Origin of the sequence: Bradyrhizobium sp. AZCC 2289 (assembly GCF_036924615.1) — a bacterium.
Classification (GTDB): domain Bacteria; phylum Pseudomonadota; class Alphaproteobacteria; order Rhizobiales; family Xanthobacteraceae; genus Bradyrhizobium.
In genome coordinates this window covers 2,343,258-2,399,871 of sequence record NZ_JAZHRY010000001.1, presented here as the reverse complement: position 1 = coordinate 2,399,871, position 56,614 = coordinate 2,343,258, and the positions used below count along the sequence as shown (strand labels likewise).

General features: G+C 62.8%; 52 protein-coding genes, 1 tRNA gene, 5 pseudogenes and 1 riboswitch (2 of these 59 only partly in view). Of the genes and pseudogenes, 37 read left to right on the top strand and 21 right to left on the bottom strand.

All coding sequences use genetic code 11. From position 1 onward, the window contains the following. A protein-coding gene (locus tag V1289_RS11700; RefSeq protein WP_334397099.1) for a hypothetical protein crosses the window boundary here: on the bottom strand, window positions 1–225 show its 5' end (the start). 330 nt of this gene lie to the left of the window's left edge; the window shows 225 of its 555 coding nt (coding positions 1–225); it begins with the start codon at window positions 223–225; its stop codon lies beyond the left edge, outside the window. A gap of 567 nt (window positions 226–792) precedes the next feature. Here V1289_RS11700 and V1289_RS11695 point away from each other — a divergent pair. Beyond that, window positions 793–1,398 (top strand): phasin family protein, encoded by a 606-nt coding sequence (locus V1289_RS11695; protein ID WP_334397098.1) that lies wholly within the window; start codon window positions 793–795, stop codon window positions 1,396–1,398. A gap of 197 nt (window positions 1,399–1,595) precedes the next feature. Here the strand turns inward: V1289_RS11695 and V1289_RS11690 are convergent, their stop codons facing one another. Further along, on the bottom strand, window positions 1,596–1,808 hold the full coding sequence (locus V1289_RS11690; protein ID WP_334397097.1) for a hypothetical protein: 213 nt from the start codon (window positions 1,806–1,808) through the stop codon (window positions 1,596–1,598). 658 nt (window positions 1,809–2,466) lie between these two features. On the opposite strand from V1289_RS11690, the pseudogene V1289_RS11685 reads away from it, so the two are divergent. Together V1289_RS11685 and V1289_RS11680 are read left to right on the top strand one after the other, a co-directional pair. Then, window positions 2,467–2,616 (top strand): annotated as a pseudogene (locus tag V1289_RS11685) (2Fe-2S iron-sulfur cluster-binding protein); the annotation flags it as partial. Between the two features lie 82 nt (window positions 2,617–2,698). Next, a pseudogene (locus tag V1289_RS11680) lies at window positions 2,699–3,103 on the top strand (xanthine dehydrogenase family protein molybdopterin-binding subunit); the annotation flags it as partial. Between the two features lie 263 nt (window positions 3,104–3,366). Here V1289_RS11680 and V1289_RS11675 read toward each other — a convergent pair. The 3 genes from V1289_RS11675 to V1289_RS11665 form a co-directional block, all read right to left on the bottom strand. Next, window positions 3,367–3,442 (bottom strand) — tRNA-Ile (locus V1289_RS11675). Between the two features lie 80 nt (window positions 3,443–3,522). Beyond that, window positions 3,523–4,500: a Bug family tripartite tricarboxylate transporter substrate binding protein gene (locus V1289_RS11670; RefSeq protein ID WP_334397096.1), complete on the bottom strand. Its 978-nt coding sequence runs from the start codon at window positions 4,498–4,500 to the stop codon at window positions 3,523–3,525. A 51-nt stretch (window positions 4,501–4,551) separates the two neighbouring features. Beyond that, the gene (locus V1289_RS11665) at window positions 4,552–5,529 is read right to left on the bottom strand and encodes a Bug family tripartite tricarboxylate transporter substrate binding protein (RefSeq protein ID WP_334397095.1); all 978 of its coding nucleotides are present in this window, start codon (window positions 5,527–5,529) and stop codon (window positions 4,552–4,554) included. 120 nt (window positions 5,530–5,649) lie between these two features. Between V1289_RS11665 and V1289_RS11660 the strand changes: the two genes are divergently transcribed. Then, window positions 5,650–6,630, top strand: a complete 981-nt coding sequence (locus V1289_RS11660) for a TAXI family TRAP transporter solute-binding subunit (protein ID WP_334397094.1) — start codon at window positions 5,650–5,652, stop codon at window positions 6,628–6,630. Between the two features lie 1,732 nt (window positions 6,631–8,362). Here V1289_RS11660 and V1289_RS11655 read toward each other — a convergent pair. After that, complete coding sequence (locus tag V1289_RS11655; RefSeq protein ID WP_334397093.1) at window positions 8,363–9,088, bottom strand: DsrE family protein; 726 nt, start codon at window positions 9,086–9,088, stop codon at window positions 8,363–8,365. Window positions 9,089–9,659: 571 nt separating this feature from the next. On the opposite strand from V1289_RS11655, the gene V1289_RS11650 reads away from it, so the two are divergent. Beyond that, window positions 9,660–9,827, top strand: coding sequence for a hypothetical protein (locus V1289_RS11650; protein WP_334397092.1), 168 nt, complete (start codon window positions 9,660–9,662; stop codon window positions 9,825–9,827). A gap of 92 nt (window positions 9,828–9,919) precedes the next feature. On the opposite strand, the gene V1289_RS11645 is transcribed toward V1289_RS11650, so the two are convergent. Further along, window positions 9,920–10,531 (bottom strand): SphA family protein, encoded by a 612-nt coding sequence (locus tag V1289_RS11645; protein ID WP_334407408.1) that lies wholly within the window; start codon window positions 10,529–10,531, stop codon window positions 9,920–9,922. A gap of 38 nt (window positions 10,532–10,569) precedes the next feature. On the opposite strand from V1289_RS11645, the pseudogene V1289_RS11640 reads away from it, so the two are divergent. Next, window positions 10,570–11,010: pseudogene (locus tag V1289_RS11640) on the top strand (sulfatase-like hydrolase/transferase); the annotation flags it as partial. A 455-nt stretch (window positions 11,011–11,465) separates the two neighbouring features. Next, window positions 11,466–11,798, top strand: coding sequence for a GYD domain-containing protein (locus V1289_RS11635; RefSeq protein ID WP_334397090.1), 333 nt, complete (start codon window positions 11,466–11,468; stop codon window positions 11,796–11,798). A 367-nt stretch (window positions 11,799–12,165) separates the two neighbouring features. Here the strand turns inward: V1289_RS11635 and V1289_RS11630 are convergent, their stop codons facing one another. Continuing rightward, window positions 12,166–13,389: an ABC transporter substrate-binding protein gene (locus V1289_RS11630; protein WP_334397088.1), complete on the bottom strand. Its 1,224-nt coding sequence runs from the start codon at window positions 13,387–13,389 to the stop codon at window positions 12,166–12,168. Between the two features lie 200 nt (window positions 13,390–13,589). Here V1289_RS11630 and V1289_RS11625 point away from each other — a divergent pair, with 200 nt between their 5' ends. The 3 genes from V1289_RS11625 to V1289_RS11615 are packed head-to-tail and all read left to right on the top strand — an operon-like array spanning window position 13,590 to window position 17,852. Next, entirely contained in the window at window positions 13,590–14,708 is a 1,119-nt protein-coding gene (locus tag V1289_RS11625) for a molybdopterin-binding protein (RefSeq protein WP_334397087.1), read from the top strand. A 13-nt stretch (window positions 14,709–14,721) separates the two neighbouring features. Next, complete coding sequence (locus V1289_RS11620) at window positions 14,722–16,671, top strand: molybdopterin biosynthesis protein (protein ID WP_334397086.1); 1,950 nt, start codon at window positions 14,722–14,724, stop codon at window positions 16,669–16,671. Window positions 16,672–16,721: 50 nt separating this feature from the next. Further along, window positions 16,722–17,852, top strand: coding sequence for an FAD-dependent monooxygenase (locus tag V1289_RS11615; protein WP_334397085.1), 1,131 nt, complete (start codon window positions 16,722–16,724; stop codon window positions 17,850–17,852). Between the two features lie 13 nt (window positions 17,853–17,865). Here the strand turns inward: V1289_RS11615 and V1289_RS11610 are convergent, their stop codons facing one another. After that, window positions 17,866–18,135, bottom strand: coding sequence for a hypothetical protein (locus V1289_RS11610; protein ID WP_334397084.1), 270 nt, complete (start codon window positions 18,133–18,135; stop codon window positions 17,866–17,868). A gap of 179 nt (window positions 18,136–18,314) precedes the next feature. After that, window positions 18,315–19,019 carry a TetR/AcrR family transcriptional regulator gene (locus V1289_RS11605; RefSeq protein ID WP_334397083.1) on the bottom strand — a complete coding sequence of 235 codons (705 nt, stop codon included), beginning with the start codon at window positions 19,017–19,019 and terminating at the stop codon, window positions 18,315–18,317. A 173-nt stretch (window positions 19,020–19,192) separates the two neighbouring features. On the opposite strand from V1289_RS11605, the gene V1289_RS11600 reads away from it, so the two are divergent. The 3 genes and pseudogenes from V1289_RS11600 to V1289_RS49645 form a co-directional block, all read left to right on the top strand. After that, window positions 19,193–20,476 (top strand): HlyD family secretion protein, encoded by a 1,284-nt coding sequence (locus V1289_RS11600; protein WP_334397081.1) that lies wholly within the window; start codon window positions 19,193–19,195, stop codon window positions 20,474–20,476. Then, on the top strand, window positions 20,473–22,077 hold the full coding sequence (locus tag V1289_RS11595; protein WP_334397079.1) for a DHA2 family efflux MFS transporter permease subunit: 1,605 nt from the start codon (window positions 20,473–20,475) through the stop codon (window positions 22,075–22,077). Before V1289_RS11600 ends, V1289_RS11595 begins: the two co-directional genes overlap by 4 nt. A gap of 34 nt (window positions 22,078–22,111) precedes the next feature. Then, window positions 22,112–22,326, top strand: a pseudogene (locus tag V1289_RS49645) (transposase); the annotation flags it as partial. 20 nt (window positions 22,327–22,346) lie between these two features. Here V1289_RS49645 and mobA read toward each other — a convergent pair. Together mobA and V1289_RS11580 are read right to left on the bottom strand one after the other, a co-directional pair. After that, window positions 22,347–22,991, bottom strand: a complete 645-nt coding sequence (gene mobA, locus V1289_RS11585; protein ID WP_334407406.1) for a molybdenum cofactor guanylyltransferase MobA — start codon at window positions 22,989–22,991, stop codon at window positions 22,347–22,349. A 19-nt stretch (window positions 22,992–23,010) separates the two neighbouring features. After that, the gene (locus V1289_RS11580; protein ID WP_334397078.1) at window positions 23,011–23,901 is read right to left on the bottom strand and encodes a formate dehydrogenase accessory sulfurtransferase FdhD; all 891 of its coding nucleotides are present in this window, start codon (window positions 23,899–23,901) and stop codon (window positions 23,011–23,013) included. A 210-nt stretch (window positions 23,902–24,111) separates the two neighbouring features. Between V1289_RS11580 and mobB the strand changes: the two genes are divergently transcribed. The 12 genes from mobB to fdhF all read left to right on the top strand — a co-directional run bounded on the left by mobB (window position 24,112) and on the right by fdhF (window position 36,579). Next, the gene (mobB, locus tag V1289_RS11575; RefSeq protein WP_334397077.1) at window positions 24,112–24,639 is read left to right on the top strand and encodes a molybdopterin-guanine dinucleotide biosynthesis protein B; all 528 of its coding nucleotides are present in this window, start codon (window positions 24,112–24,114) and stop codon (window positions 24,637–24,639) included. An 8-nt stretch (window positions 24,640–24,647) separates the two neighbouring features. Then, on the top strand, window positions 24,648–25,901 hold the full coding sequence (locus tag V1289_RS11570; RefSeq protein WP_334397076.1) for a molybdopterin molybdotransferase MoeA: 1,254 nt from the start codon (window positions 24,648–24,650) through the stop codon (window positions 25,899–25,901). A gap of 234 nt (window positions 25,902–26,135) precedes the next feature. Next, a complete protein-coding gene (gene crcB / locus V1289_RS11565) occupies window positions 26,136–26,522 on the top strand; it encodes a fluoride efflux transporter CrcB (RefSeq protein WP_334397075.1) in 387 nt (128 codons plus the stop codon). Window positions 26,523–26,538: 16 nt separating this feature from the next. Further along, complete coding sequence (crcB, locus tag V1289_RS11560; RefSeq protein WP_334397074.1) at window positions 26,539–26,970, top strand: fluoride efflux transporter CrcB; 432 nt, start codon at window positions 26,539–26,541, stop codon at window positions 26,968–26,970. Window positions 26,971–26,972: 2 nt separating this feature from the next. Next, a complete protein-coding gene (locus V1289_RS11555) occupies window positions 26,973–27,314 on the top strand; it encodes a DUF190 domain-containing protein (protein ID WP_334397072.1) in 342 nt (113 codons plus the stop codon). A gap of 72 nt (window positions 27,315–27,386) precedes the next feature. Continuing rightward, a riboswitch (Fluoride riboswitch) is annotated at window positions 27,387–27,447 on the top strand. A 108-nt stretch (window positions 27,448–27,555) separates the two neighbouring features. Further along, window positions 27,556–28,773 (top strand): cation:proton antiporter, encoded by a 1,218-nt coding sequence (locus tag V1289_RS11550; protein WP_334397070.1) that lies wholly within the window; start codon window positions 27,556–27,558, stop codon window positions 28,771–28,773. Then, on the top strand, window positions 28,774–29,208 hold the full coding sequence (locus tag V1289_RS11545; protein WP_334397069.1) for a universal stress protein: 435 nt from the start codon (window positions 28,774–28,776) through the stop codon (window positions 29,206–29,208). It begins immediately after the preceding gene. A 91-nt stretch (window positions 29,209–29,299) separates the two neighbouring features. Beyond that, window positions 29,300–29,569 (top strand): sulfurtransferase TusA family protein, encoded by a 270-nt coding sequence (locus tag V1289_RS11540; protein WP_334407404.1) that lies wholly within the window; start codon window positions 29,300–29,302, stop codon window positions 29,567–29,569. 336 nt (window positions 29,570–29,905) lie between these two features. Further along, a complete protein-coding gene (locus V1289_RS11535; protein ID WP_334397068.1) occupies window positions 29,906–31,561 on the top strand; it encodes an OFA family MFS transporter in 1,656 nt (551 codons plus the stop codon). A 108-nt stretch (window positions 31,562–31,669) separates the two neighbouring features. Next, the gene (locus V1289_RS11530; protein ID WP_334397067.1) at window positions 31,670–31,960 is read left to right on the top strand and encodes a hypothetical protein; all 291 of its coding nucleotides are present in this window, start codon (window positions 31,670–31,672) and stop codon (window positions 31,958–31,960) included. Window positions 31,961–32,113: 153 nt separating this feature from the next. After that, the gene (locus V1289_RS11525) at window positions 32,114–33,817 is read left to right on the top strand and encodes an NADH-ubiquinone oxidoreductase-F iron-sulfur binding region domain-containing protein (protein ID WP_334397066.1); all 1,704 of its coding nucleotides are present in this window, start codon (window positions 32,114–32,116) and stop codon (window positions 33,815–33,817) included. Then, window positions 33,814–36,579 carry a formate dehydrogenase subunit alpha gene (fdhF, locus tag V1289_RS11520; RefSeq protein ID WP_334397065.1) on the top strand — a complete coding sequence of 922 codons (2,766 nt, stop codon included), beginning with the start codon at window positions 33,814–33,816 and terminating at the stop codon, window positions 36,577–36,579. Before V1289_RS11525 ends, fdhF begins: the two co-directional genes overlap by 4 nt. 16 nt (window positions 36,580–36,595) lie before the next feature. Here fdhF and V1289_RS11515 read toward each other — a convergent pair whose 3' ends face one another. After that, entirely contained in the window at window positions 36,596–36,808 is a 213-nt protein-coding gene (locus tag V1289_RS11515) for a hypothetical protein (RefSeq protein WP_334397064.1), read from the bottom strand. A gap of 34 nt (window positions 36,809–36,842) precedes the next feature. After that, window positions 36,843–37,343 carry a hypothetical protein gene (locus V1289_RS11510; RefSeq protein ID WP_334397063.1) on the bottom strand — a complete coding sequence of 167 codons (501 nt, stop codon included), beginning with the start codon at window positions 37,341–37,343 and terminating at the stop codon, window positions 36,843–36,845. A gap of 224 nt (window positions 37,344–37,567) precedes the next feature. On the opposite strand from V1289_RS11510, the gene V1289_RS11505 reads away from it, so the two are divergent. Beyond that, window positions 37,568–37,882, top strand: coding sequence for a hypothetical protein (locus V1289_RS11505; RefSeq protein WP_334397062.1), 315 nt, complete (start codon window positions 37,568–37,570; stop codon window positions 37,880–37,882). Window positions 37,883–38,295: 413 nt separating this feature from the next. Here V1289_RS11505 and dapA read toward each other — a convergent pair whose 3' ends face one another. The 5 genes from dapA to V1289_RS11480 form a co-directional block, all read right to left on the bottom strand. Then, a complete protein-coding gene (gene dapA, locus V1289_RS11500; protein WP_334397061.1) occupies window positions 38,296–39,276 on the bottom strand; it encodes a 4-hydroxy-tetrahydrodipicolinate synthase in 981 nt (326 codons plus the stop codon). 7 nt (window positions 39,277–39,283) lie between these two features. Then, window positions 39,284–39,727 carry a hypothetical protein gene (locus V1289_RS11495; RefSeq protein WP_334397060.1) on the bottom strand — a complete coding sequence of 148 codons (444 nt, stop codon included), beginning with the start codon at window positions 39,725–39,727 and terminating at the stop codon, window positions 39,284–39,286. A 34-nt stretch (window positions 39,728–39,761) separates the two neighbouring features. Continuing rightward, window positions 39,762–40,040 carry a hypothetical protein gene (locus tag V1289_RS11490; RefSeq protein ID WP_334397058.1) on the bottom strand — a complete coding sequence of 93 codons (279 nt, stop codon included), beginning with the start codon at window positions 40,038–40,040 and terminating at the stop codon, window positions 39,762–39,764. Window positions 40,041–40,153: 113 nt separating this feature from the next. Further along, window positions 40,154–40,432, bottom strand: coding sequence for a hypothetical protein (locus V1289_RS11485; protein WP_309179108.1), 279 nt, complete (start codon window positions 40,430–40,432; stop codon window positions 40,154–40,156). Between the two features lie 41 nt (window positions 40,433–40,473). Next, the gene (locus V1289_RS11480) at window positions 40,474–40,941 is read right to left on the bottom strand and encodes a hypothetical protein (RefSeq protein WP_334397056.1); all 468 of its coding nucleotides are present in this window, start codon (window positions 40,939–40,941) and stop codon (window positions 40,474–40,476) included. A 347-nt stretch (window positions 40,942–41,288) separates the two neighbouring features. On the opposite strand from V1289_RS11480, the gene V1289_RS11475 reads away from it, so the two are divergent. The 10 genes and pseudogenes from V1289_RS11475 to ligD all read left to right on the top strand — a co-directional run bounded on the left by V1289_RS11475 (window position 41,289) and on the right by ligD (window position 53,139). Continuing rightward, a complete protein-coding gene (locus tag V1289_RS11475; protein ID WP_334397055.1) occupies window positions 41,289–41,411 on the top strand; it encodes a hypothetical protein in 123 nt (40 codons plus the stop codon). 13 nt (window positions 41,412–41,424) lie between these two features. After that, window positions 41,425–41,514, top strand: a complete 90-nt coding sequence (locus V1289_RS11470) for a K(+)-transporting ATPase subunit F (RefSeq protein WP_016846764.1) — start codon at window positions 41,425–41,427, stop codon at window positions 41,512–41,514. A gap of 37 nt (window positions 41,515–41,551) precedes the next feature. Then, window positions 41,552–43,255 (top strand): potassium-transporting ATPase subunit KdpA, encoded by a 1,704-nt coding sequence (gene kdpA / locus V1289_RS11465; RefSeq protein WP_334397054.1) that lies wholly within the window; start codon window positions 41,552–41,554, stop codon window positions 43,253–43,255. Between the two features lie 25 nt (window positions 43,256–43,280). Beyond that, window positions 43,281–45,392, top strand: coding sequence for a potassium-transporting ATPase subunit KdpB (gene kdpB / locus V1289_RS11460; RefSeq protein ID WP_334397053.1), 2,112 nt, complete (start codon window positions 43,281–43,283; stop codon window positions 45,390–45,392). A 110-nt stretch (window positions 45,393–45,502) separates the two neighbouring features. Then, window positions 45,503–46,108 (top strand): K(+)-transporting ATPase subunit C, encoded by a 606-nt coding sequence (locus tag V1289_RS11455; protein WP_334397051.1) that lies wholly within the window; start codon window positions 45,503–45,505, stop codon window positions 46,106–46,108. Window positions 46,109–46,151: 43 nt separating this feature from the next. After that, the gene (locus V1289_RS11450) at window positions 46,152–48,875 is read left to right on the top strand and encodes a sensor histidine kinase KdpD (RefSeq protein ID WP_334397049.1); all 2,724 of its coding nucleotides are present in this window, start codon (window positions 46,152–46,154) and stop codon (window positions 48,873–48,875) included. Continuing rightward, entirely contained in the window at window positions 48,872–49,561 is a 690-nt protein-coding gene (locus tag V1289_RS11445; RefSeq protein ID WP_074273714.1) for a response regulator, read from the top strand. Before V1289_RS11450 ends, V1289_RS11445 begins: the two co-directional genes overlap by 4 nt. A gap of 64 nt (window positions 49,562–49,625) precedes the next feature. After that, window positions 49,626–50,066, top strand: a complete 441-nt coding sequence (locus V1289_RS11440; protein ID WP_334397046.1) for a PTS sugar transporter subunit IIA — start codon at window positions 49,626–49,628, stop codon at window positions 50,064–50,066. Window positions 50,067–50,144: 78 nt separating this feature from the next. Further along, window positions 50,145–50,354: pseudogene (locus tag V1289_RS11435) on the top strand (DUF6496 domain-containing protein); the annotation flags it as partial. Window positions 50,355–50,493: 139 nt separating this feature from the next. Further along, window positions 50,494–53,139, top strand: coding sequence for a DNA ligase D (ligD, locus tag V1289_RS11430; protein WP_334397045.1), 2,646 nt, complete (start codon window positions 50,494–50,496; stop codon window positions 53,137–53,139). A 104-nt stretch (window positions 53,140–53,243) separates the two neighbouring features. On the opposite strand, the gene V1289_RS11425 is transcribed toward ligD, so the two are convergent. Further along, window positions 53,244–53,408, bottom strand: a complete 165-nt coding sequence (locus V1289_RS11425) for a DUF3309 family protein (protein WP_334397044.1) — start codon at window positions 53,406–53,408, stop codon at window positions 53,244–53,246. Between the two features lie 163 nt (window positions 53,409–53,571). Here V1289_RS11425 and V1289_RS11420 point away from each other — a divergent pair, with 163 nt between their 5' ends. Further along, window positions 53,572–53,883 carry a polyhydroxyalkanoic acid system family protein gene (locus tag V1289_RS11420; protein WP_334407402.1) on the top strand — a complete coding sequence of 104 codons (312 nt, stop codon included), beginning with the start codon at window positions 53,572–53,574 and terminating at the stop codon, window positions 53,881–53,883. 207 nt (window positions 53,884–54,090) lie between these two features. Here V1289_RS11420 and treY read toward each other — a convergent pair whose 3' ends face one another. Continuing rightward, window positions 54,091–56,614: the 3' portion of a malto-oligosyltrehalose synthase gene (gene treY, locus V1289_RS11415; protein ID WP_334397043.1), read on the bottom strand. The gene runs 248 nt beyond the window's last position; 2,524 of the gene's 2,772 nt are visible here — the last part of the coding sequence; its start codon lies off the right edge, out of view — the gene reads right to left on this strand; it ends in the stop codon at window positions 54,091–54,093.

The window sequence follows — 56,614 nt, the reverse complement described above, 5'->3', positions numbered from 1 at the left end:
AGGCGCAAACGCGCTGGCAGTTTGTATGATTCGTTTTTTTATCGCTTCGATTTCGCCTAAGACGTGATTGCGTTCCCGCCGTTTTTTTTCCTCAGAAAGGCGGGCTTCGATTTCGGCGATCTGAGCCGTCAGTGCCGTGACATCAGATGCAAGTGCGTCGCGCTTTCCGCGCGCGCGATCGAGATCGCGGCTGAGATTGTCCACTAAGTCGTTCTCTCCGAACATTTTTTGCTCCGCGTAGGACAGCCGGAACGCGAACTGCCAGCCTGGCTAACGAACGAAAAGGCAAGATCGGCCGACAAAGGCATAGACTTCGTTCGCGTCGCAGGGGGCCGACATGGTGAGTCAAATTCCCTCCAAATCATTTGCATTAGGCGACCGTAGGGTTAACAAATGGTTAATTTCAATCTGATGCAGCAGTGGTTCCCCACAGCGGACTCTAGCGATCTACAAAACGGAAAAGTCCCTGCTACCCGCGTGCAGTGGAATCTCACCACGCACTGAGCAGGGCATTTTAAGTTAGCACTAGCAGCCGGGTTAAAATTCGAGCACCGACAGAGCCGATCAGCTGGCAAACGAGCTCGATCCTGTCCCCAAATGGCTTTCAGCGCACAGGACGGAATAGCGCAACGTCATCCGCCAATCGCTCGCGACAGGTCAAGCCCTGCTCCGCTGGGCCGCCGGAGAGGGGCGCAAGATGCCCGCTGGAGTTCATTCTTCAAAATGTAGACACACGACCGTCACGCGAGGAACAAGGCACAACCGCGAATCCAGCACAAACAGGACGAAGGCTTGTGGCTTGATTCATACTTGAAATCTGGAGCGATCCCAATGTTGAATGCAGGTGGGAATAAAGCAATCGGGAAGTCCAGCCCGCGCAAGGGGAAGACAGAGCGGCAGGGCAGGAAGGTCGAGCCGCGGAAGCAAGCCGGCGAACAACAAGGCCCCGAGGCGGAGCCCAGGCCGGATCATTTGCAGGACGCCCAAGAACAGATCAACGAACAGATCAACGAGCAGATCAGCGCACCGGTCGCGTCGATCGACATCTCTCCACGTGAAACTTCCGCAACTGATATCATCCCGACCGTCCCTACCGTATCGGCCGAGCCCGTAGCGGTCAGCATTGCAACGATCGCCAATGCCTATGGCGCCTACACCGGGAAATCGGTCGAACTCACCTGGTCCTTCCTGGAGAAGCTCGCGGCCGCACGGTCGCTCGATAAGGCGTTTGAGGTTCAGACGGAATTCGCGAAGCAGGCTTTCGAGACCGTTTTTGCTGAGTCGCGGAAGATTCACGAACTCCACAGCGAATTGGCCAGGCAGAGAGTTGTGCATCTCGAAGGCTTCGTGGCCAGGATGACCCAAACCACGTTCGTGCTGCGCGCTACACGTCACTAGCGCGCAGGGCGAATCGGCGCGGCGCCAGTCGCGCCGCGGCGCGCTGCTACCACGGTGCGACCGTCAAACTCTGCGAGTGCATGCACCACGCTGTCGTACCCAAAGGCCGTGCTGTCCGCGTCACCGACGCCGACAACAAGGAGCTGTGTCGCAGTCGATCCTGTACCCAGATGGCGTTCAATGCGCAGGGCAGAGCGCTACGTCGTTCTTCCTGATGGCGGCCATGCATAGATCGGGCGGCGGTTCACAACCTCGATCGTCCCGAGCGCCAGCACGACGAACACGACGAACACCAGCACCACACCGTCCGGCCTGACCGACCGCTCCGCTTTGCGTTCGATGATGGGCGGCCGCTCCACCGCTGCGATATCAACCCAGCGCGCGGCAAGAGGGGATGGCTCCGTGTCCACCCAACGATCTATCCATGGCTTGCCGGCGACAGCATCGTCGTCCCCATCACGACGAGCATCCGCGGTCACCCCGAGCGGCTGCACAGGTCCGTTGTCAACCAGCACTTCCGACCCGGAATCGCGCCACTTGGGCTGGTCAGTCGATTGTTCAACTTCACGAGCGGGAGTTTTTTGACGGGCGGGAGTTTTTTGCTGAGCCTTTTGGAGGCTGGGGCGTCGTGTCGGAGTCGCATCCCAGCAACGATCTGGGCCGTGCCAGTAGATGTGTCTGCGCCGGATTCTGAAATCTTACGCTCGCTACTATAATGAGACGCGGACGCACTTGGCCCTGGATAAGGATGCGCCCGTTTCTCGCCCAGTCAGCGAACCGGCGTGGTCAGGTCACTTGCCATCCTGGGCGGACTTCATCACCACTACCTCAGGGTTTAGGTTTTCGGTACACACAGGCCATTCGTACGCAAACAGGATCCGTGACTGATAAAAAAATAGAGAATCCATCGGTTTGGAACCGGGCTCGGGGAGGGGCGCTTAACCATTGCACGAGCGTGCGCGACGCTCTTGACCGACAACCAAGTAGATCGCTCCCCGTTAGCGCCAGAATTTTGGTTGACCGAAATAGTGCGTCGAAAACGGCCACCGACGTGGGCGGACGATGGTCATCGTGCGCCGCCGTAGCGGCAAGCTCGATGAGGAAACCGTCCGGCAAGAGCTCGAAGGCAACATCTGCCGCTGCACCGGTTACCACAACATCGTCAAATCGGTGCTCGATGCGGCCGACCGCATGAAGGTTTCGCAAGCGGCGGAATAGCTGCCGCAGGCTACCCAAATTCAAGACCGCCGCGTTTCGATCGAAATGGCGGAAACAATAACTCCGGTTGGGAGGATAGGACTTGGGCGTTGAAGGCATTGGCGCAAGCGTCGTGCGCAAGGAGGATCGCCGTTTCATTACCGGCAAGGGCCGTTACGTCGACGACTTCAAGCTGGTGGGCCTGACCCATGCACACTTCATCCGCAGCCCGCACGCGCATGCCAAGATAAAGAGTATCGACGCGTCCGCGGCGATGAAGATGCCGGGCGTGGTCGGGGTGCTGACCGGCCAGCAGATCGTCGACGACAAGGTCGGCAATTTGATCTGCGGCTGGGCAGTTACTTCGAAAGACGGCTCGCCGATGAAGATGGGCGCGTGGCCGGCGATGGCGCCGGAGACCATGCGCTTCGTGGGCCAGGCGGTCGCGGTCGTGATCGCCGAGACCAAGAATCAGGCCAAGGACGCCGCCGAGGCCGTCGTCGTCGAAGAAACCGGGAGGATAGGTTGCTCCCGTGACCTTCGGCGTGGCGGTACGGAGTGTCTTTATGAAACGCCTCGCACCAGCGACCAGTCGCAAAGTAGCCGGTTGGACACGCGCTACCGTCTTCGGCATGCGGTTGGTGCCGTCAGGTTTCGGCGTGCGGTACGGAGTCTCGGCAAGCGAGGGAGAAGCGCGGAGGAGCAAAGTTGAAACGGCCCGCGAAGCGGTCCGCAAGAAAATCTGCTCCTTCACTAAGTAATTGATTTTCTTGGTGGGCCCGGCAGGACTCGAACCTGCAACCAGACCGTTATGAGCGGCCGGCTCTAACCATTGAGCTACAGGCCCCGCCGCGGCGGCCGCGGGGCGCGGCCGGCAACGGTGCCGGGATCGTTTACAGGGTGACCCGCGATCCCGCAATGCCACCTTCAATCCACCGAAACGCCGGCGAATTCGACCACTTTCCGCCATTTCTCGGTCTCGTCCGCGATGAGTTTGCCGAATTCGGCCGGGGTCATCGGCTTGGGGATGCCGCCGACTTCGGCCAGCCGCGCCACCAGTTTGGGGTCCTTCAGGGCCTCACCGATGGCCTTGTTGAGGAGGTCGACGATCTCCGGCGGCGTGCCCTTCGGCGCCGAGATGCCGTAGAAGCCGACCGATTCGAATCCCGGCACGGTCTCGGCGATGGCGGGGATTTCGGGCACGGTGGACCAGCGCTGCGGCGAAGTGACGCCGAGCGCGCGCACGCTGCCGCCGCGCGATTGCTCCAGCGCCGAGGGCAGATTGTCGAAGATCAGCTGCACCTTGTTGGAGATGATGTCCGGAAACGCGATCGCCGATCCCCGGTAGGGCACATGCACCATGTCGCATTTGGTCATCGCCTTGAACAGTTCGGCCGACATGTGCACCGAGGTGCCGTTGCCCGAGGAGGCATACGAGATCTGGCCCGGATTGGCCTTGCAGTAGTCGATGAATTCCTGGACGGTCTTCACCGGCATCGCGTTCGACACCACAAGCATGTTGGTGAGCTGCATGATGCTGGCGACCGGCACGGTGTCGCGGATGAAATCATACGGCAGCTTCTTGTAGAGCGAGGTCGAGATCGCGTTGTTGGGCGCGACGAACAGCAGCGTATAGCCGTCGGCCGGCGAACTGATCGCCGCGGCAGCGGCGATATTGCCGCCGGAGCCGGCGCGGTTCTCGACCACGAACTGCTGGCCGAAGCGCTCCGACAGCCACTGGCTCATGATGCGGGCGACGATATCGACCGGGCCGCCGGCAGCAAAGCCGATCAGCCAGCGCACCGGGCGGTTGGGATAATCGGCGGCGGAGGAGGGCGCGACGCCCGTCGCGAGGCTTGCAAGAACTACCAGGCTGAAAAGACTGACGCGTAAAAATCCGATCATGGGGTTTCCGTTATTTTCTTCGTTGCTGCAGTTCTACGTTTCGAACACGATCTAGTCCACCGACACGCCGGCGAACTCGACTACCTTGCGCCATTTTTCGGTCTCGTCGGCAATCAGCCTTCCGTATCCTTCCGGAGTGAGCGGCTTCGGGACCCCGCCGATCTCGGCCAGCCGCGCCACCAGCTTCGGATCCTTCAAGGCCTCGTTGACCGCCTTGTTGAGGATGTCGATGATTTCCGGCGGCGTGCCGTTGGGGGCAGACATGCCGTAGAACACGCTCGATTCATATCCCGGCACGGTTTCGGCGATGGCTGGAATCTCGGGCACGCTGGGCCAGCGCTGCGGCGAGCTGACGCCGAGCGCGCGCACGCTGCCGCCGCGCGCCTGTTCCAGCGCCGAGGGCAGATTGTCGAAAATCAGCTGCACCTTGTTGGAGATGACATCGGGGAAGGCGACCGCCGATCCGCGGTAGGGCACGTGCACCATGTCGCATTTGGTCATCGCCTTGAACAATTCGGCCGCCATGTGCACCGTGGTGCCGTTGCCCGACGAGGCGAACGCCACCTTGCCCGGATTGGCCTTGCAATAGTCGATCAGTTCCTGGACGGTCTTGACCGGCATCGCATTCGAGACCACCAGCATGTTGGGCACTTGCATGAAGCTTGCGACCGGTAGGGTGTCGCGGATGAAGTCGAACGGCAGCTTTTTGTAGAGCGAGGCCGAGATCGCGTTGTTGGCGCCGCTGAACAGCAGCGTATAGCCGTCAGGCAATGAGCCGATGGCGGCCGCGGTCGCGATATTGCCGCCGGAGCCGGCGCGGTTCTCCACCACGAATTGCTGGCCGAAATGTTCCGAGAGCCATTGGGCCATGATGCGCGCGACGATATCGACCGGGCCGCCGGGAGCGAAACCGATCAGCCATCGCACCGGGCGGTTCGGATAATCGGCGGCGGATGCCTGTACGCTCCCGGCGACGACGCCCAGGAGACAGGCTGCAGCGAACGCCGCCGCGCGCAGAAATCCCGTCATGGCCGCCCCCGTCATTTTCTTGTTACCGTTGCGCGCATGCTTTCATATATCACCGCGATTGCCTACAACCTCCCGCGCGTTGATTGGTCATTTCGCACGAGACGACACTTGAGGCCGAAAATGAAACTCGCCCATATTGCGTGTGCCACAGCACTTCTGCTGGCGGGGAGCGCCGCGGCGCAAGACGGAGGCAAAACCATTACAAACACGGCCATTACAAAGACCACAATCAGCCTGGGAACGGCGACGCCGGGCGGCGGCTTCCCGCTCTACGGCAATAGTTTCGCCGAGGTCATGAACGCCGCCGACCCGATGCTTTCGATCGAGCCGCGCAACACCAAGGGCTCCAACGAGAACATTCCGCTGCTGGAAGCGGGTAACCTCGATATCGCGCTGGTAGCGGGGGAGCCGTCCTACGAAGCCTTCATGGGCATCGGCCGGCCCGCGACCAAACTCAAAATCCTGACCGCGATGTATTCGAGCCCGGGCATGTTCGTGGTGCGCGCCGATAGTCCCTACAAGACGATCCGGGATCTGGTCGGCCAGCCCGTTGCGTTCGGCGCCAAGGGCTCGGGCCTGCCGATCCTGTCGCGCTACATGCTCGACGGCATCGGATTGAAGCAGGACGAGGATTTCAAGTCGATCTATCTCGATCGCGCCGGCGACGGCCCCGCCATGGTGCAGGACGGCCGCGCCGCGGCACTGTGGGGCGCCGGCATCGGCTGGCCCGGCTTCAAGGCAATGGCGGAAAGCCCCGGCGGCGCGCGATTCATCGCCCCCGATGCCGGCGAGATCGCGCGCATCCGCGCCAAACACACTTACCTGAAGCCGCTGACCGTTCCTGCGGGCAGCTATCCGAACCAGAGCGCGCCAATTTCGTCGGTCGGTTCGTGGAGCTATATCCTGGTACGCGAAAGCCTGCCGGATGAGGTGGCCTACCGGCTGGCGAAGACGCTGCACGGGATCGAAGGCGAATTTTGCAAGAAGCTGTCGCAGGCCTGCGAGACCACGGCCGCCAACACGGTCGCGGCCGCGCCGAATGTCGATCTGATCCATCCCGGCGTGCTGAAATATTTCCGCGAGATCGGCGTGGTGAAGTAGGGCGCGATTCCATCCGCCGTCATTGCGAGCGCAGCGAAGCAATCCATCTCTCCGCACGCGCCGCGGCATGGATTGCTTCGTCGCTATCGCTCCTCGCAATGACGTGGTGAGGCTCATATTCAATTTCCAAACGGCTCTCCGATGTCGTCGCCCGGCTTGACCGGGCGATCCAGTATTCCAGAGGCGCCTGACCTTAGCCGATAAGCCGCGGCGTACTGGATCGCCCGGTCAAGCCGGGCGATGACGGCTGAGGGACGCAACTCCGCATTCTCGCGGCATGATATGCCCGAGGTTTGCCTGAACTTCCGCCCTCATCAAGAGAAGAGGGCGCAGGGAAGACCGGGTGCACGCTGCACCCGCGGTCTCGTGTGCAAGATGCACATAGAAAAACGCACACGAGCATACAGGTTCAGCGGAGGCATCCGGCCTTCCCTGCGCAGTGGTTTACGGCTTACTTCGCGCTCTCCCCGGTGAACGGGCTTTCTTGCCACCGTCGCCCCTGAGAAGCTTGCCTCTCAAGAACTTGACGCCAGCATCGCGGCGTCAGAACCACGCGACTTCGCCGTCCGCGAGCGCCTGCGTTCGTCTTGCGCAAGTATCGCGTCCACCGCATCCCACCGCGCGTTTCGTGACGTGCGCAACGCCCCTCTCGTCGGGTGAGACGGCGCAAGCTGGTAGCGCTGATTTGCCCGACGGGGCAAGAGGAGTATTTTCTTAAGATAGGCTTGACAGGAAATCTTGATTTGCCCGTCGGGCAAATTGGTCGCATCCGAAAACGGCAGTTCGTCATTGCGAGCCAACGGGTCGCGCGAATGCGCCGCCCGATGACAGGCTCCGCGACTTGTCCGCCGCAGTTCTTCGAGCGAAGGCGGAAGCAATCCATAGTGCCGCTCGCCGTGGCGGGCGTGGATTGTTTGTGGGCAGGAATAGAACGCAGCCTTGGGGCACACTCATCGGCCGGTTCAGTGCACCGTCACCGTAATTCCAACGCCACAGCCTTAAGGGTTAATTCGAAATTGCAGTTGCCAGTCGCATTTTAAGTTCTAGCGTAACGATAGTCGTGCGGATTGGCCGACGCCTCATCAACCCCGGCCATGCGTACCGGGCGATAAGGGGCCACCGCTCTGCCCCAGGGCGACGGCCCCGCCGAAATAAGCAATGTGCGACGGAACCGGCGCCGTGCCGGCAGTTGCGGAATGAGCCGCCCGGCGATCGCCCGGGCGGCTTGTTCTATGCGGTGCGCGCCACCTCCAAAGCAGCTCTTGCCATATCTCGAATAATGTCACTCGGAAAATTCAAACCGGGCAGGCATTGAAAGCCCTATTCGTGGCCTGCGATTGGTTTCAACTCAATGGCACGCGAAGCCGCATCGATTCTCTTCGGTGATTGCCGATTGCATCGGCCTATCCCCAGCGCCAATTGACTGAATGACCTTGCTGTGGAAGGTCCACGCCGCTTCGGTTGCGATGGTTCCAAGCCGCACTTGAAGTGCAGCTAGAATTACGGTGACACCCATTAGCCGGCCGCTGGTCAAGGGCGCGAAGGCCGGCTAGATGATCTTCAGTGCACTAAAGTGACTTATCGCACCTTTGCGAGCAGCGCATGGCCCGTCTTGCCTGTGTCTTCTTCGACCATCCGCACCACGTCTTCCGCGATTTAGCTGCAGGCCTGTCAGCCCTTCTACGTTAACCCGTTCGGGACAAACCAACTCCGGTATGACGATTTGCCTCGGTCACGGTTTTAGGTAGGCCCAGCCCTCCTCCTGCAGTTCCATCACCCGCACCACGCCTGACTTTACCACCTGCGCCTGAGAGACAATCGGTATGTCCTTGTGCTCGGCTTCGTGCATTTTTTCCTGGGTGTTGCCGCAAGCCTTGAACGATACCTCCGGCGTACTCAGCGCCATTTGCTCGATTCGAGCCTTCACCGGCGAGGTGTCATCGCGAAGCATATGCAGGCCAGGCCCGAACGTGATTACCTCGATTTTCACCTTCTCCCCGAGCTCCTTATAATATTGCGTAACGTTCGTTGCGTTGTTCAGCGCGAGATTCATCGTGGCCGGGTCATTCGTGTTGACCTGCAGGATCAAACGGTGGGTTTTGGAAACGGGGACGGCCCGGGCCATTGCAGCGAGAGGGGATCGCTTCCGCGCCTGTGTGGCGGCGAACCGTCTCGTCGAGTGTCTCCCAAGCCACCGCCCATGCGTGGCTCGATCCGTCTTGATCGATCCGGAATCCGGGGTGGTCGTTATCGGTCCCGCGTATGGGGCCGGGGTCGTTGTTGTCGGCTCGGAATATTGGGCGGGGTTGGCCGTTGACGGTCTCCAGTATGGGCCGGGGCTCGTCGTTTTCGGCACCCAGTATCGTCCGCCTTGCTCCGCCGCGGCGATTGGCGCGGTAAGCAGGACCGCGATGGCTCCCATCGCCGCTGCCTTCGCAATATGCTGAAACATGCTCATCGTGTTTCTCCTTCGCAAAATCTCGTCAGAGACCATCAAATTGTCCGGCGCTTCGCGACGGCATGTGGCCTTGCACTCCGCGGCCATCTTTGCACCATCTCCACCCTGAGCCAGATCATTCCATCGAGGGTATGCGAACAACGTCGCCTGCGAACGCGACGGATTTCGGATCGCCGACACGGCTACCGGGATCTGCACCTCGTTGATGCGGTCGCAAATCGCATGATCATCGCCGTGGCCTGCGACTGTTGGTTTGGTGTACTCGCCGCGGCAACGGATTGAGAGACATCATCGCAGATTCGCTTGACTATCGCTTTGCGATAGTGAGCTCGCAGGCGAGCACCTCGCTGTTCAGTTCCACAGATCGTTGCGACTCCTATGTATCTGTATCGCTCGACGTCGCCGGCAGCATTATGCATTCGCCTACACGCGATCCCTATGCCTCTCATGGAGAACCCACCTACCTCTTTCGGGTTAGGCTGTGAACCTGTAGGGGGCTGGGGTATTCGCAACAGCGCTTGGGTCGCGGCCCCATGAGATGAGGCGAGCCAAAGCGCCACCGGTCAGCTAAGTGCACCATAATTCCGTCATTGCGGGCCAACGGGTCGCGCCAAATGCGCGCCGCGACATCGGCCTCTTCATCGATACCGTCTACAACACCGAGCGCCTGCACTCCGCCCTCGGCTACAGCCCGCCTCTTGAGTTCGAGACAAACTTCACGCTATCCAAAACCACCTGACACAACCATGATCAACGCCCTGTCACCGAAATTGTCGTGTCTCACTTATGGGGTGCAGTCCAGCACTGTCACCGTAATTCATCATGACCAAATTATTTGTGGATCAAGGGGGTACTGGGCGGAGCCTCTGGGGCGGCGGGCGTGATCGCGAACGTAACCCACGCGGTGTAGCCTTCGGGTCGGTTCTCGGCCGCAAAGTCCTTATAGGCTTTCAAATTGAGATAGCCCTGATGCTCCTTGCCAAGGGGAAACAGGAAGCCGATCTGGGGGCCAATGCCGGCCACACGGCCTTTGAAATCGCCGAGCTTTGCACCGGCGCCGCTGTCGCCGGTAAGCTGCTGAAAGAAATAGCCCGCGATCCCGACCTGGACATTCTTGCTCACGAATTGCGATGCGGCCCAGTCGACATGAAAGTCGATGCCGTTCTGGTATTGCAGGTCGTGGTTGATGAAGTTGTACGTCAGGCCGCCGACCACCGAGAATTCATGTCCGGTCTTCGGATCGAAATAGGTGTAGCCGGCACCGCCGTCCACCGCCACCCAACCGAAGCTGAGATTGGCAAGGCGGGTATGGTCGTAAGTGCCACTCGGGATATTTCCGGTGACATAGATCATCGTGTTGTGAACACCCTGATTCCACTTCAGCGTTCCCTGATAGAACACATCAGCGAAGGTGGTCCGGTGATCCGTGGTGCTGCCTGAGATCGTACTGCCTCTCGGCCCGGTCAGTGTGGCGTCAATGCCAGCTTCTCAAGCAGCTTGACGATCTCGGCATCGTCGACAACACCATCGTTCTGTACACCACCGACAATGGCGCCGAACAATTCTCCTGGCCCGACGGCGGCACCACGCCGTTCCGCGGCGAGAAAAACGCCAACTGGGAAGGCGGCTACCGCGTCCCCGGCATGATCCGTTGGCCGGGCGTCATCAAGCCGGGCACCGAGATCAACGAAATCGTCTCGCACGAAGACTTGGTACCTACATTGGTGACCGCGGCCGGAGAGACGAACGTCACGCAAAAACTCCTGACCGGTTATCAGGCGGCCGGCAAAACCTTCAAGGTTCATCTCGACGGCTACGACCAACGCGATCTGCTGACCGGCACCGGCGCTGGCAAGCGCAAGGATTTTTTCTATTGGACGGACGACGGCAATCTCGCCGGCCTGCGCTATCCACGCAGCAAAAGAGCCCCGACGCTGTAGCGCGCCGGGGTTCTTCTCTCGGATCGCCAACGCTGGGTACTTCCGCCAGCCCAACGATCCTAAACTCGGGCAGAATACAGTGCCTTCGTGTGCGGTTGAATATACCTCTGACGGGCTAACCCTTGCACCTCACGAGGCGCGAGATACGACGACGTTTGCGGCATTCAAATGTGTTCCGCTCATCCCCAGGAACAGTCGTTTGGCACGGCCCCAAAACATAATGCGGATCGAATGTTATGAAATTTCGCGGCCCGTTCGCCGAACGGCGTGAAGGTTTGAGCGCGCGCTATCACGCTTCGCCTGGCAATATTTGACCAAAGGAAAAGACAAGCGCACAGTATCCATGCGGTGCAGCCGGGTGATGATCGTCAAGAAAATGGGGCCAACCCAGCCCGCGCTTCCGATGAGGGGGTGCACGACAACCAGGGAGATTGAACATGCCGCTCTACATGTATCAGGCAGCCTACACTGCAGAATCTCTAGCCGCCCAGCTTAAGAAGCCGGAGAACCGAGTTGAAGCCGTGGGCCGTTCTGTGTGCGAGGCCGTCGGGGGTAAACTCGTTGGTGGTTGGTACTGCTTCGGTGACTACGATCTCGCCCTCGTCGCCGACGTCCCGAACAATGAGAGCATGGCTGCCATCGCGCTGGCCATTGCCGCAGGAGGCGCCGTCAAGTCCGCCAAGACGACCGTGCTGATGACCGGGGCCGAAGCGGTAGCGGGTATGAAGCAGGCGGACGCGGTCGTGAAGGTCTACAAGCCGGCCCGATAGGCAATCGTCGGGTGGCAAACAACCTTCGATAATACCAGCTTCCTTTAGTCCTTAAATTACGGTGACGGTGCACTTAACTGACCAGCGGCGCTTGGATCGCGGCTCCATGAGATGGGGCGAGCCAAAGCGCTGTTGGTCAGTTAAGTGCACTGTCATTGCGAGCCAACGGGTCGCGCGAATGCGCGCCTGATGACAGGCTGCGCGAAGCAATCCATGCCGCTGCGCGGGGACAGATGGATTGCTTCGTCGCTTGCGCTCCTCGCAATGACGGGGAAGGTTTCCGAGTCAATTGTCAAAGAGCCGAGGGAAGGCAGCAATCCGCCTTCTCGCGGTGCGATGTGTCCGAGGTTCGCGCCATTCGCTCACGCTACTTCTTCACCAGCGAACATTCCGGATTCGGCGGACCGAACGCGTCCTCTCCGGAGATCTTCGCCAGGATCTTGTAATAGTCCCACGGATATTTCGACTCTTCCGGCGACTTGACCTGCACCAGCATCAGATCGTGCACCATCAGATTGTCCTCGCGCAGCTTGCCGTTGCGGGCGAAGAAATCCTCGACCGGTTTTTCGCGCATCTTGGCCGCCACCTTGAGCGGGTCGTCGGTGCCGGAGTCCTTGATGGCGTTGAGGTAATAGGTCACGGACGAATAGACGCCGGCCTGCCACATCGTCGGCATCCGGTTCATCTTGGCGAAATAGCGTTTCGACCATTCGCGGGTCTTGTCGTCCATGTCCCAATAGAACGATGTCGTCAGCAGCAGCCCCTGCGCGACGGGAAGCCCGAGCGAATGGATGTCGGTGATCAGCACCAGCAGCCCGGCCATCTGCTGGCCGCCCTTGATGACGCCGAATTCGCCGGCGGTCTTGATCTCGTTGATGTTGTTGGGCGGGCCGCCGGCAATGCCGATGATCTTGGCTTTCGAGGCCTGGGCCTGCAGGATGAAGGACGACAAATCGGGCGTCGCGAACGGCGGCTTCACCGAACCGAGCACCTTGCCGCCGTTCTTGACGACGACGGCGGAGGCATCCCGCTCGAGCGAGTGCCCGAAGGCGTAGTCGTCGGTGATGAAGAACCAGCTGTCGCCGCCGCGCTTGACCACTTCCTGCGCGGTGCCGACCGCGAGCGCGCGGGTATCGAACACCCACTGGATCGCGTAGGGCGAGCAGAACTTGCCGTGGAAATCCGCAGATCCCGTCGAATGGGTGATGAACAGTTTCTTCTTTTCGTTGGCGACGGTCTGCACCGCGAGGCCAACCGCCGAGACCGGCACGTCGACGATCAGATCGACCTGCTCGGTGTCGTACCAGCGCCGCGCCAGGCTGGCGCCGATGTCGGCCTTCAATTGATGGTCGCCGACGATCACGCTGATCGGCTTGCCCAAAACCTTGCCGCCGAAATCATCGACCGCCATTTGGGCGGCGGTCACCGAGCCCTGACCGGTCGGCGTCGACGCCGGCCCGTTCATGTCGGTGAGCACGCCGATCTTGACGACGTCATCGGACACTTGCGCTGATGCCGCCGTTGAGGCCAGCATCGCGGCCGCGAGTGCCCCAAGTGAAAAGCCAAGTGAGAATAGGTTTTTGCCGAACATCCTGTCTCCTCCCGTTACCTCCGGCACATTGGCCGTTATTGCTTGACCGTTTTGCTTTTACCGGGACCTGGAGCCCCGGCCAGATTGGTTTCTTTTGCAACTATTTTCAGGCCGGCGTCAACGCGCCTTCAGGCTAATGACCCCGCTCCGGACCGCGGCAGGCTGTATATTTTGGGACCGATTCAGTACATACGCGGGCCATGGTTACATCCCAGCGCCTGCCGGCTTCGCTCACCCCGCTCGATGCGGCGCTTGGCGCGTTGCTGCGCGATCGGGGTCCGGTGACGCCGGTCGAGCTGCCGCTTGCGGAAGCCTTGGGCTGCATCGCGGCCGAGATGCCGCCGCTGGCGGCGCATCCGCCGCACGACATCGCCGCCAGCGACGGCTTTGCGTTTCGCTCGAGCGACCTCGTCGGCGCGTCGTCCTATTCGCCGCTGCCACTCGCGGCAGCGCCGCGCTGGGTCGAAGCCGGCGACGCCATTCCCGGCGGCTGCGACTGTGTGCTGGATTCCGATTCCGTGGATCAATCAGGGCCGCTTATGCAGGTGCTGGCGGAGGCGATCCCGGGGCAGGGCGTTCGCCGCGCCGGCGCCGATATCGCCGCGGGAAGTTTTGTCACCGAGGCCGGCCGGCGCGTAGTGGCCCGCGATCTCATGATCGCGCGCACCGCGGGAATGGAAAAGCTGAGGGTACGCCGTCCGCGGCTGCGCATCGTCAATATCTTGGGCGGAACGGTGACGGCGGATTTGATCGCGGAAAGCGCGCGGGCCGCCGGCGCCGACGTCGCCTGCGTCACTTCAGCTTCACGCGACGCCGCGTCGATTGTCCGGGCGTTCGATGGCCCGGCCTGCGATCTGCTGCTGACGGTCGGCGGCAGCGGCGTCGGCCGCACCGACGCGGCCGTGACGGCGCTGGCCGAACGTGGCGAGGTCCTTAGCCATGGCATCGCGCTGCAGCCCGGCCGCACCTCGGCCGTCGGCCGCCTCGGCACGACGCCCGTGGTGGCGCTGCCGGGCGCGCCGGAACAGGCGTTCGCGGCGTGGTGGACGCTGGCGCTTCCCGTGCTCGATCGGCTTTCCGGGCGCCGGCCGCGCAAGACGCTCAATCTGCCGCTGGCGCGCAAGATCGCCTCCGCCGTCGGTATCGCCGAGATCGTGCTGCTGGAGCAAAAGCAGGGCGTCTGGATCACGTTGGCGACGGGGGAACTCTCGCTCCATGCGATCGCGCGGGCCGAAGCGTGGCTCGCGGTGCCCGGGGCTGCGGAAGGATTTGCTGCGGGCACGCCGGTCGATGCCTATATTATTATGTTGCGGGAGTGAGATGGATTCGCGCATGACCAAGACGCCGCTGCAGAAAAACCACGACAATGTCGACCAGGACCAGTTCCTGACCATCCTGACGCGCGAAGACGCATTGGCGCGGTTCGAGGCCGCGTTGTTTCCGCGTCCGGTGCCGAGCGAACAGAGATCGCTTGGCGATGCGCTCGGATGCGCGCTCGCGGAAGATATTGTAGCACCCATCGACGTGCCGCCGTTCGATCGCTCCAATGTCGATGGCTTTGCGGTGCGTTCCGCCGATCTCGCGTCCGCCGGCGAAGCAGCAGCCGTGCGCATGATGCTGAACGATGAAGTGATCGCCTGCGGCACTCAGCCGATGCGGCCGGTCCTGTCGGGCACGGCAACATCGATTGCGACCGGCGGTCCGGTGCCGCGCGGCGCCGACGCCATCGTGATGGTCGAACATACCCAGCCGGCGGGTCCGCGCGCCATCGAGATCCGCCGCGCCGCCTCGCCCGGGCAATTCGTGTCCTATGCCGGTTCCGACATCGCGCGCGGCGAGGCGCTGCTGCGCGCCGGCACCGTGATCGGCTCGCGCGAGATCGGCATGCTGGCGGCCTGCGGCATCGCGCAGGTTTCGGTCGCGCGACCGATCCGGGTTGCTGTCATCTCCACCGGCGACGAACTGGTGCAGCCGGGCGCGGCGCTGCGCCCCGCCGCGATCTACGACAGCAATGGCGCGATCGTCACCGCGGCGATTTCCGAGAACGGCGGCGACGCGATATTTCTTGGCGCCATCCCCGATGACGAAGCGCAACTCGAAGCCGCGATGCGCCAGGCGCTGCAAACCAGCGACATGCTGGTGCTCTCGGGCGGCACCTCGAAGGGCGCGGGCGACGTCTCCCACCGCATCATCGCGCGGCTCGGAAGACCCGGCATCATCGCCCATGGCGTCGCGCTGAAACCGGGCAAGCCGCTGTGTCTTGCGGTGTGCGACGGCAAGCCGGTGGTGATCCTGCCGGGATTTCCGACCTCGGCGATGTTCACCTTCCACGACATGATCGTGCCGGTGCTGCGGCGCATGGCCGGCCTGCCGCCGCGTTCGGACGCCAAGGTCACGGCGAAAATCCCGGTGCGGATCGCATCCGAACTCGGCCGCACCGAATTCGTCATGGTGTCGCTGGTCGAGGGATCGGACGGATTGATCGCCTATCCCACCGGCAAGGGCTCCGGCGCGATCACGTCGTTTGCGCAGGCCGACGGGTTTTTGCGGATCGATGCGCTGGCCGATCAGATGCCGGCGGGGTCCGAGGCCGAGGTGACGCTGTTCACGCCGCATGTGCGGGTGCCGGATCTCGTCATCGTCGGCAGCCATTGCACCGGCCTCGATCTGGTCACGGCGCCGCTGGCGTATGCCGGGCTTGCCGTGCGTTCGATCGCGGTCGGCAGCCTCGGTGGCCTCGCGGCGGCCAAGCGCGGCGAGTGCGATTTCGCGCCGATCCATTTGTTCGACGAGAAAACCGAGAGCTACAACACGCCGTTTCTCGGCCCCGGGCTCGAACTGGTGCCGGGCTGGCGGCGGATGCAGGGCATCGTGTTCCGCAAGGGCGACACGCGTTTCGAAGGCTTGAGCGCCGAGGCTGCGGTGCGCGCAGCGCTGGCCGATCCCGCCTGCATCATGGTCAACCGCAACCAGGGCGCGGGCACGCGCATCCTGATCGACCGGCTGCTCGGCGACGCCAGGCCCGACGGCTACTGGAATCAGCCGCGCTCGCACAACGCGGTCGCCGCCGCGGTGGCGCAGCATCGCGCCGACTGGGGCATGACGATTGCGCCGGTCGCGCATGCGTCCGGTCTGGGTTTCATTCCGTTTGCCGAAGAGCATTATGATTTCGCGCTGGTGACGGCGCGCAAGCAGCGGGCGGCGGTGCAGGCCTTTCTGGAGGCGCTGGCGTCGGAAGAAGGCCGCAAAGCGCTGGCGCGGGCGGGATTTCGGCCGGCATAGGCGATACCGGTTTTGCCTCGCGCCAAAAAAAGTCCGGGATGGGGGAATCGATGGCAACGCCGCTCACGATTGCGATTGTCGGTGCCGGCATGGGCGGGCTCGCGTCGGCGGCGGCGCTGCGGCGCGTCGGCATCGACGTCACGGTGTATGAGCAGGCACCGCAATTCGCCAGGCTGGGGGCCGGAATTCAGATCGGCTGCAACGCCATGAAAGTGTTGCGCGGGCTGGGGCTCGAATCCCGCTTGCGCGACGGGTCATTCTATCCGCGCTCCTGGAATAACCGGGATTGGCGCACCGGCGAAGTCAAGTTCGACATGATTTTTGGCGAGACCGCCGAGCAGAAATTCGGCGCGCCCTATCTGCTGGCGCATCGCGGCGACCTGCACGCCGCGCTCGCCAGTGCGGTGCCCGACGAATGCATCAAGCTCGGGCACAAACTGGTTGGCTTGGACGAAACCGGCGACGGCGTCCGGCTTGCTTTCGCGAACGGCGAAACCGCGGTCGCCGATGCCGTGATCGGCGCCGACGGCGTTCATTCCGTCGTGAGAGACATGTTGTTCGGCGCATCGCCGGTGCAATTTACCGGCCGCATCGCCTACCGCACGACCTATCCTGCCGCCCTTCTGAACGGGCAAAAAATAGACGACTGCACCAAATGGTGGGGCGAGGATCGCCACATCGTGATCTATTACGTCAAGCCGGACCGCAGCGAGATCTACCTCGTGACCAGCCAGCCGGAGCCGGATTTCCGGATCGAGTCGTGGTCGGCCAAGGGCGACGTCGGGGAATTGCGATCGGCCTTCGCCGGCTTCGATCGCCAGGTCGAAACCGTATTGGCGGCGTGCCCGGATGTGCACAAATGGGCGATCGTCGATCGCAATTCGCTCGAGCGCTGGTCGGACCGCAACGTGACGCTGCTCGGCGACGCCTGTCATCCGATGACGCCCTACATGGCGCAAGGTGCGGCGATGGCGATCGAGGACGCCGCGGTGCTGTCGCGGTGCCTCGACGGCCTGGAGCGGGACCAGGTTCCGAGCGCCTTCCGCCGGTTCGAGGCGAGCCGAAAGGACCGCACCGCGCGCGTGCAGCAGACGTCGCGGGCCAATATCTGGCTCAAGGAAAAAACCGACGGCGACTGGGTCTATGGCTACGACGCCTGGACAGTTCCGTTGGCGGCGTAATGAGGCATCTATTTTATTTACGGGATGCGCTGACATATTTGTCGAAGGATGAAGGTTTGTCGAAGGAAGAAGGGTCGTCATGGCGGCGCTGTTCGGCCTCGGCGATCGCGCGTTGTGCAGCCGGCGGCAGGATTTTCGGCTCCGACGGCACCTCGACGATCTCATCGCTCCCTGTTGCCAATCGAGCCAACCGCTGCAGCCGCGTAATGGTCACCAGGATGTCCAGCACGAAATTGATCGTCCGGAGCACGACGATCAGAAAGCTCCAAAGCGGCTCGAGCATTGAAGACTCTTATAGCCCGAGGGCAAGCTGGCACATTGTTCCATGGTCGCTGTAGACCGCCGTCAGGTTCAATGGCGATCGAAAGGTTGTTTCCCTGACCAGGCCGTGTACTCATAAAATTGGGTGCTTAGGTCAGGCACGCTTTTAAGGGGCCGAGCAAGCGTTCCCTTGTATAAGGCTCAGCTCACGCTGCCGTGCCGGCAGGCGGCAAGAAAAAACGCAACGCTGCGCGCCACGTGCGCGTCGATCTCTTCGTCCAGCGTCTTGAGGTCCACCTCGAACAGCGCCCGGAGCAGCATGGGCACGGCGATGAGATCGAGGAAGAAACGAGCTGTGGTTGTCAGGCGCTCCGGAGCAAAGGCTGGCAGCGACCGAAGCTCGTCGGATTGCGTCAACTCGCCCAGCAACCGGACCCCAAGTTCAGTGCTGAGATCACGCGCCGTCCGGCTGACTGTGCTTGCCAGATCAGGGAAGCGGCGCGCTTCTGCTACAGCCAGCCGCATCAGCGCGATCCTTTCGCTGTCCAAACCCCAGTGCAGCAGGGTGCTGGCGGCGCTCGTGAGGCGCTCCTCGATTGTTGAGCCGGTTGGCACCCCGGTCTTGAACTCGGTGATCCGAGAAAGGATGTCCCGCGTCACCACGTCGATGAATAGCGCCCGCTTGTCGCGGAAGCGGGCATAGATCGTGGCCTTTCCAGAGCGTGCAGCCTCGGCGATCTCGTCGATGCTCGCGCCTTCGAACCCGCGCTCCAGAAACATTTTTCGCGCCGCATCGAGGATGCGCGTGTCAACCTCGCCGGCAAGCTCCTTGGGCGGCCGGCCAACGCGCACTGTGGCGCGCTTTGCCTTCGCCGCCGGTATCTTCTTCAAATTGCTGGTTTTCATGGCGACTTCGACCGGGCTTTCAGGTTTCCGCTGAGCATCTCATCTACACGCATGTGTGATGCTTGTAAACAGAACGGAACCGTCTAGTTCCTATTGACAGACTCGTTTTCCCAGGTTATTTTCGCACCGAAACGGTACAGTTCCGTTTCGTTATACGAGCAGGAGCGGCAAGCATGTTCGAAGACAAGGTTTTGGAACGGGGCGAACGGGTGCGCGAAGGCGTCGAAAGCCCGCGATCTGTCCCGGCCTCGCACGATCCCAGTTTCGAGTCCGACCGACAGGAGGTCACCGCGCGGGCTTCGTCCCCGCAAGAAAGCCCGGCTGCCAGAGCGCCTGCCTCACCCGTTCCGGCGGAAACCGCGCGGCCGGAGGCGACCGGCAAGGAGCGCAGGGCCAGCTTCTTGCGTCGCCGCCCCGTCGTCTCCGCCATCGGTGCTGTGCTCCTGGCCTCCGCGATCGCCGGCGGCTACCTCTATATGGACTACGCAAGACATTTCGAGTCCACTGATGATGCCTTCGTCGCCGCGCGGCAGTTTTCAATCGCGCCGAAAGTCTCTGGCTACATCACCGCCGTCCCCGTCACCGACAACCAGTATGTCAAATCCGACGATGTGATTGCCCGCATCGATGACCGTGACTATCGCACGGCGCTCGAGCAGGCGCAGGCGCAAGTCGCGGCGGCGCAAGCCAGCATCGAGAACATCGATGCGCAACTCGATGTGCAGCAGGCCCAGATCAGCGCCAACCAGGCCCAGGTCGACCAGGCACAGGCGGCGCTAGTGTTCGCACAGCAGCAGGCAGCGCGGTACGAGCATCTGGAGCAAACGGGCTATGGCACCGTTCAGAACGCCCAGCAATACACCTCGCAACTCCACCAGCAGCAGGCTGCGCTGGCGAGCGCGCAGGCGACGCTGAAGCTGGCGCAGCGGCAAGTCGAGGCGCTCAAGGCTCAGCACAACAGCGCCGTCGCGAGCCTCGCGCAAGCCAAGGCCCAGCGCGATCAGGCAGAGCTCAATCTCTCCTACACGACGGTGACCGCAGCCCAGTCGGGGCGCGTCGTCAACCTTGGCGCCGCCGTCGGTCAATTCGCCCAGCCTGGCAACAGCCTGACGATGTTTGTGCCGGACGAAATCTGGGTGACGGCGAACTTCAAGGAGATTCAGCTCGACCACATGCGGCCCGGCGATCCGGTGACGCTCGCGATCGACGCCTATCCGGAACGCAGGATCCATGGGCATGTCGAGAGCGTCCAGCCCGGATCAGGCACCGCGTTCTCGCTGCTGCCGGCCCAGAATGCCACCGGCAACTACGTCAAGATCGTGCAGCGCGTGCCGGTCAAGATCGTCATGGACGATCCGCCGACGGACGTTGCGCTCGGCCCGGGCATGTCAGTCGTCCCGACCGCGCGGGTTGATTTGCGGCCGTCCCTCTATGAGCGACTGAGGAGATACCTATGAGTGCCGCTGCGATCCAAGTCGACCCTCCCGCATCCGCAAGCGCCGGCGCGGTCAACCCGTGGGTGATCGCGATCCTGGTCGCGGTCGCAAGCTTCATGGAGGTGCTTGACACCACCATCGCCAACGTGGCGCTGCCCTACATTGCCGGCGGCATGGGTGTGAGCGAGGACGAAGCGTCCTGGGTGGTCACCACCTATCTCGTCGCCAACGCCATCATCCTGACCGCCTCCAGCTTCCTGGCCCGGAGGCTGGGCCGCAAACCCTTCTTCCTGATCTGTCTCGGCGCATTCACCCTCAGCTCGTTCTTGTGCGGCTTTGCCCCGAATCTGAATGCGCTGCTGTTGTGCCGCATCCTGCAGGGCTTCGGCGGTGGGGGCATGGTGCCGGTCGCGCAGTCGATCCTGGCCGATTCGTTTCCGCCGGCGAAGCGCGGCCAGGCCTTTGCGGTGTTCGGCGTCGCAGTCGTGGTGGCCCCGGTGGTCGGGCCGACGCTCGGTGGCTGGCTGTCCGACAATGTCTCCTGGCAGTGGTGCTTTCTGATCAACGTGCCGGTCGGCGTGATCGCGCTGGCGCTGATTGCGCTCGTCCTGCACGAGCGCCCGACCGCGCGTGCGGAAACACGGCGGCAGCAGCAAGGGGTCAGGTTTGATACCGTCGGTTTCATGCTGATCGCGACCTTTCTCGGCGCGCTCGAGGTCGTGCTCGACCGCGGCCTCGAGGACGACTGGTTCGGCTCGTCCTTCATCGTGACGTTCACCGCCATCTGCGCCCTGGCGTTCGTTCTCATGATCCCCTGGGGTCTGACTCGCCGCAATCCGATCATCGATCTGCGGATGGTGGCGACACGCCAGTTCGGCGCCTGCTTCCTGGTGATGCTGGCGACTGGTGCGATCCTGCTCGCGACCACGCAATTCCTGCCGCAACTGGTGCAGCAGGATTTCGGCTACACCGCCACCTGGGCCGGCCTCGTGCTCTCGCCAGGCGGGGCGGTCACCATGGTGATGATGTTCGTGGTCGGCCGTGTGGCAGCCAAGGTGCAGCCCAAATATCTGATCGTCGCGGGCGCGGTGCTCTGCGGACTTTCCATGTACGCCATGACCAACGTATACGGGGATCTCGGCTTCTGGTTCATGGCGCGCTCGCGCATGCTGCTCGGCGTTGGACTGCCGCTGATCTTCGTGCCGATCATGGCCGCATCCTACGACGGCATCGAGCCATCCAGGACCGACCAGGCCTCCGCCTTGATCAACGCAGCCCGGAACACTGGAGGTTCGATCGGCGTTTCGATCGTCTCCAACGTGTTGACGCACCGCGAGCAGTTCCACCAGAGTCGACTGGTCGAGCAGGTGATCCCTTCCAACCTGCAGTACCAGGACACGTTGCAGCGGATCACGAGTTTCTTCGCTGGCCATGGCAGCTCATTGGCCCAAGCGCATGATCAGGCGATCCAGTGGATCGGACAACAGGTGCAGGCACAGGCATCGTACCTCGCCTACATGGATGCCTTCTGGGTCTTGATGCTGATCTCGCTTGCCGCGGTGCCACTTGCACTGATGCTGCGGACGATCAAGCTCGGCGGCGCCGTTCACGTCGGCCATTGAGGATCGTCTCGTCTGAAGCCAGGATCGATGCTGAGAACTTGCCATGAAGAACGGCGCATGGGTCAACATACCGCCCAAAAGCAATCGCAACGATCGGATCTGCTCCAGCCCTTATCTCTACCGCGCCCGCAACCGAGTCGAGCGGTTTTTCAATAGGATCAAGCAATGTCGTCGGGTTGCGAGCGCTACGACAAACTTGCCGCCAACTACCTGGCCTTCGTCCAGCTTGCGTCAATCAGGCTCTGGCTGCGCGTTAATGAGTCCACGTCCTATGCGCCGGGAGCCCCGTCCAACTCCGCCAGCCTTTCCGCTTCCGCGATGTCGTCCATGGTGTTGGCGTTGAAGAACGGATCGAGCGGCGCGGTCGACCATGTCACGGTGGCGAGCTTGTAGCGCGCGGTCCAGCGGTCGATCTTCCTGATGTCCTCGACCACCAACGCGTGGCGCAGTTCTTCGCGCAAGGCGACGCTCCATAGTCCGATCACCGGATGCGACTGGCCGTCGGATGCTGCGACCGCCAATTGGGCGTTTTGTTCTGCCAGCGCCTGATACAGGCGTGCAACCAGATCGCGCGGCAGGAAAGGGCAATCCGCCGCCGCGCTCAACACCAGCGACACTTTTGGCCGGTTCGCGGCCGCCCAGTCCAGCGCCGCCAAAATGCCGGCAAGCGGTCCGGGAAAATCGGCGACGCCATCGGGAATGACGGGCAAGCCGAACGCCGCAAACCGCGCGGGATCGCCGTTGGCATTGAGAATCAGCCCGTCGCATTGCGGTTTTAATCGCGCGATCACGCGTTCCAGAATGGTGCGGCCGCCGATCCGGCGCATCGGCTTGTCGCCACCGCCCATTCGCCGCGCCAGGCCGCCGGCGAGCAGCACGCCGGGAATTCCCGGCGCGTCCCTTGACGTCGCCAGCGCGCCCTTGCGCGTCGCGTCAGTCTTCACGTTGTTCGCCCTTGCGCTTGTGCCGCGCGGATTCTTCTTCGACGTAATCGAGATTCTGGTCGTAGATGATGCGCTCCTGGCCGGCCAGCGCGATGAAGCGCTTGCCGCGCGTGCGCCCGACCAGCGTCAGCCCGACCTGCCGCGCCAGCTCGACGCCCCAGGCGGTAAAGCCGGAACGCGAAACCAGGATCGGAATGCCCATCCGCACCGTCTTGATGATCATCTCCGAGGTCAGCCGGCCCGTGGTGTAGAGAATCTTGTCGGCGGGATCGACGCCATGGCGATAGATCCAGCCCGCGATCTTGTCGACGGCGTTGTGGCGGCCGACATCCTCGGTGTAGCAGACAGGCGTGCCTTCCTTGCACAGCACGCAGCCATGGATCGCGCCGGCCTCCAGATAGAGCGAGGGCATGGTGTTGATCGCATGCGTCATCTGGTAGAGCCAGGAGGTGCGCAACTCTGCCTTCGGCAGCGCCACGCTTTCGACGGCTTCCAGCAGGTCGCCGAACGCCGTGCCCTGCGCGCAGCCCGACGTCTGCGTCCGCCTCTTCAGTTTTTGTTCGAAATTGGTGTGGTGCTCGGTGCGCACCACCACGACCTGCAAATCGTCGTCATATTCGACCTCGGTGACGATATCGTCGTATTTCAGCATGTTCTGGTTCAGGAGATAGCCGAGCGCGAGATATTCCGGATAGTCGCCGATCGTCATCATGGTGACGATCTCCTGCGCGTTCAGGTACAGCGTCAGCGGCCGTTCCACCGGCACCCTGATCTCGACGGTGGCGCCGCTCTGATCGGTGCCGGTGACGCGTTCGGTCAGCCGGGGATCGTCCGGGTTGGGCACGATCAGGGGGACGGGGGCTTTGTCGATTTTCATCATATCGCGAGGTTAGCATGACATTGCATCCCAGCCGATATAAAGCATCTCAGAGCATAAGCGAAATGTGGCCAGAAACGTCATTGCGAGGAGCCAACGGGTCGCGCGAATGCGCGCCCGATGACAGGCTCCGCGACGAAGCAATCCATCGTTTCACCAAGCCGTGAAATGGATTGCTTCGCTTCGCTCGCAATGACGGTGGGGATGAACGGGATGAAAGTGATAGGCCTCGCGGGATGGAGCGGCGCCGGCAAGACCACCTTGCTGACGCGGGTGATCCCGCATCTGACAGAAAGGGGCTTGCGGGTTTCCGTCATCAAGCACGCCCATCACGCGTTCGATGTCGACATACCCGGCAAGGATTCCTGGCGGCACCGCGAGGCCGGCGCCGCGGAAGTGCTGGTGTCCTCGACGCGGCGATGGGCCCTGATGCATGAGCTGCGCGGCGCCGATGAGCCGCGGCTGCCGGAACTGCTGGCCAAATTGGCCCGGGTCGATCTCGTCATCATTGAGGGTTTCAAGCGCGAGCCGCATCGCAAGATCGAGGTGCACCGCGCCGCCAACGGCAAGCCGCTGCTGTTCCCCGACGATCCCGGCGTGGTCGGCATCGCGACCGACACGGCCGTTGAAACCACGCTGCCGACGGCCCATCTCGATGATATCGAGGCGATTGCGGCCATGATGCAGCGGTCCGCGATATCGGTCGAGGACGTGCTGGCGAAAAGTTTTAGCGAGGGCTGAGACGGAAGATGGCGCAATTGTCCGACGATTGCTTTGCCTTCGGCGGTCCGATGATGTCGGTCGATGAAGCTGTCGGCATCATCGCCGCGCGGGTGACCAGGGTCGAGGACGTCGAGACCGTTGGGCTCGCGGATGCCGATGGACGCGTGCTGGCGCGCGACATTGCAGCACCGTTGCCGCTGCCGCCGTTCACCAATTCCGCCGTCGATGGCTATGCGGTGGCGGGCCGCGATCTGCCGCAAGGCGAAGCGCAGGCGTTTACCGTGAGCGGGCGGGTGCAGGCGGGCGGCTCGGTGCGGGCGCCGGTCAAACCCGGCGAGGCCATGCGCATCTTTACGGGCGCGCCGATGCCGGAAGGCGCCGACACGGTTTTCATGCAGGAGGATGTCCGCCTCGAAGACGGCAAGGTGGTGCTTCCCGCCGGCCTGAAACCCGGCGCCAATGTCCGTCCGGCTGGCGAAGATATTCCGTCGGGCCATGCGGCGCTAACCGCCGGCCAGCGCCTGCGGCCGCAGGATGTCGCGCTCGCCGCGGCCTTTGGCCTGACGCAGCTTGGCGTTGTCAGGCGGATCCGCGTCGCGGTGTTCTCCACCGGCAACGAACTGGTTTCGCCGGGGGAGGCGCGCGCGGCGGCGCAACTGTTCGATTCCAACCGTTTCATGCTGATGGCAATGCTGGCCCGGCTCGGCTGCGAGGTCGGCGACCTCGGCATCCTCAGGGACGAACGGACCTCGCTCGCAAGCGCCTTGAAGAAGGTGGCCGGCGACCATGATCTGATCCTCACCACCGGTGGCGTGTCGACCGGCGAAGAGGATCACGTCAAGGCGGCGGTCGAGAGTGCCGGCAAGCTCGTGCTGTGGCGGATGGCGATCAAGCCCGGCCGCCCCGTCGCCATGGGAATTATCGGCGGCACGCCGTTCATCGGCCTGCCGGGAAATCCGGTCGCGAGTTTTGTCACCTTCGTCCATGTGGTGCGGCCGACCATCCTGGCGCTATCCGGCGCAAAGCTGCAGCCGCTGGTTCCGATGCCGGTCCGCGCGGCCTTCACCTACAAAAAGAAGATCGCGCGCCGCGAATATGTCCGCGTCACCTTGCGCAACGGCGTAGACGGCGGGTTAGAGGCGGTCAAATTTCCGCGCGAGGGTGCCGGCCTGTTGTCGTCGCTGGTCGACACCGACGGGCTGGTGGAGCTCGACGAACGGGTCACCCTTGTCGAGCCCGGCCAGACCGTCGGGTTTTTGTCCTATGCGAGCCTGCTCTGAATTGCATGCGGCTCGTCTTCTTGATCAAAAAAGCGGATAAATGAAAAGACAGGTGCACGGGTCCGCCCGCTCGCGGCTTCTCGCTCCGGTGCTGCTGGCCGCGATGTGGCAGGCTGTTGGCCCTGGAATTGCTAGGGTTCGTATGATTGCGAGTTCATGTGATTGCGACAGGTAATCCGGAGCGATGAACATGCCTATTCAGTTCGAGCCGAAACGGCCTGGATCTTACCGCCGATGGTAAGCGCGCTGATTTCCGTTGTCCTGGGCAGTGTGCTGGGAGGCCTTGCGCGCTATTTCGTTTCGGGAATCATCGCGAGGCGTGTCGGCGAGACGTTTCCATGGGGCACGCTCACGATCAACGTCAGCGGCGCTTTCCTGATCGGTGTCTTTGGCGCGTTGGCGCGCGACAACGCATCGCTGTTTGCCTCGCCGAATCCATGGCTGTTCGCGGTGACCGGTTTCCTGGGCTGTTATACGACCGTCTCTTCGTTCAGTTTGCAGACGCTCGCGCTGGCGAGAGACGGAGAGGGCGGCCGCGCCATCGGCTACGTCGCGATGTCCGTAGCGCTGTCGATCGGAGCCGTCGCCGTGGGTTTTGCGCTTGTCGATCTGTTGAGATGAAGGGGGATCCCGGACAATGACCAGCGGCACTCCCGCCAGCACGAACTGGAATACCGCGATCCTCTACGGATACGTCGCGACCGGCAGCGTCATAGGTGGCGTTGCACGCTATCTTGCCTCGCTCATCATCCTGTCGGGCCCGGGATTCCCGTGGGCGACCCTGTTCGTCAACGTCACCGGCTCGTTTATTATCGGATTTTACAGCACCCTGAGCGGTCCCGACGGAAGGTTGTTCGCGAGCGCCCGGCAACGACAGTTCGTCATGACCGGGTTTTGCGGGGGCTACACCACGTTTTCAACCTTCAGCCTGGAAACATTCAAGCTGCTGCAATCCGGCATGACGCGGATGGCGTTTACAAATATCGCGGTCTCGACCGTGACCTGGCTCCTGGCCGTGTGGCTGGGATATGCACTGGCAAGCCGCCTCAACCGTTTGAAAGGGAGCTAACGATGCAAATCCCAAAACAGGCGCTACTGCTCCGCGTGTTCATTGGCGAGGATGACAGGTTCGCCGGATCGCCGCTGTACGAGGCGATCGTGCTCAAGGCGCGCGAGTTGCACCTGGCCGGCGCAACCGTTCTGCGCGGCGCGCTGGGGTTCGGCGCATCCAGCCGGCTTCACACCACGAAGATCTTGCGCCTTTCGGAGGACCTGCCGCTGGTGATCGAGATCGTCGACAGCGAGGACAAGATCAACAGCTTCTTGCCGACGCTGGATTACATGATGACCAGTGGCCTCATCACGCTCGAAAAGGTGCAGGTTCTTCAATATGGGGCGAAAGCCACCGCCTGATCGCATAGGTCCAGGTTCCGGTCGGAAACCATTTCGGCCTTGCCAATGGCCGATACCGGGGTAGGATTGGCCAGTGATCAAGGGGATGGAGTCCCCCAAAACCGCCATTCTGGCTGATGACTCCTGCAACGCGTTTGCGTGAGCAGGAGAATATTATGCGCGGTCATCGCCGAGCGGTCCTCATTGGGTCCCCACCCAGCAAAAACATACCTGCCAGCTCCTTCCCGCGCGGGAGGACAACATGACCAGCGTCTGGGCGTTGGCGGCGCTGTGGCTCGGCCTCGCGTTGATCGCGAGCCTGTTGTCGATCTGGTTTCGGGTATCGACGGCCCTTTCGGAGATCGTGGTCGGAACGATCGCGCAACTCATCATCGGCGCGGTCATCGGCCAGGCCGTGCTCGGCACCGACGAATCCTGGGTCAAGTTCCTGTCGGGCATTGGCGCGATCGTATTGACGTTCCTTGCGGGCGCAGAGCTCGATCCCGTCGTGTTCAGGCTGAAGTGGAAGGAGGCCGCGGCGGTCGGCCTCGCGAGCTTCTTGTTTCCCTTCCTGGGATGCACCGCCGCCGCCTATTACCTGCTGGGCTGGGAGCCGATGCCGAGCTGGCTTGCCGGCGTGGCGATGTCGACCACTTCGGTGGCGGTCGTCTATGCGGTGATGCTCGAATTCGGCTTCAACAGGACGGACTACGGAAAGTCCGTTCTCGCCGCGTGTTTCGTCACCGATCTTGGGACGGTGGTGGCGCTCGGTCTGATCTTTGCGCCGTTCACGTTCAAGACGCTGGTGTTTCTTGTCGTTGGCGCGGTCGTGTTTCTCGTTCTCCCCTGGCTGACGCCGCGCTTTTTCAAATTGTATGGAAACCGGCCGTCGGAGCTCGAAACCAAGTTCCTGCTGTTGTGCCTGTTCGGAATGGGAGCGCTTGCGAACTGGGCCGACAGTGAGGCCGTGCTTCCGGCCTATCTCATAGGCATGGTGCTGGCGGGAACGGTCGGAAAGGACCACGCGCTCATCCGGCGGCTGCGTACGCTGACGTTCGGATTGCTGACGCCATTTTATTTCATTCGCGCCGGCTCGTTCGTTTCGATCCCGGCGCTGGTGGCGGCGCCTGCGGCATTCCTGCTGTTTCTGGCGGTCAAGATCGGGGCAAAAATCGCCGGCGTGTATCCCGTAACCAAGCTGTTCGCCGCGCCGGATAAGGAGGCGATGTATACGACCCTCCTGATGTCAACCGGGCTGACCTTTGGAACCATTTCCGCGCTGTTCGGCCTTTCGCACGGGATCATCAGCCAGGCCCAATACTCGTCGCTGGTGGCGACAGTGATCGCAAGCGCAGTGATTCCGACCGTGATTGCCAACGCGTTCTATCTGCCGCGCCATTTGTTGCCGTCGTCGGAAGCGGCGCCAATCGAAAATTCCGATCGCCCCGGCGTTCTGGTCGCGCCGGATCAAGCCGAATAAATGGAGGCTTGCGCAATGTTCAAGACCATCCTGCATGCCAATGACGGGTCGAGACCCGCTTTCAGGGCGCTCGATCTCGCGGTCTCCATGGCCAAGCGGAACGCGGCGGTGCTTCATTTGGTTTGCGTGGAGGAAATCCCGCCAATGCCGGAGTACATCGAGGAAATACGGGAAGCCAAGGGAGTAGCCGCGCGCCGTTTTCATCCGATCGTCGAGCGCGTGCGCTTTCAGGCCGAGCAAAACAGCATCAAGCTGCAGATCCACGTCGTCAGCGGCCATCCCGTCCGCATGATCGTGGACCTCGTGGATGAGATTGGCGCCGATCTCCTCGTTATCGGGGCGACCGGGCATTCGGCGTTGTACGAGCGCATGGTCGGCAGCCGCGCCGACCGCATTGTTCAGCTGGCGGCTTGTCCGGTACTGGTGGTGAAGTAAGCCGAAACCATTGTCGGGCGCGTGGCGCCGCGGCCGGAAGCCGAGGTGATGTCCGTTGACGAGGATAGCCGGCTTCGCCAAGTATAGCTGCATGACCACGACAAAACTCGATCTCACCGGTCTCAAATGCCCGCTGCCGGCGCTGAAAACGCGCAAGGCGCTGAAATCAGTCGCACCCGGCGATTTGCTGGAAGTGCACTGCACCGATCCACTGTCGGTGATCGACATCCCGAACCTGATCCGCGAAACCGGCGACAAAGTCGAGATTACCGAGCGGCACCAAAACCGGATCGTGTTCCTGATTGAAAAAGCAAATGGCCTGATTGAAAAATCGAATGGCTTGTCGCCTGCAGCGCGGTAGTCGCTCTGGTTGATACCTACCTTTTGCCTATCGACACCCGTCCCGCCTTCTGTCCCAATTATCATTCTCCGCGGGGCTGCGGAGGTCGAGGCGCGTCTGTGGCAGGGCATGACGCGCAGGTTGGGGCAGGCCACATTTCCGGATCCAGGCCGGCACCGGCATCGGGCATATCCTGTCGCGTCGGGGGTTGGAATTCTTGGGATGCGCTTATCGATCCCAGCGCGTCCCGGAATTGTGCGAGGCAGCAAAGTGGGAGCTGGTTCGCTGCGGTGCTGAGCAACGGGATCGTAGGTGGCAGACCTGCCCGGCAAGGGCGGCTGCAGGGGGAGGCAATCGATGACGACTATTAGCAGCACCGGCGCTGTGTCGGGCGCGCGCGAGGGAATCCTCGATCGCGAACACACCATCGCCAAGGCGGGCTTCAATCGCTGGCTGGTGCCGCCCGCGGCGCTTTGCATTCATCTGTGCATCGGTATGGCCTACGGCTTTTCCGTGTTCTGGCTGCCGCTGTCGCGCGCGATCGGACTGACGGCGCCGAAAGCGTGCCCGGACATGGGCCTGTTCCAGGAACTGTTCACCACCACCTGCGACTGGAAAGTCGCCAGCCTGGGCTGGATGTTCACATTGTTCTTCGTGCTGCTCGGCGTCTCCGCCGCGATCTGGGGCGGCTGGCTCGAGCGCGTCGGCCCGCGCAAGGCCGGCGTCGTGGCGGCGCTGTGCTGGGCCGGCGGCCTCTTGATCGGCGCCTTCGGCGTTTACGTGCATCAACTCTGGATCATGTGGCTTGGTGCCGGTGTCATCGGCGGCGTCGGTCTCGGCCTTGGCTACATCTCCCCGGTTTCGACCCTGATCAAATGGTTCCCCGACCACCGCGGCATGGCGACCGGTTTCGCCATCGCCGGTTTCGGTGGCGGCGCCATGATCGGCGCGCCCCTGGCTAACCTCCTGATCAACTACTTCAAGACGCCAACCTCGGTCGGCGTCTGGGAGACCTTCGCCACCATGGGCGTGATCTATTTCGTCTTCATGATGATCGGCGCGTTCGCCTATCGCGTGTCACCGGCCGGCTGGCAGCCGGAAGGCTGGGCGCCGCCGAGCGAGAAAAAGACGATGATTTCGGAGCATCACGTCCATCTGAAGGACGCGCACAAGACGCCGCAATTCTGGCTGATCTGGGGGGTGCTCTGTCTGAACGTGTCGGCCGGCATCGGCGTGATCGGTATGGCTTCTCCGATGTTGCAGGAGATCTTCGCGGGCAAGCTGATTGGTCTACCGACCGTTGGCTTCAACGCGCTGACCGCCGATCAGAAGGTAACGATCGCCGCGATCGCAGCAGGCTTTGCTGGTCTGCTATCGCTGTTCAACATTGGCGGCCGCGTATTCTGGGCGTCGCTGTCGGATTATATCGGCCGCAAGAATACCTATTACTGCTTCTTCCTGCTTGGCATTGCGCTCTACGCGCTGGCGCCGACCTTTGCGGCAATGGGTTCGAAACTGTTGTTCGTACTCGGCTTCGGCATCATCCTGTCGATGTATGGCGGTGGCTTCGCGACCGTGCCGGCCTATCTCGCCGACATGTTCGGCACCCAGTTCGTGGGCGCCATTCACGGCCGGCTGCTGACGGCGTGGTCGACCGCCGGCATCATCGGTCCGGTGGTGGTGAACTACATCCGCGAGTTCCAGCTCGCGGCCGGCGTTCCGCGCGATCAGCTCTACAACACCACGATGTACATCCTGTGCGCGATGCTGATCGCAGGGCTGATCTGCAATTATCTGATCAAGCCGGTCGATCCGAAGTGGCACATGAGTGCCGCCGAGGTCGCCAGGTTGCAGGCGGCGAGCGCGAAGAACGCGGCGGCGGTGCAGACCGGCTCGTTCGGCATCGACAGGGGCGGCTTCGACGCCAAGGCCGCGCTGTTCTGGGCCTTCGTCGGTATCCCGCTCGCCTGGGGTGTCTGGAAGACGCTGGAAAGCGCGGTCAAGATACTCTGATCGAACATCGCGTGGCCCGCGGGACGAACATATTCGTCCCGCGGCGCCTTTCGTCTTTCCGTCCAATTCAACGATTGACCCAAACGACTGACCCAAGGGAATTTCCCAATGCTTCGCACCGGAACTTGTCTCGCTGCCATGCTGCTTGTCGCTGGCACGCTCCATACGGCTTCGGCCCAGACCGCCACGCCCGCTGCCGCGCCGGCCGCCACCACGGCTGCTCCTGCCACGGCCAAGCCGTCCAGGATGAAGCTGACCGCCGACAAGCTCAGGGACATGAAGGCCAAGTGGAGCGCCAACAAGGGCAAGCTCAAGGCTTGCCGCGTCGATGTGAAGAAGCAGGGATTGGTTGGCGACGACCGCTGGTTCTACATCGAAGACTGCATGGGCAAGAGCTGATCGCCCGGGTTCGCTGACGGCGTTGCAGAAGGGGCATGACAGCAAAGCTGCATGCCCCTTAAATGCTTATTCAGACGCCATAATTTCTCTTGGCATCTGGCATGCCACGGATTAAGGTCGCCGGGCTGAACAAGCAGGAACGAGACGTTTTCAATGGTTCATGACGTGCAAAAAGTCCGTCCGTTTGAGCATCCCGGCGAGGGACGCAAGCGGGCCAAATCGACCCCCAAGGGCCGCCAGGTCGATCCAGCCGCGGCGCACGAGATCGAGCTGCTGCTCGGCGACCGGCCGCGGCGCCGCGATCTCCTGGTCGAGCATCTGCACCTGATCCAGGACAAGTATCATCAGATTTCCGCCGCGCATCTCGCAGCCCTTGCGGACGAGATGAAGCTGGCGTTCGCGGAAGTGTTCGAGACCGCGACCTTCTATGCGCATTTCGACATCGTGAAGGAAGGCGAACCGGATGTCGCGCCGCTGACCATCCGCGTCTGCGACTCGCTGACCTGCGCGATGCTGGGTGCGGAAAAACTGCTGCAGGAATTGGAGAACAAGGCCGGTCCCGGCATTCGCGTGGTGCGCGCGCCGTGTGTCGGCCGCTGCGACACCGCGCCGGCGGCCGAAGTCGGTCATCACTTTGTCGATCACGCCACGGTTGCCAATGTGCTCGCCGCCGCCAAGGCCGGCGAGACCCACGCGCATCTGCCCAAATATGTCGACTACGATTCCTATGTCGCCGGCGGTGGCTACACGCTGCTGAAGCGCCTGCGCTCCGGCGAATTGCCGAAAGAGGATCTGCTCAAAGCCCTCGACGATGCGAGCCTGCGTGGTCTCGGCGGCGCGGGTTTTCCGACGGGACGCAAATGGCGCGCGGTGCTCGGCGAGCCCGGACCGCGGCTGATGGCGGTCAATGGCGACGAGGGCGAGCCCGGCACCTTCAAGGACCGCTATTATCTCGAGACCGATCCGCATCGCTTTATCGAGGGCATGCTGATCGGCGCGCATGTGGTCGAAGCGACCGACATCTACATCTACATCCGCGACGAATACCCGGCCTCGCGGGAAATTCTCGAGCGCGAACTTGCAAAGCTGCCGCCGGGTGGGCCTGTGCTGCACATGCGCCGTGGCGCCGGCGCCTACATCTGCGGCGAGGAATCCTCGCTCTTGGAGAGCATCGAGGGCAAGCGCGGTCTGCCCCGGCACAAGCCGCCTTATCCGTTCCAGGTCGGACTGTTCGGCCTGCCGACGCTGATCAACAATATCGAGACGCTGTGGTGGGTGCGCGACATCGTCGAGAAGGGCGCGGAGTGGTGGAAGAGCCACGGCCGCAACGACCGTCACGGCCTGCGCAGTTATTCGGTGTCGGGCCGCGTCAAGAACCCCGGTATGAAACTCGCGCCCGCCGGCATCACCGTGCGCGAATTGATCGACGAGTTCTGCGGCGGCATGGCGGAAGGACATAAGTTCCGCGCCTATCTGCCGGGCGGCGCGTCCGGCGGCATCCTGCCGGCCGCGATGGACGATATCCCGCTCGATTTCGGCACGCTGGAAAAATATGGCTGCTTCATCGGCTCGGCCGCGGTCATCATCCTGTCCGAGCAGGACAGCGTGAAGGGTGCGGCGCTGAACCTGATGCGCTTCTTCGAGGATGAGAGCTGTGGCCAGTGCACGCCGTGCCGGGTCGGCACCCAGAAGGCCGCGATCCTGATGGAGCGGCCGGTGTGGAACCGCGAATTGCTCGACGAATTGGGCCAGGCAATGCGCGATGCGTCGATTTGTGGGCTCGGCCAGGCGGCCTCGAATCCGCTGACTTCCGTGATTAAATACTTCCCAGACGAGTTCAAGGACGCTGCGGAATGACCAAGATTCAGTTCGAACTCGACGGCAAGCAGGTCGAGGCCAATGCCGGCGAAACCATCTGGCAGGTGGCACACCGCCAGGGCCGCGAGATCCCGCATCTGTGCTACTCGCCCGAGCCGGACTACCGGCCCGACGGCAATTGCCGCGCCTGCATGGTGGAGATCGAGGGCGAGCGGGTGCTGGCGGCGTCCTGCAAGCGCACGCCGAGCGTCGGCATGAAGGTGAAGACCGAAAGCGCGCGCGCGGTCGCAGCGCAGAAGATGGTGATGGAATTGCTGGTCGCCGATCAGCCGGCGCGCGCAACCTCGCACGATCCCGAATCGAAATTCTGGCACTGGGCCGAAAAGGTCGAGGTGACCGAGAGCCGGTTTCCGGCGGCGCAGCGCTGGGAGGGCGATGCCAGCCATCCCGCCATGCGCGTCAATCTCGATAGCTGCATTCAGTGCGGCCTGTGCGTGCGCGCCTGCCGCGAGGTGCAGGTCAACGACGTCATCGGCATGGCCTATCGCAGTCACGAATCCAAGATCGTGTTCGATTTCGACGATCCGATGGGTGAATCGACCTGTGTCGCCTGCGGCGAATGCGTGCAGGCCTGCCCGACCGGCGCGCTGATGCCCTCGGTGATGCTGGACGAGAACCAGACCCGCGTCACCTATGCGGACCGCAAGGTGGACTCGCTGTGTCCGTTCTGCGGGGTTGGCTGCCAGGTCACCTACGAAGTCAAGGACGAGAAGATCATCTACGCCGAAGGCCGCGACGGCCCGGCCAACCACAACCGGCTCTGCGTCAAGGGCCGCTTCGGCTTCGACTACATCCATCACCCGCATCGCCTGACCAAGCCGCTGGTGCGGCTGCCGAATGCGAAAAAGGATTCCAACGACCAGGTCGATCCCGCCAATCCGTTCACGCATTTCCGCGAAGCCTCGTGGGAAGAGGCGCTCGACATCGCCGCAAAAGGTCTCGTGAAAATCCGGGATGAGAAGGGCGTCAAGGCGCTGGCCGGCTTCGGTTCGGCCAAGGGCTCCAACGAGGAAGCCTATCTGTTCCAGAAACTGGTGCGCACCGGTTTTGGCTCCAACAATGTCGATCACTGCACCCGGCTGTGCCACGCCTCGTCGGTGGCGGCGCTGATGGAAGGCCTGAATTCCGGCGCGGTGTCGGCGCCGTTCTCGGCGGCGATGGATGCCGAAGTCATCATCGTGATCGGGGCCAATCCGACCGTGAACCATCCGGTGGCAGCGACCTTCATCAAGAACGCGGCGAAAAAGGGCGCCAAGCTGATCGTGATGGACCCGCGCGGGCAATCGCTGTCGCGTCACGCCACCAAGCATCTGGCGTTCAAGGCCGGCAGCGACGTCGCGATCCTGAATGCGATGATCCACACCATCATCACCGAAGGCCTGACCGACGAGCAATATATCGCCGGCTATACTGAAGGCTATGACGAGCTCAAGGAGCGCATCAAGGAATTCACGCCGGAAAAGATGGAGCCGATCTGCGGCATTGCGGCGGAAACGATCCGCGAAGTGGCGCGAATGTATGCGCGCTCGCGCGCTTCCATCATCTTCTGGGGCATGGGCATCAGCCAGCACGTCCACGGCACCGACAACGCGCGCTGCCTGATCGCGCTCGCGCTGATCACCGGGCAGGTCGGCCGTCCCGGCACCGGCCTGCATCCGCTGCGCGGCCAGAACAACGTGCAGGGCGCCTCCGACGCCGGCCTGATCCCGATGTTCCTGCCGGACTACCAGCCGGTCGGCCGCACCGATCTGCGCGAGCCCTTCGAAAAACTCTGGCATCAGGACCTCGATCCGGTTCGTGGCTTGACGGTCGTCGAGATCATGAACGCGATCCACGCCGGCGAAATCACCGGCATGTATATCGAGGGCGAAAACCCGGCGATGTCGGACCCCGATCTGCAGCACGCCCGTGAGGCACTGGCCAAACTCGAGCATCTGGTGGTGCAGGATCTGTTCGTCACCGAAACCGCGTTCCACGCCGACGTGATCCTGCCTGCCTCGGCGTTCGCGGAAAAATCCGGCACCTTCACCAATACCGATCGCCGTGTGCAGCTCGCGCGCGAAGTGATCAAGCCGCCCGGCGACGCAAAGCAGGATCTCTGGATTATCCAGGAAATCGCCAAGCGGATGGGGCTGCCCTGGAACTACGCTGGACCTGCCGAGGTGTTCACCGAGATGACGCAGGTGATGCCGTCGCTGAACAACATCACCTGGGAACGGATGGTGCGCGAGGGCGCGGTGACCTATCCGGTCGACGATCCCGATCAGCCCGGCAACGAGATCATCTTCACCACCGGTTTCCCGACCGAAAGCGGCCGCGGCAAGATCGTGCCGGCGCGGGTGGTCGCGCCCGACGAGATTCCCGACGACGAATATCCGATGGTGCTCTCCACCGGCCGCGTGCTGGAACATTGGCATACCGGCTCGATGACCCGGCGCTCCCAGGTGCTCGACCAGATCGAGCCCGAGGCGGTGGCGTTCATGTCGCCAAAGGATATGCGGCGCTTAAGCGTCTGGCCCGGCGATTTCATCCGGCTGGAGACCCGCCGCGGCGCCGTCGAGGTCAAGGTTCGCTCCGACCGCGACGTGCCGGAAAACATGGTGTTCATGCCGTTCTGCTACGCGGAGGCGGCGGCGAACCTGTTGACCAATCCGGCGCTCGATCCGTTCGGCAAGATCCCGGAATTCAAGTTCTGCGCCGTGCGCGCGGAGAAGGTGGAACTCCGCTCGGCGGCCGAATAGCCGCGACCGGCTGGCGTCAAAAGTTCAAGCGCGAAAGAAAGATCGCGGCTTTTAGGGCGATGATACTGGCGAGGGCACCTCCGACCGTCAGGACGGCAAGCGCGAACTTGCTGAGCCGCTTGATCATCGCCAGACGAGCGTTCGCCGTACTCGTTCCGGTGATGTCACGCCCACCCGATGAATAGCGGGCCGGTTTGAATGGGCCGCCGGTGTGCGCCAGCATCGTCATGTCAGGAATCCTTCACCGTTGTAGCGCGCCGGGCTTATCCGCCGATCGAGGCTGCCATTCTCTGCAGATGGCGCGTCACGAGGCGCTTTATCGATCCAAGATGCGGGACCAGCGCATTGCCCTTGTTTTCCAGGTCGAGCTCGAACCGATGAGAAGGGAATATCGTCGCGCATCCCGTCGGCCGGCTGTTGTTCCTTGCAAAGGACAGGGCAGAGTTCTTGAACAGGAAAAGCCCGCCGATTCTTCCCTTCGCGTCCCGGGCAACCCAGAAGCCTTCCTTGTTACGGCCGATGAAGAACCCCGGAATTGCCTCGCTGACGATGCTGGAATCGAGTGGCTGAAATTGCGTATTGACGCTCGCGGGCTCGTCGCCCGGCGGCGTGCGGGCGTGTTCGCGGCGCGCGTATTCGGCCTCCGCTGCCGCATCCTGCATCTGGCAACTGACAAACCTGTCGATCGTTTTGCGCACAGCAGCCAGCACGGCCCCAAGCCGTCCCGCAGCGGGATACGCGGTATGGAAAGTGATCGCGCCCATCGCGGCCTCCTTGCGAATCTAACGGCCATGATGTGCAGGCAATGCCGTAGGAATACGAGACGGATCGACCGTGGATATCATAGGAGAAATATAGGAATTGACGCCGCCGTAGATGTTTATGCCGCCCTTATGGGAGGAGGCAGGAGATCGCCTCGATTTCCTATGCGATCGTCCGCATCTTGGCACCAGGCGCCCGCAATGCGGGCAGACGGTGGAGATCTACCATGGCTCACTTGCTCACTGGTGAAGATAAATTCCGCGATGTGACCTACGACGATGATTATCGGTCGTATCTCGCCAGCCGGCGCGATTCATCGGGCGACTACCGGTTTGCCCGATCGCAGACGAAACGCGACCGCGTCCGGATGCGCAACGCCTTAAGCCGCGTCAACGGCTTCCTGAAGAACATGATCGAGGCCATCGCCAATTCGAAGGTACGCCGCATGCAGCGCGAACTCGAACTGCGCGGCATTCGCTTCGACCGGGACACCAACGATTGGGTGGCGCGCCATTCCGGGTCGACGGAGCGTTCGCGATGAGTTCGGCGGCTCTTGTCGCCCTTGTTCGCGGCGCCCTCAGATCATTGGTGACGTTCTTCGGCCCATCCTGGGATGGGCCGGTCAAGCGTTACCATCCCGAGCAACACTATATGCGCGGTCCCGGGCCGAAATGGCGGGAGAAGCACTTGCTGGATCGAGCATCAGCCGGCGGCGCGTGAGCCCTTGATACGGTCGCGCACCACCCGTGCTCCAACGCATCGAGTCAAACGTTGCCGCGGGCGGAAAGTCCCTGGCCGATGTCGACCGTTGCCGCAACCACCCGTCGCAGGCGGTCATCGTCGATCCGTGCGAGGTATTGTCGCAGGATCGCAGCGTCTCGGCATATCGCAGGATTGGCAGATGCCAGGCGCGTAGCGTTCTGGCGTGCCGCTCGATTCCGTGAGCGGCTGGACTCATCCGGGTTGGGCCTGCCCTGCAGCAATGGAATCCTCGCAAGCACGCGGTGTGGGCCAGCTTTCGACCGGACATGCGATATCCTCATCGCCGATCTCCGCGATCGCGCCCGCGACCTCCGCCTTTGCGGGGTCGCCAAGTTCAACGAGGGGCAGGCGGGTCGCCGGAGACATGAAGCCGAGCAGGCAGAGCGCGTATTTCAGGGCGGCCGGGCTTTCCCTGGCGAGAGCGGCCGCCAGCGGCGCCAGCCGGTTCTGCAGGTATCGCGCGGTCTGTAGCCGCTCCTGCCTGCAGTTAGAAAAGATGGCCTGGCACAGTCCCGGCGCGACGTTCGATATCAGGGATACGCAACCGTCCCCGCCATTGGCAACGAACGCCAGCGCCGTTGCGTCGTCCCCGGACAACAATCGAAATCCTGCCGGCAGCTGTGGCCGCAAGCGCAGCAGCCGCACGATATCGCCGGCGCCGTCCTTCAATCCGATGAAGCGCCTCGATTCGGCCAGCCGCAACAGCGTGTCGTCGGACAATTCGCGCATGGTCCGGGCTGGAACGTCGTGCAGGATGATGGGCAGCCCGCTCGAGATCGCAATCGCCCGGAAGTGCGCGTGAATTCCGGCCTGCATCGGCTTGTTGTAATACGGCACGACCGAAAGCACCGCATCGGCCCCGGCCGCTTCGGCGCGCTGTGTCAGCTCGATCGCCTGACTGGTTGAATTGGATCCGGCTCCGGCGATGACGCGGACGCGGCCTCGCGCCACTTCGACGGCGGCGCGGATGATGCTTTCTTGTTCGGCCGGCGTCAGCGTGGAGCTTTCGCCGCTGGTTTCGCTGACCAGGATCGCGGTGACGCCGGCTTGTATCTGGCGCTCGCAGAGCTTTGCGAATACCGCCAGATCGACTGCACCCGTTTCATCGAAGGGGGTGGGAATATCGGGTATGTAGCCCGCCAGCCAGGTGGCCGGATTTGAAGATGCTATCATTGGGATCTTACGCCGCGTTTTGCATCTCGGTGAAGCCTTGCCGAATGGCCGAAAGCACGAAGCCCTGCTGGCATCTGACGCCGGCCTCGATCCGAAAACCCATTTGCTCGAGCTTGCCCCGGACTCGCAGCCCGGCACCGGTTTCGTGGCAGTCGATCGTGACCGCGATGGCGGCGCTGGCGCCGAGGAATTGCGATATCCCGGTAAGCGCGGTCTCGATTGCCTGAAGGGAATTGTGGCCCGTGATCAGGCCGACCGCGTGCTGGCCTTTCGGGACCCGGCAGGTCGTGGTGGTGGCTACCCGCATGAAACCGCGCCGGCGCAGCGCAAGATAGAGTTCCAGGCTGCCGCTGCCGGCAACGATGGCGCGATGCAGGTTGGTCAAGCGCGTGAGCCCGATCATGGTATCGACGACCTGCTCCCGGTTCGAATCGGAATGAGGCTGACCCATCTTGCTCTCCTTGTGGGGAAGTCTGTCCGGCCTGTTACGCGACGTGCCGGGCTGTGGCGCCGGCGACCTGCGATGCGGGACCGGAAGCGGGCGTGCCGCCCATGTCGAGTTCGATTTCGAGTGCCAGTTCGACGATGGTTTCGGGATGGTGGCCGTTCTCGAACAGCGCGTATTTGACGGCTTGCGCGCGGTTGACGAACAGCCCGCCATAAAGGCCGTTCTGTTCCTGGGCGACCCAGTTGCCGCGCCTGTTTCTGCCGATGAAGACGATTGCAGACGGAGAACTACACGATGGAGGTTCGACGAGCTTCACGTTGGTATTCCTTCCAGAGATGGGATAGTGCGCGCCCAATATGTTTCCCGCCGGATATGAAATCGAGCGTGACAAGGCGGCGATCTCATAGGAGCCGCATAAGCCAGGCGCCGTTAAAGCGATTGGTTGAGGCCGTTGACCAGCATGCAAATGGCGGCATAGGTCACCGTTTCATCCCACTGATTGAGCTCGGCATCGAGTGGAAGCTCGCGCCGGATGACGGCGATGCAGGCGCTGAGGATGGTGGACATCCACAGCAAGGCGGCCAGGCTCCTGCCGAAGCCGATGCCGCCGAACATCGCGAAAATGACCAGGATAAACATCCGCATGCCAAACCGGATCAGCACCTGGGCCGATCGCAGTTTTCGCGGGTAATTTGACAGCCGTATCACGCGCGTAAATCCGGAAGCCGGAGAGGCAACAACTCGCGGCCTTACGCGAAATTATCGCTGCAGACCGGCTCGTAGAGCTGGTTAGTGTCCCGCGTCACGGCAGGAACGCTGGTCCGGATCGAGGGCACGCTGATGCGCTCAACCTCGACGAATGCGCTCAATATCGCGAGCGCCAGGTCGGCGTGTCGGGCCTCGACCGATTGATCGAGCCAGTCCGGCAGCTCGCGCTCGCGCGACAGTGCGCAATACCATTCGCCTTCATCATAGGCGATGCGGCGAACCTGCCATTGCGGCAGTTCGAGATCGATTAGCGCCAGCGCCGCATCGGTCCAGCCGCCCGATTGAATCAGCCGCTCGACGTGCGCGGTCTTGGCGGTCTGTCCCTGGGAGGGAAAGCGGCGGCAGACTTTGCTGATGATCTCCGACATCAACGCGGCCGTCACCGCACCGGCGTCGCGAAGCCGGTCGACCAGTTCGGCGGGATTTTGATGTTCTGAAAGCAGCGGCATGACGTCATCTCGTTCAGGGCGCAGCCAAAGGTGCTGGCCACGCTGCCAAAATGGCCAAGACGTCATTTGAAAACGAGAGGGAATGGAAGGCTGAGATATAGGAATTTCATAAGCGCGTATTTCGACGAAAAGGCGACGCTATGTGCAAGCCCACGATTTCGTCGGCGACCAGGTTAAATTGCGAATTTGACCACCCGTGTTCGGGAAAATCGCGTCTTTATGGAATTCCTATAAAACTCGACGTGCTGCCGCCTCGAAATCATACACCCGAAGTGGCACGTCACAGCCACTGATACGGAAAATCGGGATTGTTGCGGAGAGATCCCGCTCAATCGATTGAAACCGTCTTGCCGCGCACGGAAACGAGGCGCGAAAAGGAGCATCCCATGTTGGACATCGTCATGCTGGCGCTCGGCCTCGGCTTCTTCGTGGCGGGCATAGGCTACGCCTACGCCTGCGAACGGTTGTGAAGAGGAGAGAGCCATGATTTTCGATTACTCGCTCGCCGGTCTCGTTTCGCTGGGTCTGCTGTTCTACCTGACCTACGCGCTGCTGCGCCCCGAGCGCTTCTGAACCTGCATCCAACGGCAATTCCCCAAAAGGCAATCCCATGACCGTCATCGGCTGGATTCAAATTCTTCTGTACTGCGCGATCGTGGTCGCGCTGGTGAAACCGCTCGGCTGGTACATGACGCGCGTCTTCAACGGCGAGCGCACGTTCCTGTCTCCGATCCTGCGGCCGGTCGAGGCCTCTCTGTACTGGATCGGTGGCGTCGATGAGAAGCGCGAGCAGCATTGGCTGACCTATACGGTCGCGATGCTGCTGTTCCATGTCGGCGGCTTCCTGATCATCTACGGTCTGATGCGGCTGCAGGCGCTGCTGCCGTTCAATCCGGCCGAACAATCCGCCGTCGCGCAGGATCTGTCGTTCAACACCGCGATCTCCTTCATCACCAATACCAACTGGCAGAACTACGGCGGCGAGAGCACGCTGTCCTATCTGGTGCAGATGCTCGGCCTGACGCACCAGAACTTCCTCTCGGCTGCGACCGGCATCGCGCTGGCGGTGGCGCTGATCCGCGGCTTCTCGCGCTCCTCGATGCGCACCATCGGCAATTTCTGGGTCGACGTGACGCGCTGCACCCTCTATGTGCTGCTGCCGATCTGCATTGTCTACACGCTGTTCCTGGTCTCGCAGGGCATGCCGCAGACGCTCGGCGCCTATGTCGACGCCACCACACTGGAAGGCGCCAAGCAGACCATCGCGGTCGGCCCGGTCGCCTCGCAGGTCGCGATCAAGATGCTGGGCACCAATGGCGGCGGCTTCTTCAACGCCAACGCCGCGCACCCCTTCGAAAACCCGACGGCGCTGTCGAACTTCGTGCAGATGATTTCGATCTTCGCGCTCGGCGCCGCCATGACCAACGTGTTCGGCCGCATGGTCGGCAACCAGCGCCAGGGCTGGGCGATCCTGGCCGTGATGGGCGTGCTGTTCCTGTCAGGCGTCGCCGTCACCTATTGGGCCGAAGCCAACGGCACCTCGGCGCTGAGCGCGCTGGGGCTGACCGGCGGCAATATGGAAGGCAAGGAAGTCCGCTTCGGCATCGTGGCGTCCTCGCTGTTCGCGGTGATCACCACGGCCGCGTCCTGCGGCGCGGTCAACGCCATGCATGACTCGTTTACCGCGCTCGGCGGCATGATCCCGTTGATCAACATGCAGCTCGGCGAAATCATCGTTGGCGGCGTCGGCGCCGGCCTTTACGGCATGCTGCTGTTCGTTGTGCTGGCGATCTTCGTCGCCGGCCTGATGGTCGGCCGCACGCCGGAATATGTCGGCAAGAAGATCGAGGCGCGCGAGGTCAAGATGGCAATGCTCGCCATCCTGGTGTTGCCGCTGATGTACCTGGGCTGGACCTCGGTGGCCGTGGTGCTGCCGTCGGCGGTCGCATCGATGGCCAATTCCGGCCCGCATGGGTTCACCGAGGTGCTCTATGCCTATACTTCGGCGACCGGGAACAACGGCTCGGCCTTCGCGGGTCTGACCGGCAACACCTTCTTCTACAATCTGACGCTCGCCTGTTCGATGTTCGTCGGCCGCTTCTTCATGATCGTGCCGGCGATGGCGCTGGCGGGCTCGCTCGCCAACAAGAAATCGATCCCGCCCTCGGCCGGCACCTTGCCGACCACGGGCAGCCTGTTCGTCGGGCTTGTCGTCGGCGTGATCCTGATCATCGGCGGTCTCACCTTCTTCCCGGCGCTGGCGCTCGGGCCGATCGTCGAGCACCTCGCCGGCAACGCCAATACCCTGTTCTGATCGAACGCATTTCGGAGTTACGCCCATGGAAACCATGAAACTGCAGAAAAAGGCGACGGCCTCGGCAATGCTCGATCCCAAAATCGTGATGCCTGCGATCCGCTCGGCCTTCGTCAAGCTCGACCCGCGGCTGATGATCAAGAACCCCGTGATGTTCGTGGTCGAGACCGTGGCCGCGCTGACCACGGTGATCTTCGTTCGCGATCTGGTGACGGGCGGCGCAAGCCTCGGCTTCACCTTCCAGATCATTCTGTGGCTGTGGTTCACGGTCCTGTTCGCCAATTTCGCCGAGGCCGTTGCCGAAGGCCGCGGCAAGGCGCAGGCGGAGTCGCTCCGGAAGACCCGCACCGAGAGTCAAGCCAAGTTGCTGACCGGTTCCGACAAGACCTTTCGTCTGGTCTCCGGTACCAGCCTCAAGGTCGGCGACATCGTGCTGGTCGAGGCCGGCGACAATATTCCGTCCGACGGCGAGGTGATCGAAGGCGTCGCTTCCGTCAACGAGGCCGCCATCACCGGCGAATCCGCGCCCGTGATCCGCGAATCCGGCGGCGACCGCTCGGCGGTCACCGGCGGCACGCAGGTATTGTCCGACTGGATCCGCGTCCGCATCACCGCGGCACAGGGCTCGACCTTCATCGACCGCATGATCAAGCTGGTGGAAGGCGCCGAGCGGCAGAAGACGCCGAACGAGATCGCGCTCAACATCCTGCTGGCGGGCCTCACCATCATCTTCGTGTTCGCGACCGTGACGATCCCGAGCTATGCGACCTATGCCGGCGGCTCGATTTCCGTTGTCGTGCTGGTGGCGCTGTTCGTGACGCTGATCCCGACCACCATCGGCGCGTTGCTGTCGGCGATCGGCATCGCCGGCATGGACCGGCTGGTGCGCTTCAACGTGCTGGCAATGTCCGGCCGCGCGGTGGAAGCCGCCGGCGACGTCGATACCCTGCTGCTCGACAAGACCGGCACCATCACGCTGGGCAACCGCCAGGCGACGGCGTTTCGCCCGGTGCGCGGCGTGACCGAGCAGGAGTTGGCGGACGCGGCGCAACTTGCCTCGCTGGCCGACGAAACCCCGGAAGGCCGCTCGATCGTCGTGCTGGCCAAGGAAAAATACGGTATCCGCAGCCGCGATATGGCGGAACTCAACGCCACATTCGTTCCGTTCACCGCGCAAACCCGGATGAGCGGCGTCGATGCCGGCGCGTCGTCGGTCCGCAAGGGCGCGGTCGATGCGATCCTGAATTACGTCAATGGCGGGAGCCACATCGTCGCGTCAGGAAACACGGTGCGTGCGATCCAGTCGGCGGGGCTGACGGATGTCGCGCGCGAGATCCAGGCGATTTCCGACGAAATCGCCAAGTCGGGCGGAACCCCGCTCGCGGTCGCCAAGGATGGACGTCTGCTTGGCGTCGTGCAGCTCAAGGATATCGTCAAGGGCGGCATCCGCGAACGCTTTGCGGAACTCCGCCGCATGGGCATCCGCACGGTGATGATCACCGGCGACAACCCGATGACCGCGGCCGCGATTGCCGCCGAAGCCGGCGTCGACGATTTCCTGGCGCAAGCCACCCCCGAAGACAAGCTGAAGCTCATTCGCGACGAGCAGGCAAAGGGAAAACTGGTGGCGATGTGCGGCGACGGCACCAACGACGCGCCTGCGCTCGCGCAAGCCGACGTCGGTGTCGCCATGAACACGGGAACGCAGGCCGCGCGCGAGGCCGGCAACATGGTCGACCTCGATTCCAACCCGACCAAGCTGATTGAGGTGGTCGAGATCGGCAAGCAATTGCTGATGACCCGCGGCGCGCTCACCACGTTCTCGATCGCCAACGACGTGGCGAAATATTTCGCCATCATCCCGGCGATCTTCCTGGCGTTCTATCCGCAGCTCGATGCGCTCAATATCATGCATCTGGCGAGCCCGCAGAGCGCGATCCTGTCGGCGATCATCTTCAACGCGCTGATCATCATCGCGCTGATTCCGCTGGCGCTGAAGGGCGTGGCCTATCGTGCCATCGGTGCCGGCGCGCTGTTGCGCCGTAACCTGATGATCTACGGCGTCGGCGGCATCATCATTCCCTTCATCGGCATCAAGGCCATCGACCTCGTCGTCGCGGCCTTGCACCTGGTCTAACCACACGCGTCATTGCGAGGAGCGAAGCGGCGAAGCAATCCACTCTTTCTTTGCGGCTCTATGGATTGCTTCGCTTCGCTCGCAATGACGGTCACTAAGGAGATACGGTTATGTTAAGAGAATTCCGTCCCGCCATCATCATCCTGGTCCTGCTCACGCTGATCACGGGCCTTGCCTATCCCCTCGCCATGACCGCGATTGCCGGCGTGATCTTTCCGAAGCAGGCCCAGGGCAGCCTGATCGAGAAGGACGGCAAGGTGGTTGGCTCCGCCCTGATCGGCCAGGAGTTCAAGGACGACAAGTATTTCCACGGCCGGCCCTCGGCGACCTCGGCGCCGGATCCGGCCGATTCGACCAAGACGGTTTCGGCGCCGTACAATGCGGCCAATTCCGGCGGTTCCAACCTCGGCCCGACCAGCAAGGCGCTGAACGATCGGGTCAAGGAAGACGTCGAGAAGCTGAAGGCGGAAAATCCGTCCGCGGCGGTGCCGGTCGATCTCGTCACCACGTCCGGCAGCGGCCTCGATCCCGACATCTCGCCGGAAGCCGCGCTGTTCCAGGTGCCCCGGGTCGCGAAGGCCCGGAACATGCCGGAAGACTTGGTCCGCCAGGTGGTCGTGATGAACACCCAGGGCCGTCTTGCCGGACTGCTCGGCGAGCCGCGCGTCAATGTGCTGACGCTGAATTTGGCCTTGGATCGCGCCGCATCGAAATAACGAGTGTCTAGGCTGGACCCAGGCTGAGGTCTATATTGTCATAATGGTCCAGCAGCGCCGCGATTCCGAACAACGCCCCTCGCCGGAGGCCCTGCTGGAGGCGGCCCGGCGCGAGGACAGCCGTGCCGGGCGGCTCAAGATCTTCGTCGGCGCCGCTCCCGGCGTCGGCAAGACCTATGAAATGCTGCAGAGCGCGCACGCCAAATTGAAGGCCGGTGCCGACGTCGTCGTCGGCGTCGTCGAGACCCACGGGCGGGTCGAGACCGAGGCGCTGCTGGTCGGGCTTGAGGTTCTCCCGCGCAAGCGGCTCGAATACAAGGACCAGTTGCTCGAGGAGATGGACCTCGACGCGCTGATTGCGCGCCATCCGCAGATCGCGCTGGTCGATGAACTCGCCCACACCAATGCGCCCGGCAGCCGCCATCCCAAGCGCTACCTCGACGTCGAGGAACTGGTCTCCCACGGCATCGACGTCTATACCGCGGTCAATATCCAGCACATCGAAAGCCTCAACGACGTGGTCGCGCAGATCACCCATGTGCGGGTGCGCGAAACCGTGCCGGATTCGGCGTTCGACCGCGCCGACGCAATCGAGCTGATCGACCTCACGCCGGACGATCTGATCCAGCGGCTTAGGGAAGGCAAGGTCTACGTCCCGAAACAGGCCGAGCGCGCGCTCGAGCATTATTTCTCGCCGGGCAATCTGACCGCGCTGCGCGAGCTCGCCTTGCGGCGGACCGCCGAGCGGGTCGACGAACAGCTCTTGACCCATATGCAGGCCAACGCGATCGCGGGCCCCTGGGCCGCGGGCGAGCGCATCCTGGCCTGCCTCAGCGAGGATCCGCGGTCGGCGGGGCTCGTGCGCTACACCAAGCGGTTGGCGGACCGGCTGCATGCGCCATGGACCGCGATCAGCATTGAGACGAGGCGGAGCCTGCAACTGACCGACGAGCAGCGCGACCGGCTGGCCGACACGTTGCGGCTGGCGGAAGCGCTGGGCGGCGAGGCCATCACCATTCCCGGCGTCGGACGCCGGATCGCCGACGACATCATCGGCTTTGCGCAGGCCAACAACGTCACGCAGATCATCATCGGCAAGTCGACGCGCTCCCTGTGGTTCGAGCTCAGGCGCGGCTCGGTCGTCCACGACCTGGTGCGGCGCGCCGGCAATATCAGCGTCAACGTGATCGCCGGCGAGGAGCTCGCTGCGGAGCCGGTTCCGAAGAAGACCGTGCGCGCGGCCGAGCGGCCCGAACCGTTCGATCCCAAGCCGTATCTGATGTCGCTGCTGATCGTGGCCGTCGGCCTCGGCGCCGCTGAACTGATTCAGCCGATGTTCGGTATCGAGAACGTCGATCTGGTGTTCCTGACGGCCGTGGTCGGCGTCGCGGTTCGTTACGGGTTGTGGCCATCGCTGTTCGCCAGCGTCGCGGCATCGCTGAGCTACAACTTCTTCTTTCTGCCGCCGGTCTATACCTTCACCATCACCGATCCGACCAATGTCGCCGCGTTCTTCTTCTTCATGCTGATCGCGATCCTGGTTTCCAACGTCGCCGCGCGTGTGCGCTTGCAGGCCGATACCGCGATCGGCCGGGTGCGGACCACGGAGTCGCTGTACGCCTTCAGCCGGAAGCTCGCGGGTACCGCGACGCTGGACGATGTGCTGTGGGCGACCGCCTATCAGACCGCCCTGATGCTGAAGGTGCGGGTGGTGTTGCTGTTGCCCGAAGAGGGCGTCCTTACCGTCAAGACCGGCTACCCGCCCGAGGACGAACTCGACAAGGCCGACCTTGCCGCGGCGAACTGGGCGTGGGGTAACGATCGCGCGGCCGGTCGCGGTGCGGATACGCTGCCGGGCGCCAAGCGCCTGTTTCTGCCGATGCGAACCGGACGCGGGCCGATCGGCGTCATCGGCATCGACGACGACAGGACCGGACCGCTGCTCGCGCCGGACCAGCGCCGGCTGCTCGACGCGCTGATGGATCAGGGCGCGCTTGCGATCGAACGCGTGCAGCTGGTCGAGGACATGGACCGGGTCAAGCGTACCGTGGAATCCGATCGCCTGCGGTCGGCGCTATTGACCTCGATCTCGCACGATCTGAAAACACCGCTGGCCTCGGTGCTGGGCGCGGCCAGCACGATGCGCGATCTTGCGAGCGGCCTGAGCGATGCCGAAAAGCGCGATTTGCTGGCAACCGTGATCGACGAATCCGAACGGCTCAACCGCTTCATCGCCAATCTGCTCGACATGACCAAACTGGAATCCGGCGCCATCGTGCCGAATACCGCGTTGCACGATGTGGGCGAGATCGTCGGCAGCGTATTGCGGCGCGCCAGCAAGATTCTCGCGAGCCACAGGGTTTCGCTGGAGCTAGCCGCCGATTTGCCGATGCTGGAACTCGACGCCGTCCTGTTCGAGCAGGTGCTCTTCAACCTGCTCGACAATGCGGCGAAATACGCGCCCGCCGACACCACGATTTCGATCAGGAGCTTGCGGGAAAGGGATTTTGTATGCCTGCAAATCATCGACGAGGGCGACGGGTTTCCGCCAGCGGAGTTGGAGATGGTATTTGACAAGTTCTACCGCGCGCAAAAGGGCGACCATGTCCGCCCCGGCACCGGGCTTGGCCTGGCGATTTCGCGCGGTTTCGTCGAGGCCATGCGCGGCACGATCCTGGCCGCCAACCGCTCCGACCGCAGTGGCGCCGTGCTGACCGTTCGGCTTCCGATTCCGGCGGCATCAAATGCATTGGACACCGCCGCATGAGCGCCGCACCGATCAAGGTTCTCGTCATCGACGACGAGCCGCCGATCCGCAAGCTGTTGCGGATGGGGTTGAGCACGCAGGGTTACGAGATCCTGGAAGCCTCCAACGGCAAGATCGGGCTCGAATTGCTGGCGCAGGATCCCGCCCTCATCATTCTCGATCTCGGCTTGCCGGACATCCAGGGCCATGACTTGCTGCGCATGATTCGCGGGCGCAACGACAGCGTCCCGGTCGTTGTGCTGTCGAGCCGCGGCGACGAGGCCGGCAAGGTCCAGGCGCTCGATCTCGGCGCCGACGATTATCTGACCAAGCCGTTCGGGATGGACGAGCTGCTGGCGCGGATGCGCGCGGCGTTGCGGCATCAATTGCAGGTCCATGGCGAACGCCCGGTATTCCGATCGGGCGACCTTGCGGTCGACCTGGTGCGCCGAATCGTCAAGGTCGGCGAGAAGGACGTCAAACTGTCACCCAAGGAGTATGAGCTGTTGCGCGTGCTGGTGCAGCATGCCGGCAAGGTGCTGACCCATCGGTTTCTGCTGAAGGAGCTGTGGGACGAACTGACCGACGCACAATATCTGCGGGTTTATGTTCGCCAGCTCCGGCAGAAGATCGAGACCGACCCGGAGCGTCCGCAATTCGTGCTGACCGAAACCGGCATCGGCTACCGGCTGCGCGCGCCGGACTAGGTTGCCAAACCCACATATCATCCGAGACCGGATCGATGCTAGGATGCGTCCTCTTGGAGCGACCATGAAAATTTCCGATCTGCTGTCGCCAGCGGACGTCACGATCGACGTCCGTGCTTCGAACAAGGCGTTGCTGTTGAAGGAATTCGCAACCAGGGCCGCGGCTGGTCTTGGTCTGCCCGCCGATCGGGTTGCGTCCTACCTGCTCAAGCGGGAAGAACTGGGATCGACCGGAATAGGCAAGGGCGTCGCCATCCCCCATGCCCGGTTGCCGGATCTGCAGCGGCCCTGTGGGCTGCTTGCGAAACTGAAGCAACCGATCGAATTCGACGCCATCGACGGGCAAGCGGTGGACATCCTGTTCGTTCTGTTGTTGCCCGCGGCTGCGGAGACCGAAGCGCTCGCGGCACTCGCGCTGGTGGCCCGGACGCTGCGGCCGCCGGAGAATCTCGCGCGATTGCGGGCCGCCAAAACCGCATCCGAGCTTTATTCGGCGATCGCCTGAGGGCCGCGCATCTCGGCGGCGTGGTCCGGAACTTTCACGAGCTGCGCCGATTGTTTCCCGGTAACCGGGAGAAACACCATGGCACGAAAATATTCGAAGAAGGCTTCCGCCGATGTCGAGCGCGCGATGAAGAAGCGCAAGGCCGGCACGTTGAAGAGCGGCCGGTCCGGCAAGACGGTCAAGAGCCGCAAGCAGGCGATTGCGATCGGCCTGTCCGAAGCGCGGGCGAAGGGCAGGAAGGTGCCGAAGAAGGCGTCCCGGAAGCGGACAGCGGCCAAGGCCCGTAAAGCCGCTTGACGGCCACTGGGCCTTTCCAATCGGCGCAAGGAGCAACTACACTCTCCGGGGCGAATTCGCGACCCCGCGGCGCGTTTCGCCCGAGTCGTGCAGATCGAGTTGGGAAACGTCGACCGTGTGAGGCTTGACCGTGTCGCTGAGAAACCTGTCCACGTACCGGAAGAAACGTGATTTCGAAAAGACCGACGAGCCCTCCGGCGAGGTCAAGGTCGCGCCTGCAAAACACCGCCGCTTCGTGATCCAGAAGCATGATGCGACAAGGCTGCATTACGATCTCCGGCTGGAGTTTGACGGTGTCTTCAAATCCTGGGCGGTGACCCGCGGCCCATCGCTCGATCCGCACGACAAGCGGCTGGCGGTCGAGGTGGAGGATCACCCGCTCGATTACGGCGATTTCGAAGGCACGATTCCCGAGAGCGAATATGGCGGCGGCACCGTGCAGCTCTGGGACCGCGGCTACTGGGAATCCGACGATCCCGACCGCGGCTTCAAGAAGGGCGATCTGAAATTCACCCTGCACGGCGAGAAGCTGCACGGCAGCTGGGTGCTGGTGCGGATGAAGGGCGATCGCTACGGCGGCAAGCGGACCAACTGGCTGTTGATCAAGCACCGCGACGCGTTTGCGAAGGAAGGCGAGGCCAACGCGTTCGTCAATGCGGATCTCTCGGTCGCATCGGGGCGATCGATGGCCGAGATTGCCGAGGGCAAGGGCAAGGCGCCAAAGCCGTTCATGCTGGCCAAAGGCGGCAAGACCAAAGCCGACGCGGTCTGGCATTCCAATCGTGGCGAGGCGGCCGAGGCCCGCGCCAAAACCAAGGCGCCGTCGCCCAAGGCGCGCGCTGCCGCAAAAGCACCGAAGGCCAAAAAGGTCTCGTCGATGCCGGATTTCGTCGCGCCGCAGCTTTGCGCCTCGGTCGAGCGCCCGCCGAATTCGGATGGCTGGTGCCATGAGATCAAATTCGACGGCTACCGCGTGCAGTTGCGCGTTGAGGACGGCGAGGCGGCGCTGAAGACCCGCAAGGGGCTGGACTGGACCGAAAAATTCCAAGGCATCGCCAAAGCCGCAAAATCGCTTCCCGACGCGTTGATCGACGGCGAGATCGTCGCGCTCGATCGCAACGGCGCGCCGGATTTTTCGACGCTGCAGGCCGCGATCTCCGACGGCAAGACCGGCGGGCTCATCTTCTTTGCGTTCGACCTGCTGTTTGCCGATGGCGAAGATCTGCGCCCGCTGCCGCTCGGCGAACGCAAGGCGCGGCTGAGGAAATTGCTGGAGGCCCGTAAAGGCAAGGACGGACCGATCCGCTATGTCGAACATTTCGAAGGCGGCGGCGATGCGATCCTGCAAGCGGCCCGCAAGCTGTCGTTCGAAGGCATCGTCTCCAAAAAGCTCGAGGCGCCCTATCGTTCCGGCCGGTCCGACCACTGGACCAAGGCCAAGTGCCGCGCCGGGCACGAGGTCGTGCTGGGCGGCTGGAAAACCACCAACGGCAAATTCCGTTCGCTGATGGCCGGCGTCTATCGCGGCGATCATCTGGCCTTTGTCGGTATCGTCGGCACCGGGTTCGGGCAGGACACGGTTCGCCGCATCATGCCGGCGCTGAAGGCGGCGGCGTCGGACAGGAGCCCGTTCGGCGGCAAGGACGCGCCGAAGAAAACCCGCGACGTGCATTGGCTGAAGCCTGAACTGGTCGCCGAAATCGAATTCGCAGGCTGGACCGACGGCGGCAATATCCGGCAGGCGGCGTTCAAGGGCCTTCGGCAGGACAAGCCCGCCATCGAGGTGGAGGCGGAGAGACCATCGATGACCAGGCTTGCCAGACCGGCCGGGAAAGCCGCGACGACAGCCGCACGGCCGGCGGCGAAGAAATCTGCCGAAGTGATGGGCGTCGTGATCTCAAAGCCCGACAAGGAGCTGTGGCCGGATGCCGGCGATGGCGCCGGGGTGACGAAACTCGACCTGGCCCGATATTTCGAATTGGTCGGCGAATGGATGATCGGCTATTTGAAAGGTCGGCCATGCTCCGTGGTCCGGGCGCCGGATGGCATCAACGGCGAAAAATTCTTTCAGCGTCATGCGATGCCCAGCACGTCGAATCTGCTGGAACTCGTCAAAGTCTCCGGCGACCGCAAACCCTATTTGCAGATCGACCGGATCGAGGGTCTCGCGGCCGTGGCACAGAGCGGCGGGCTCGAACTGCATCCCTGGAACTGCGCGCCGGATGCCTATGACGTGCCGGGGCGGTTGGTGTTCGATCTCGATCCGGCGCCGGAGGTTGATTTCTCGGAGGTCATCGAGGCCGCCAGGGAGATGCGGCAACGGCTGACCGCGGTCGGGCTGGAGAGCTTTTGCAAGACCACCGGCGGCAAGGGCCTGCACGTCGTGACGCCGCTGCTTCACGGCGCCAGGGACAGGGTGACGTGGAAGGAAGCCAAGGCGTTTGCGCTGGGCATCTGCCAGTGGATAGCGAACGACGATCCCGGGCGCTATCTGCTCAACATGTCGAAGAAGATGCGCAGTGGAAAAATCTTCCTCGATTATTTGCGCAACGACCGGATGTCGACCGCGGTTGCGGTGTTGTCGCCGCGGGCGCGCGAGGGCTCCACCGTCTCGATGCCGCTGACCTGGGCGCAGCTGCGCGGCGATCTCGATCCGAAGCGCTACACCGTACGCACCGTGCCGGCGCTGCTGGTGAAGACCAAAGCGTGGGAAGGATATCAGGATGCGGCGTCATCGATAAAGGCGGCGATGAAGAAGCTGGGGACTCAGATCTGACTCCTGTCATTCCGGGGCGCGACGTAGTCGCGAACCCGGAATCCCAAGTTGTAGCGCGAGATTCCGGGTTCTCGCTGACGCGAGCCCCGGAATGACACTGTGCCTCAGAGCTTCCCAAGCAACAGCAATATCAGCAAGATCACGACCACCAGACCAAGTCCGCCACCGCCGTAATAACCGGTTCCGTAAAACGGTCCGCCGCCGACGCCGCTGAATCCGCCGAGCAGCGCGATGACGAGAATGATGAGAATGATCGTTCCGAGTGACATTAAATCTCTCCTCAGCCCATAGGCCTGTTTGCTCTCTGCCTTCAGCAGGAAAACGAACGGCGACTATGAAGGTTCCATTTGGTACGTCGCGACAGCGCGCGCACGGCTCTTCTTTTCGAGCGATCTGGAATTACATGCTGTTGGATCAAAGAGGATTTCAGCGATGTCCGCACCATTGGTCGTTTCGATTCCACATAGTCTCGGCCGCGAAGAAGCCGTGCGCCGCCTGAAGACGGGGCTGACGCGCGCGGCTTCGAGCGTGCCGGTGTTGCAGGTCGATGAGGAAAGATGGGAGGACAATCGCATGATCTTTCGCGTTCGCGCATTGGGACAAGCGGTCGCGGGCCAGGTCGATGTCGCCGACGATCATGTGCGCGTGGAGGTCCTGCTGCCGTGGTTGCTGCAGCGTTTTGCTGAAGCAGCCCAGGCTGCGATCCGCAATCGCGGCAGTCTGCTGCTGACGAAACGAAATTGATGCGTTGCGTGTGATTGTGCCTTGCAGCAAAGAAAAGTTTTCGAAGAACAGACGCACTCCGTAGTTTCATCAGCTTACTGGTAACGAATTTTGTGGGATCATGCAGGCCTGCGCGGGAGGAGGGAACCGACCTTCGTCGTCGGCACGACAACCGCCGGGCCGCCCGGCCATCGATCCCGGGCGGCCTTCGCATTTGCGAAAGGTCGGTTACGCGCGAATTCGTTGGCGCGCCGGCTTCGAAGCGCCGGCGACGCTGGCCTTGAGCACCGCAACCGGCAGATACCGGAAGAGGGTCGAAAGCTCGCTTTCGCCAGCTTCCGTCGCATATCCCTTGAGGTCGATCGCGCCATCGAAGGCATCGGCGCGCGGCCAGGTGCGTCCACCTTCCGTGAACGCCGCGCAGGATTTCGCGACCGCGACAATGGCTGCATCGCGGCCGCGCCGCCGCGCAAAGGCGATGACATGATCGCGATGCCGCCCGCTCACGCCCAGTGGCTGATAGTCGCCGTCGGCAAACACATCGGCGAGTTCGGTCCGCAGCTTCAGGAGCTGTCGGGTCCACGCCAGTTTCAAATGGCCATTGGTCCAATGCCGCGCGAGGTGTTCCCAATCCGGTGTTTCGACGGCGGTCAGCACCGTACCGCGCCCGGCAAAATCCACCGGCCGCCGGTTGTCCGGATCGACCAGCGAAAGATCCCAGAATTCCGTGCCCTGATAGAAGTCCGGCACACCGGGCATCGTTGCCTTCAGCGTAAGCTGGCCCAGCGAATTCAATGCCCCCAGAAACGATACGCGCCGCGCCAGGGTTTCCAGCGAGTCCAGGAATTCGGCTGAGATGGTGCGATCCAGAATCCGCGCGATAAAGGTCGTTATTCCCGCCTCATAGGCCTGGTGCGGATTGAGCCAGCTGGTTTCCTGCTTGCCTTCGCGCGCGGCCTTCAACGCATAGGCCTGCATTCGCTCCAGAAATTTGTCGTCGCCTGGTTGCCACGCGCCCAGCAGCGCCTGGTACAGCATGTATTCGAACGTCGCCGAGGGCGCGCGCATCGCGCCTTTGGTGACGAGATGCGGCGCGTTGAAAATTTTCCAGCGCGCCACGGTGCTGGCCCATTCGCCAGGGATTTCGGCGAGCGCCATGATCCGGGCCCGTGCGTCCTCGCCACGCTTGGTGTCGTGGGTCGCGGTTGCCGTCATGCCGTGCGGCCATTCCCTGGCGCGCGTCTGCATCATGGCGTGAAAGCCGTCGACGGAAAGCGCTTTCGCCGAGGGATCGCCGCCGACCTCGTTCAGGGCCAGCAGCCGGTGGTAACGGTAGAAGGTGGTGTCCTCGAGCGACTTGGCCATCAAGGGTCCGGTGAATTGCTGCACCTTCAAGGCAAAGCGCCGGACCCGCGGCGCGCTGTGCGCCGCGCGTCCCGGCTTGATCAAATCCATGGTCAGGGTATCGCGCAGGAAGTCGAAGATGCCGTCATCGGCGGCAAACCAGTCGGCCCGCGCGCGCTCGATCGTCGCAGATATCAGCGCGCGGTCATGCGCGGCCGAACCGGACGACGTCAGATAGGTGCGATAAACCGGGAAATGCAGCACATAGAGTTCGAGCGCCTGCCGCAGGCTGTCGGCGGCATAGTCGCGGGTGGAGTAATGTCCGCTGGCGATCCGCGCCAGCAGGCGCGTCAGCACCGTGAATTCGCTGGTCAGCAGGGTTTCCAGCACCCGGCGCTTGGCATCCTTCAGGATGGGTTCGAGTTTCGGCGATTGATTGCTGATCTGCCGCCAAATCTCGTCGAGCGGCGCGAGGCCGTTGCCGTCGACCAGCGCATGGGTAATCGCATTCATCCACTCATAGCCCGTGGTGCCGTGAACGCCGGCAAAGGCATGCATCTTTTCATGCTCGCCGAGAATCTTTTCGATCACCAGATAGAACGGCCTGGCCGCGCCGCCCTGGGCAGAACGGATCAGGCGGCGCAGGCGCTGAAAATATTGCGCGGGATCGCGCAGGCCGTCGATGTGGTCGAGGCGGAGGCCCTGCAGCGTTCCCTCCGCGATCAGCTTTTTGACCAGGCGATGGATGGCATCGAACGTGCCGGCATCCTCGACCCGCAATCCCGCCAGCGTGTTGATGTCGAAGAAGCGGCGGTAGTTGATGTCGCTGGAGGCCAGCCGCCAATGGCCAAGCCGGTAATGCTGGCGTTCGAGCAGGTGATGCAGCGCCAGCGTTGGCGTGGCGCGATCGGGCCCGGCGCGGTAGGCGGCAAGCCCGCGTTCGATGATCGCAGGCCCTCCGGCGATCGCTTTCAGCTCCGCCTTGAAGGCGGGTGCTTCCTTGCGGTTGGGGTGACGCAATCCCCGGTAACGCGAGGCGAGGGCGAGGATGGCCTTGCCGGCCGGGCTGGCTTCAGCCGCGGCTTCCTTGACGATCGTGCGCAAAATCTCGCTGTAGCGTTCCGGCGCGATCGGCAGCCGATGCTCGAAATACCAGGCGGAAAAGCCACCTTCGGCCGCATCATAGCGCAGCTGGATCTCGCCGCGCTCCAGCGCCTGTCCGTAGGACGAGCCGATGATCGGCATCAGCACGCCGCCGCGGGCGCGATACGGCAATTGCTCCCAGTCGACGTCGAACGACGCCGCATGCGGCGAGGCCGGACCCCATTCCAGCACATCCAGCCACCACGGATTATCGGCAAAATGCACGCCGACATGGTTGGGCACGAAATCGAGGATCAGCCCGAGA

Coding starts and splice junctions, on each gene's coding strand:
- V1289_RS11665 (WP_334397095.1), bottom strand. CDS start 5,529: ATGACGGGATTTCTGCGCGCGGCGGCGTTCGCTGCAGCCTGTCTCCTG.
- V1289_RS11420 (WP_334407402.1), top strand. CDS start 53,572: ATGTCCGCACCATTGGTCGTTTCGATTCCACATAGTCTCGGCCGCGAA.
- V1289_RS11515 (WP_334397064.1), bottom strand. CDS start 36,808: ATGACGATGCTGGCGCACACCGGCGGCCCATTCAAACCGGCCCGCTAT.
- V1289_RS11495 (WP_334397060.1), bottom strand. CDS start 39,727: ATGGGTCAGCCTCATTCCGATTCGAACCGGGAGCAGGTCGTCGATACC.
- V1289_RS11655 (WP_334397093.1), bottom strand. CDS start 9,088: ATGAGCATGTTTCAGCATATTGCGAAGGCAGCGGCGATGGGAGCCATC.
- crcB (WP_334397074.1), top strand. CDS start 26,539: ATGACCAGCGGCACTCCCGCCAGCACGAACTGGAATACCGCGATCCTC.
- kdpB (WP_334397053.1), top strand. CDS start 43,281: ATGGAAACCATGAAACTGCAGAAAAAGGCGACGGCCTCGGCAATGCTC.
- crcB (WP_334397075.1), top strand. CDS start 26,136: ATGGTAAGCGCGCTGATTTCCGTTGTCCTGGGCAGTGTGCTGGGAGGC.
- V1289_RS11580 (WP_334397078.1), bottom strand. CDS start 23,901: ATGATGAAAATCGACAAAGCCCCCGTCCCCCTGATCGTGCCCAACCCG.
- V1289_RS11660 (WP_334397094.1), top strand. CDS start 5,650: ATGAAACTCGCCCATATTGCGTGTGCCACAGCACTTCTGCTGGCGGGG.
- V1289_RS11535 (WP_334397068.1), top strand. CDS start 29,906: ATGACGACTATTAGCAGCACCGGCGCTGTGTCGGGCGCGCGCGAGGGA.
- V1289_RS11530 (WP_334397067.1), top strand. CDS start 31,670: ATGCTTCGCACCGGAACTTGTCTCGCTGCCATGCTGCTTGTCGCTGGC.
- V1289_RS11555 (WP_334397072.1), top strand. CDS start 26,973: ATGCAAATCCCAAAACAGGCGCTACTGCTCCGCGTGTTCATTGGCGAG.
- V1289_RS11670 (WP_334397096.1), bottom strand. CDS start 4,500: ATGATCGGATTTTTACGCGTCAGTCTTTTCAGCCTGGTAGTTCTTGCA.
- V1289_RS11600 (WP_334397081.1), top strand. CDS start 19,193: ATGTTCGAAGACAAGGTTTTGGAACGGGGCGAACGGGTGCGCGAAGGC.
- V1289_RS11425 (WP_334397044.1), bottom strand. CDS start 53,408: ATGTCACTCGGAACGATCATTCTCATCATTCTCGTCATCGCGCTGCTC.
- fdhF (WP_334397065.1), top strand. CDS start 33,814: ATGACCAAGATTCAGTTCGAACTCGACGGCAAGCAGGTCGAGGCCAAT.
- V1289_RS11440 (WP_334397046.1), top strand. CDS start 49,626: ATGAAAATTTCCGATCTGCTGTCGCCAGCGGACGTCACGATCGACGTC.
- V1289_RS11550 (WP_334397070.1), top strand. CDS start 27,556: ATGACCAGCGTCTGGGCGTTGGCGGCGCTGTGGCTCGGCCTCGCGTTG.
- V1289_RS11510 (WP_334397063.1), bottom strand. CDS start 37,343: ATGGGCGCGATCACTTTCCATACCGCGTATCCCGCTGCGGGACGGCTT.
- V1289_RS11630 (WP_334397088.1), bottom strand. CDS start 13,389: ATGTTCGGCAAAAACCTATTCTCACTTGGCTTTTCACTTGGGGCACTC.
- V1289_RS11455 (WP_334397051.1), top strand. CDS start 45,503: ATGTTAAGAGAATTCCGTCCCGCCATCATCATCCTGGTCCTGCTCACG.
- V1289_RS11470 (WP_016846764.1), top strand. CDS start 41,425: ATGATTTTCGATTACTCGCTCGCCGGTCTCGTTTCGCTGGGTCTGCTG.
- V1289_RS11625 (WP_334397087.1), top strand. CDS start 13,590: ATGGTTACATCCCAGCGCCTGCCGGCTTCGCTCACCCCGCTCGATGCG.
- V1289_RS11480 (WP_334397056.1), bottom strand. CDS start 40,941: ATGCCGCTGCTTTCAGAACATCAAAATCCCGCCGAACTGGTCGACCGG.
- V1289_RS11450 (WP_334397049.1), top strand. CDS start 46,152: ATGGTCCAGCAGCGCCGCGATTCCGAACAACGCCCCTCGCCGGAGGCC.
- V1289_RS11605 (WP_334397083.1), bottom strand. CDS start 19,019: ATGAAAACCAGCAATTTGAAGAAGATACCGGCGGCGAAGGCAAAGCGC.
- V1289_RS11545 (WP_334397069.1), top strand. CDS start 28,774: ATGGAGGCTTGCGCAATGTTCAAGACCATCCTGCATGCCAATGACGGG.
- V1289_RS11525 (WP_334397066.1), top strand. CDS start 32,114: ATGGTTCATGACGTGCAAAAAGTCCGTCCGTTTGAGCATCCCGGCGAG.
- V1289_RS11505 (WP_334397062.1), top strand. CDS start 37,568: ATGGCTCACTTGCTCACTGGTGAAGATAAATTCCGCGATGTGACCTAC.
- kdpA (WP_334397054.1), top strand. CDS start 41,552: ATGACCGTCATCGGCTGGATTCAAATTCTTCTGTACTGCGCGATCGTG.
- dapA (WP_334397061.1), bottom strand. CDS start 39,276: ATGATAGCATCTTCAAATCCGGCCACCTGGCTGGCGGGCTACATACCC.
- V1289_RS11570 (WP_334397076.1), top strand. CDS start 24,648: ATGGCGCAATTGTCCGACGATTGCTTTGCCTTCGGCGGTCCGATGATG.
- V1289_RS11620 (WP_334397086.1), top strand. CDS start 14,722: ATGACCAAGACGCCGCTGCAGAAAAACCACGACAATGTCGACCAGGAC.
- mobB (WP_334397077.1), top strand. CDS start 24,112: ATGAAAGTGATAGGCCTCGCGGGATGGAGCGGCGCCGGCAAGACCACC.
- V1289_RS11445 (WP_074273714.1), top strand. CDS start 48,872: ATGAGCGCCGCACCGATCAAGGTTCTCGTCATCGACGACGAGCCGCCG.
- V1289_RS11615 (WP_334397085.1), top strand. CDS start 16,722: ATGGCAACGCCGCTCACGATTGCGATTGTCGGTGCCGGCATGGGCGGG.
- V1289_RS11540 (WP_334407404.1), top strand. CDS start 29,300: ATGACCACGACAAAACTCGATCTCACCGGTCTCAAATGCCCGCTGCCG.
- V1289_RS11595 (WP_334397079.1), top strand. CDS start 20,473: ATGAGTGCCGCTGCGATCCAAGTCGACCCTCCCGCATCCGCAAGCGCC.
- V1289_RS11610 (WP_334397084.1), bottom strand. CDS start 18,135: ATGCTCGAGCCGCTTTGGAGCTTTCTGATCGTCGTGCTCCGGACGATC.
- V1289_RS11635 (WP_334397090.1), top strand. CDS start 11,466: ATGCCGCTCTACATGTATCAGGCAGCCTACACTGCAGAATCTCTAGCC.